This window comes from Lewinella sp. IMCC34191, assembly GCF_003390935.1.
In the GTDB taxonomy this organism is placed as follows: Bacteria; Bacteroidota; Bacteroidia; order Chitinophagales; family Saprospiraceae; genus Neolewinella.
Genome location: NZ_QNQZ01000002.1, coordinates 633,893 through 681,032, shown reverse-complemented (window position 1 = coordinate 681,032; position 47,140 = coordinate 633,893). Strand labels below are relative to the sequence as shown.

Annotated in this window: 39 protein-coding genes (1 of these 39 only partly in view); 12 read left to right on the top strand and 27 right to left on the bottom strand. The window is 57.6% G+C overall.

Annotated elements, in window-relative coordinates:
* Window positions 1-201 precede the first annotated feature (201 nt).
* From DRW39_RS07270 to DRW39_RS07240, 7 genes are all read right to left on the bottom strand, one after another.
* Window positions 202-744, bottom strand: a complete 543-nt coding sequence (locus DRW39_RS07270; protein ID WP_116106345.1) for a hypothetical protein — start codon at window positions 742-744, stop codon at window positions 202-204.
* Complete coding sequence (locus tag DRW39_RS07265; RefSeq protein ID WP_116106344.1) at window positions 731-1,210, bottom strand: hypothetical protein; 480 nt, start codon at window positions 1,208-1,210, stop codon at window positions 731-733. The genes DRW39_RS07270 and DRW39_RS07265 overlap by 14 nt, the downstream gene beginning before the upstream one ends.
* 218 nt (window positions 1,211-1,428) lie before the next feature.
* Entirely contained in the window at window positions 1,429-2,721 is a 1,293-nt protein-coding gene (locus tag DRW39_RS07260; RefSeq protein ID WP_116106343.1) for a hypothetical protein, read from the bottom strand.
* Window positions 2,722-2,946: 225 nt separating this feature from the next.
* On the bottom strand, window positions 2,947-3,597 hold the full coding sequence (locus DRW39_RS22205) for a hypothetical protein (protein ID WP_157975982.1): 651 nt from the start codon (window positions 3,595-3,597) through the stop codon (window positions 2,947-2,949).
* Window positions 3,598-4,061: 464 nt separating this feature from the next.
* Entirely contained in the window at window positions 4,062-5,063 is a 1,002-nt protein-coding gene (locus DRW39_RS07250) for a T9SS type A sorting domain-containing protein (protein ID WP_116106341.1), read from the bottom strand.
* A gap of 49 nt (window positions 5,064-5,112) precedes the next feature.
* Window positions 5,113-5,985: a pirin family protein gene (locus tag DRW39_RS07245; RefSeq protein ID WP_116106340.1), complete on the bottom strand. Its 873-nt coding sequence runs from the start codon at window positions 5,983-5,985 to the stop codon at window positions 5,113-5,115.
* A 68-nt stretch (window positions 5,986-6,053) separates the two neighbouring features.
* Window positions 6,054-8,072 (bottom strand): T9SS type A sorting domain-containing protein, encoded by a 2,019-nt coding sequence (locus DRW39_RS07240; protein ID WP_116106339.1) that lies wholly within the window; start codon window positions 8,070-8,072, stop codon window positions 6,054-6,056.
* Between the two features lie 287 nt (window positions 8,073-8,359).
* Between DRW39_RS07240 and DRW39_RS07235 the strand changes: the two genes are divergently transcribed.
* Window positions 8,360-8,857 carry a hypothetical protein gene (locus DRW39_RS07235; RefSeq protein WP_116106338.1) on the top strand — a complete coding sequence of 166 codons (498 nt, stop codon included), beginning with the start codon at window positions 8,360-8,362 and terminating at the stop codon, window positions 8,855-8,857.
* Here DRW39_RS07235 and DRW39_RS07230 read toward each other — a convergent pair.
* The 4 genes from DRW39_RS07230 to DRW39_RS07215 form a co-directional block, all read right to left on the bottom strand.
* Window positions 8,817-9,401 carry a GNAT family N-acetyltransferase gene (locus tag DRW39_RS07230; protein ID WP_116106337.1) on the bottom strand — a complete coding sequence of 195 codons (585 nt, stop codon included), beginning with the start codon at window positions 9,399-9,401 and terminating at the stop codon, window positions 8,817-8,819. The genes DRW39_RS07235 and DRW39_RS07230 overlap by 41 nt on opposite strands.
* Window positions 9,402-10,672: 1,271 nt before the next feature.
* Window positions 10,673-11,635, bottom strand: coding sequence for a transketolase family protein (locus DRW39_RS07225; RefSeq protein ID WP_116106336.1), 963 nt, complete (start codon window positions 11,633-11,635; stop codon window positions 10,673-10,675).
* 123 nt (window positions 11,636-11,758) lie between these two features.
* Entirely contained in the window at window positions 11,759-12,613 is an 855-nt protein-coding gene (locus DRW39_RS07220) for a transketolase (RefSeq protein ID WP_116106335.1), read from the bottom strand.
* Window positions 12,614-12,838: 225 nt separating this feature from the next.
* Complete coding sequence (locus DRW39_RS07215; protein ID WP_116106334.1) at window positions 12,839-13,030, bottom strand: CsbD family protein; 192 nt, start codon at window positions 13,028-13,030, stop codon at window positions 12,839-12,841.
* 126 nt (window positions 13,031-13,156) lie between these two features.
* Here DRW39_RS07215 and DRW39_RS07210 point away from each other — a divergent pair, with 126 nt between their 5' ends.
* Window positions 13,157-14,332: a hypothetical protein gene (locus tag DRW39_RS07210; protein WP_116106333.1), complete on the top strand. Its 1,176-nt coding sequence runs from the start codon at window positions 13,157-13,159 to the stop codon at window positions 14,330-14,332.
* 864 nt (window positions 14,333-15,196) lie between these two features.
* Window positions 15,197-16,546 (top strand): histidine--tRNA ligase, encoded by a 1,350-nt coding sequence (gene hisS, locus DRW39_RS07205; protein WP_116106332.1) that lies wholly within the window; start codon window positions 15,197-15,199, stop codon window positions 16,544-16,546.
* A gap of 65 nt (window positions 16,547-16,611) precedes the next feature.
* On the opposite strand, the gene DRW39_RS07200 is transcribed toward hisS, so the two are convergent.
* Window positions 16,612-18,750 (bottom strand): carboxy terminal-processing peptidase, encoded by a 2,139-nt coding sequence (locus DRW39_RS07200; protein WP_116106331.1) that lies wholly within the window; start codon window positions 18,748-18,750, stop codon window positions 16,612-16,614.
* 460 nt (window positions 18,751-19,210) lie between these two features.
* On the opposite strand from DRW39_RS07200, the gene DRW39_RS07195 reads away from it, so the two are divergent.
* Both DRW39_RS07195 and DRW39_RS07190 read left to right on the top strand, forming a co-directional pair.
* Complete coding sequence (locus DRW39_RS07195; protein WP_116106330.1) at window positions 19,211-20,908, top strand: ArnT family glycosyltransferase; 1,698 nt, start codon at window positions 19,211-19,213, stop codon at window positions 20,906-20,908.
* A gap of 9 nt (window positions 20,909-20,917) precedes the next feature.
* Window positions 20,918-21,916: a glycosyltransferase family 2 protein gene (locus DRW39_RS07190; RefSeq protein ID WP_410503594.1), complete on the top strand. Its 999-nt coding sequence runs from the start codon at window positions 20,918-20,920 to the stop codon at window positions 21,914-21,916.
* 16 nt (window positions 21,917-21,932) lie between these two features.
* Here DRW39_RS07190 and DRW39_RS22200 read toward each other — a convergent pair whose 3' ends face one another.
* Window positions 21,933-22,100 carry a hypothetical protein gene (locus tag DRW39_RS22200; RefSeq protein ID WP_157975981.1) on the bottom strand — a complete coding sequence of 56 codons (168 nt, stop codon included), beginning with the start codon at window positions 22,098-22,100 and terminating at the stop codon, window positions 21,933-21,935.
* A 125-nt stretch (window positions 22,101-22,225) separates the two neighbouring features.
* Here DRW39_RS22200 and DRW39_RS07185 point away from each other — a divergent pair, with 125 nt between their 5' ends.
* The gene (locus DRW39_RS07185; RefSeq protein ID WP_116106328.1) at window positions 22,226-22,498 is read left to right on the top strand and encodes an HU family DNA-binding protein; all 273 of its coding nucleotides are present in this window, start codon (window positions 22,226-22,228) and stop codon (window positions 22,496-22,498) included.
* An 86-nt stretch (window positions 22,499-22,584) separates the two neighbouring features.
* Complete coding sequence (locus tag DRW39_RS07180; protein ID WP_116106327.1) at window positions 22,585-23,274, top strand: SDR family NAD(P)-dependent oxidoreductase; 690 nt, start codon at window positions 22,585-22,587, stop codon at window positions 23,272-23,274.
* Here the strand turns inward: DRW39_RS07180 and DRW39_RS07175 are convergent.
* The 8 genes from DRW39_RS07175 to DRW39_RS07140 form a co-directional block, all read right to left on the bottom strand.
* Window positions 23,271-23,879 (bottom strand): uracil-DNA glycosylase family protein, encoded by a 609-nt coding sequence (locus DRW39_RS07175; protein ID WP_232830087.1) that lies wholly within the window; start codon window positions 23,877-23,879, stop codon window positions 23,271-23,273. The genes DRW39_RS07180 and DRW39_RS07175 overlap by 4 nt on opposite strands.
* A gap of 5 nt (window positions 23,880-23,884) precedes the next feature.
* The gene (locus tag DRW39_RS07170) at window positions 23,885-24,901 is read right to left on the bottom strand and encodes a DUF3078 domain-containing protein (RefSeq protein WP_116106326.1); all 1,017 of its coding nucleotides are present in this window, start codon (window positions 24,899-24,901) and stop codon (window positions 23,885-23,887) included.
* A 64-nt stretch (window positions 24,902-24,965) separates the two neighbouring features.
* Window positions 24,966-25,814, bottom strand: a complete 849-nt coding sequence (locus DRW39_RS07165; RefSeq protein WP_116106325.1) for a mechanosensitive ion channel family protein — start codon at window positions 25,812-25,814, stop codon at window positions 24,966-24,968.
* An 8-nt stretch (window positions 25,815-25,822) separates the two neighbouring features.
* Window positions 25,823-26,080, bottom strand: a complete 258-nt coding sequence (locus DRW39_RS07160; protein ID WP_116106324.1) for a hypothetical protein — start codon at window positions 26,078-26,080, stop codon at window positions 25,823-25,825.
* A 6-nt stretch (window positions 26,081-26,086) separates the two neighbouring features.
* Window positions 26,087-26,677 (bottom strand): RNA polymerase sigma factor, encoded by a 591-nt coding sequence (locus DRW39_RS07155; RefSeq protein WP_232830086.1) that lies wholly within the window; start codon window positions 26,675-26,677, stop codon window positions 26,087-26,089.
* 98 nt (window positions 26,678-26,775) lie between these two features.
* On the bottom strand, window positions 26,776-27,660 hold the full coding sequence (locus DRW39_RS07150; protein ID WP_116106323.1) for a DUF4249 family protein: 885 nt from the start codon (window positions 27,658-27,660) through the stop codon (window positions 26,776-26,778).
* The gene (locus DRW39_RS07145; protein ID WP_116106322.1) at window positions 27,657-30,038 is read right to left on the bottom strand and encodes a TonB-dependent receptor; all 2,382 of its coding nucleotides are present in this window, start codon (window positions 30,036-30,038) and stop codon (window positions 27,657-27,659) included. The genes DRW39_RS07150 and DRW39_RS07145 overlap by 4 nt, the downstream gene beginning before the upstream one ends.
* 87 nt (window positions 30,039-30,125) lie before the next feature.
* Window positions 30,126-30,500, bottom strand: coding sequence for a hypothetical protein (locus DRW39_RS07140; protein ID WP_116106321.1), 375 nt, complete (start codon window positions 30,498-30,500; stop codon window positions 30,126-30,128).
* Window positions 30,501-30,686: 186 nt separating this feature from the next.
* Here DRW39_RS07140 and DRW39_RS07135 point away from each other — a divergent pair, with 186 nt between their 5' ends.
* Window positions 30,687-34,322, top strand: a complete 3,636-nt coding sequence (locus tag DRW39_RS07135; RefSeq protein ID WP_116106320.1) for a family 78 glycoside hydrolase catalytic domain — start codon at window positions 30,687-30,689, stop codon at window positions 34,320-34,322.
* A 24-nt stretch (window positions 34,323-34,346) separates the two neighbouring features.
* On the opposite strand, the gene DRW39_RS07130 is transcribed toward DRW39_RS07135, so the two are convergent.
* Window positions 34,347-35,678: a M17 family metallopeptidase gene (locus tag DRW39_RS07130; RefSeq protein ID WP_116106319.1), complete on the bottom strand. Its 1,332-nt coding sequence runs from the start codon at window positions 35,676-35,678 to the stop codon at window positions 34,347-34,349.
* 259 nt (window positions 35,679-35,937) lie between these two features.
* Here DRW39_RS07130 and bshA point away from each other — a divergent pair, with 259 nt between their 5' ends.
* Window positions 35,938-37,101 (top strand): N-acetyl-alpha-D-glucosaminyl L-malate synthase BshA, encoded by a 1,164-nt coding sequence (gene bshA / locus DRW39_RS07125; RefSeq protein ID WP_116106318.1) that lies wholly within the window; start codon window positions 35,938-35,940, stop codon window positions 37,099-37,101.
* Window positions 37,102-37,114: 13 nt separating this feature from the next.
* Here bshA and madM read toward each other — a convergent pair whose 3' ends face one another.
* The 4 genes from madM to DRW39_RS07105 all read right to left on the bottom strand — a co-directional run bounded on the left by madM (window position 37,115) and on the right by DRW39_RS07105 (window position 40,397).
* A complete protein-coding gene (gene madM, locus DRW39_RS07120; RefSeq protein ID WP_116106317.1) occupies window positions 37,115-37,858 on the bottom strand; it encodes a malonate transporter subunit MadM in 744 nt (247 codons plus the stop codon).
* Entirely contained in the window at window positions 37,858-38,238 is a 381-nt protein-coding gene (gene madL / locus DRW39_RS07115) for a malonate transporter subunit MadL (protein WP_116106316.1), read from the bottom strand. Before madL ends, madM begins: the two co-directional genes overlap by 1 nt.
* On the bottom strand, window positions 38,235-39,713 hold the full coding sequence (locus DRW39_RS07110; RefSeq protein ID WP_116106315.1) for an acyl-CoA synthetase: 1,479 nt from the start codon (window positions 39,711-39,713) through the stop codon (window positions 38,235-38,237). The genes madL and DRW39_RS07110 overlap by 4 nt, the downstream gene beginning before the upstream one ends.
* 138 nt (window positions 39,714-39,851) lie before the next feature.
* Window positions 39,852-40,397 (bottom strand): DsrE family protein, encoded by a 546-nt coding sequence (locus DRW39_RS07105; protein ID WP_116106314.1) that lies wholly within the window; start codon window positions 40,395-40,397, stop codon window positions 39,852-39,854.
* Window positions 40,398-40,919: 522 nt separating this feature from the next.
* Between DRW39_RS07105 and DRW39_RS07100 the strand changes: the two genes are divergently transcribed.
* From DRW39_RS07100 to DRW39_RS07090, 3 genes are all read left to right on the top strand, one after another.
* Entirely contained in the window at window positions 40,920-42,278 is a 1,359-nt protein-coding gene (locus DRW39_RS07100; protein ID WP_116106313.1) for a sigma-54-dependent transcriptional regulator, read from the top strand.
* Window positions 42,279-42,378: 100 nt separating this feature from the next.
* A complete protein-coding gene (locus DRW39_RS07095) occupies window positions 42,379-45,411 on the top strand; it encodes a PAS domain-containing hybrid sensor histidine kinase/response regulator (RefSeq protein ID WP_116106312.1) in 3,033 nt (1,010 codons plus the stop codon).
* Between the two features lie 157 nt (window positions 45,412-45,568).
* Complete coding sequence (locus tag DRW39_RS07090) at window positions 45,569-46,288, top strand: hypothetical protein (RefSeq protein WP_116106311.1); 720 nt, start codon at window positions 45,569-45,571, stop codon at window positions 46,286-46,288.
* Here the strand turns inward: DRW39_RS07090 and DRW39_RS07085 are convergent.
* Window positions 46,243-47,140, bottom strand: the 3' portion of a protein-coding gene (locus tag DRW39_RS07085; RefSeq protein ID WP_116106310.1) for a glycosyl hydrolase 115 family protein. 1,967 nt of this gene lie beyond the right edge of the window; only the last 898 of its 2,865 coding nucleotides appear in the window; its start codon lies beyond the right edge, outside the window; the stop codon is at window positions 46,243-46,245. The genes DRW39_RS07090 and DRW39_RS07085 overlap by 46 nt on opposite strands.

Sequence of the window (47,140 nt, the reverse complement as noted above, 5' to 3'; positions counted from 1 at the left end):
TCACGGCCGGACGGGGGAACTATATTCCAAAGATACTTAGTCAACCCGCTCGAAGCAATGCTGGTGTAAAAGGAGCCACGGTGAAGGTTCCAGTATGACGCTTATTGCCGTAACTTAATGGAGTTGGCACATTGTTCAGCGAATTTTTAATACTTAATCGACATATGTACTTCTGAGCCAGCCCTTTCACTTGATACTTAGTCAGGCTCTTATATTTATACTATTTGATACCTTCTTTGATTCTTGTACTCGCTTTTCCAAATCAGTTATAATTTTATGTTCTAGCTCTTTGGAATAAATCCTCCACCAATAATGGGCTGGCAGCTCACTTTTACTGTGCTCTTCCAGTCGATACATAAGCTCAATGCTTGGATTATCCTTTCCGTTTATAATTCTACTGAGTTTAGTGTAATGTAGATCAAGATCAGCAGCAAAAGACTTGTTACTTCGATTGATAATGATCGAGTACTTTTTTAGCTGGCTAGCAAAACTGAAGGCCGGATCAAACTTACCGCCGTCAAAGTAATCCAGTATGCTATATTTCATCTGCATTAGGTCGCCAAATAATTTTTGTTCTTCTGTCAATGACTGAATTTGGTTCAATCTCAATTCTCGAAATTCACGCTCAGCAGCCTCGTTCTCTTCAGCACTTAGACTATCGTCATTAAAGACGAAGCTTTCTGCTATTTCTTCGTCGGTGTATTTTTTGCGAAGCTCGTTATATACTTCTTCACTCGTCTTCATCGTAGAGATAGTTTCTGATTAGTAAATCCGAATCGCGGCCCTCAATTGCCAAAAATCTGCCGTATTGTCGAAAGCCATATTTGTCCTGATAGAGTGGTATAAGCCTTGTTTTTGGTTTGAGAGATACGAATCCATTGTATCCCCGATCGAATGAGATCTTACAAGCTGTGGCGATGAGACAGCCCGCGATATTGTTGATTTTCTTTTGTCTACCGACGTTCGTCTGTGCGACTTCGATAAGATTAAGGTGAATCCTATATTCGTCCTGCCGATCAATCAAAGACATCAGACCGAGAATCTTATCGTTTTCATTTTTAAGGAAAATTTTAAGCACTTCATATTGCTTTTCATCTTCCCATTTAAAAATATAGTCTCTTGTGCGTCTAATCTGAGCAAAATCTGAATCTACAAGCTTAGCGATGACTGCAGCGAGATGTTGACCAGTCTTTGCGTCTTTCAGCGTCATCGAGTTCAGATTGACTCTAAGATACAACTATTTACGGTTTACGTCAACTTTTATTTGATAATGGCAAGTCGTGCTGTGATTTTGCCCAACGGGGGCGCCAACGCAGGCCGGTTGTACCAGCTAGCATTTGGAACTGAACTAGCTTTAGGTGAGCTATAAAGGCCATCTCGAAACCAAAAACCACCATAACCGGCTTGACGATGGCGCGGTGTTGGCGATTATAATTGTAAGTTTGAAAACTGAGCCAATTGTATCTGGGGAAACTTTTCAATCGCCAGCTTTATTAATTGTCGGTGATCCTCATGGCCTCTCCTACGGTCATATGTTTGGCTATTTTGATCAATTCCTTCAAACAGCTTTACAAGATGACCTTCTGTAAATTGTTCTATAAACGGGATGATGTACAATCGAAATCGTTTGTTTGCTGAGTCGTAAGTGTTACTAGTCGTGTAGTGATGAATACAAAAAGATAAAGCCTCATTGGCATAGCCTTTTTCAAAAGCTATTTCTAATAATTCGATCATTGGCTCGTCTTCTACGATAAATTCTAAATCTACATATTGAGAAACAAACTGTTTAACCTTTTCAAAATGACTTACAAACGAATTTGCTAAGAACCAGCCTTTCACAAATGACCGTCTTGATTTATCAGCTCTGTTTTCTATCTGAAGTTTTGCGGATTGTTCTAGTGGTGTATAGAAAGCCTCGTGCCTGCTATAGAAGTCAATTAGCCTATCAACATTGTTTATCCCAACTGTATCTGAAAAATACATTATATGCTCTATATAATAATTCAATATGCTTTCGGACTTATACTGAATTATAGACTTTAGAGCTTGATAATTTATCAACCTATGTTCAGTGGCTTCGGCATTATCCAAGACAAATACAAATTTCCATAAATCTTTAAAAACAGCTTCTAAGGCTCTTTGACTTAATTTTTTAAAATACTTAGATTCCAGATATCTATTTAGATCTATCTGCGTTACAAATACAGATTTTTTGACTACTAGATCTTGGATTAAATTCAAAAACACTTTCCTTGAAAGGATCGGCGATCGTAAGAATAGCCCCTCGGCCATATTTCTTATATGTGCCCGGGCTGTTTCTCTATTGGGTTGATAGAGTTCAAATTCATTGGTAAGAACTGGATGTGCACATAAGTGCCTATGTTTTTCAAGGAATATAATATTTTCATGAGTGCCTATATCAAACAAGTCTGTTCTCTCACTCACCATTTCAATAAGGCCCTTTTCCCAATCTGACGATTTAGGGTTTTTTGATCTTATTTGCTCAATTTCATCAAGAATGGATTGCGCTGTTGAATCAGAGTACACTTCCTTTAATTCTGTCAATTTGAAAAGCACATCGCAAATCACAACGCTATACAATAGAACTAAGGTTCCACGATAATTTTCATTATGATAAGAGCTTGCTACTTCTTCAAAATATTTTGAAGTTTTGTTGAAATAGAAATTTTCTTGCTGCAGATCAATTGAGAAATCTTTCATTCCTAATTTTAATTGTTTTTGTTAAAACTCATTATAATGGGACAAAGAATAATATCGGAATGCTATAAATAAATTATAAACTAGCTTTAATGACAAGTTTAAAATAATCTGCTAATTTACACAATTGTAAGATTCATTTTGCTGGTGACGCATAAACACCTAAATTGAAAATCTTAGTAAATGTATTTGAGTTGAAAATTCGATGCCAGCGTCTTGCATACAACACTAATGCGCATCATTATTTTTTGAATCACTATTCAAGTTTCTGTAACAATCCATAATCACCTTTAATTCATCAATCGATGGTTTGGTGTACATATTTTGATTATCAGGCTTACTCATCGCTATACGTACCGCTTGTCCAGGCGAAAGATTTTGATCTTCCTTTATAAGATCAGACACAGCATTCGCTAATCTTTCTTGACGTAGCGCAATCATAACTTCTCTATTGATATGCGGCATATCATGATAGTATGCCTGAACGTATTCATAAAATTCAATTAGTTTATTTTCATCGTTGAGTAAATTCAAAATCTCATCGAGACTATTGTCGGGTTGGACATTTCTCAATTGTCGCAAAATCTTATTGCATAATGCTTTAAATCCGTCTGTAGAAATATTTCCAACAATTCCACTTAAAGCAGCACCAGCTAGAAATATAAATAGTTCGTGTATTCCTGGCAGAGAGTACATGATTCTAACTCTGCCATATTTTTTCACCTGATCCTCATACCTTATTCTGTACTGATAGCCATATGAAACCGCATCTTCAGAGAAGTTATAAATTACAGTCGGTATACTAGGTACATTTCCACAACTTGTACATTTAGTCGACTCTCCATCGATAAATTCAGCACAGTGAATACATATTTTCATGACAAATAATTATTACTACATTAAATTTGGAACTACGCCGAAATTTTGCCATAATTTATGGCTGATTTGTTATAAGTTTTCATTGAATGTCGAATTCCTTCGGCTTGCCTTTAATGGCAGTTGTTTCGCCCAACAATCCTGCAAACGCATTGCGCATATACACCCAATGGCCCCGCAATTATTGACGGGTATACACTCTATGCAGCACCTAACACGCAACCCGAAGATAAAGCAAACCAACTCCGTAAACGGTCTATCCACTGACGGGTATATAGCCTCTACGCGATGTATTACGAAATAGGCTAGTGTACTAGGCTCGTCCATCTCAACCGAAAATGAATCTGGAATAGATGCCGGCACGCGTATCGTTGAATAGCTATTTACCTGCGCTCCGCCGCCCACTTCGGTACGACGAGCTCGCGCGCCTAGGGTCAGTGTGGGCTACTTGTCAAAGAATACGCCCCCTAACGCTTCACCACCCGGACCACCCTCCAAACTCCCTCCCCATCCAAGACGATCACCTGATACGTACCCGCCACCAGCCGCGATAAATCCAGCGGCCCATCACCGCCGACCCGCCGGGCCACCGTCCGCCCCAGGAGGTCGCGGACGACGATTTGGCGGATGACCGAACCCGGTGCCGGCTCCACGTGGAGGGTGGAGGCAAAGGGGTTGGGGTAGATGCGGCCTTTGAAGGCTTTGATGGTTTCTACGCTGCTGGGGTCCGTGTACCGAGCGATCAGGGCCTCGCAGTCTACGCCCCGGAAGCGGTAGTCGCGGGTAGCATCGCGGTAGCAGGTCAGGCGGTCGGGGCTGTAGAGGCCGATGTAGGTGAGGCCGGCAGTGGTGCCCAGCATGCTTTCCCGGCCCAGGGAACCAACACCCTGCAGGACCTGGCCCGGAACGTCGCCGCCGTATTCCGTGCCGTTGAGGAACCCCCACTGCGTGATATTTTCGTCGTAGGTGGTGTCCGGGTACGATACGTACTGGAGCAGGAGGTCGTCGCCCGCGATCGTTTCCGTGCGCACGCTGTCTACTTGGTAGGTGAAGGGGTCGTAGTCTTGGTTGACTGGATAGAAGAAGCCGCGAAAGGGTTGCTCGGTCACCACGACCGTATCGCCCGCCGCGACCGTGAAGTCGAAGATGAGGTGGAAGGAGTCCTGGATCCAGACATAGACCGAGTCGAAGTTGCCGGTCACGATCTCGCTACCGATGGGCTGCCAGACGCCGTTGTCGTAGAGGTTGGCTCCTTCGATCACCCGGGCCGAGCGGCCGGCCAGTACCGTGTCCCGATCCGCGGTGAATTGGATAGCGACCACCTCCAGGTTAGGCGTCTCGTCGCCGACCTCGTAGGTCCACGTCGCGCCCAGCGGAGCGAACTCCTGGGCCTTGACCCGATGACTGACGAGCAGTGCCGCGATAATGAGGGACAGGACAACGAAAAAGGGCAGAGGAGGGGTGTACATGGAACAGGGTAGGGTACCTGCCCAAGATAGGCCCTTGCGGCGGGCCGGCCTACTCCTCCACGTAGAAGCCGAACTTCCCCTGACCGTAATCGCGCATCGCCTGCATGATCTCCGTTTGGGTGTTCATGACGTACGGACCGTGGCTCACCACCGGTTCGCCGATCGGCGCGCCGCTAAGGATCAGGGCGCGGGCGGTATCGCTTCCGGTATTAAATAGCCGGATGCCCTCGCCGTCGTTGCGGTAGTGGAGCAGGGTGCGGGCAGGGTTGTCGAATCCGGAGGAGGAGGCGATGCCGCCATCCAGGAGGTAGGCGGCTAGGTTGTGGTCTTCCGGTACGTGCAGGTCGGCCGTCGCGCCGGGGGCGAGGGTCAGTTGCCAGGCGTTGAGCGGGGTATAGGTTCGGGCCGCTCCGGGGGTGCCGTCCAGGTTGCCGGCGACCACCTTTACCTGCGCTCCGCCGCCCAAATCCACGGTGGGGATGTCCGCTGCCTTGAGGTCCTGGTAGCGGGGCTGGACCATCTTATCGTCCGGGGCGAGGTTAACCCAGAGCTGGATGCCCTCCAGCGTGCCGCCGGTCTCCATGAAGGCCTTGCTGGCGCGCTCACTGTGGATGATGCCGCGACCGGCCGTCATCCACTGTACGTCGCCGGCCTGCAGGTAACCGGTGTTGCTGCGGCTGTCGCGGTGCCGGATGCCGCCCCGGTACAGAAAAGTCACCGGCTCGAAGCCGCGGTGGGGGTGGGGGCCCAGGTCAAGCGGATCGCGTCCGCCGGCCTCCACCGCCACCGGACCGAAGTGGTGCAGCAGCAGGAAGGGATCGACCTGGTCCACCCGCTGCGTGGGCAGGGGCTGGTAGACCTTCAGGATGCCCATGCTCAGTTCGTGGGCGGGCAAGACGTTGGCGACGGTACGGTAGTTCATGACAATTCGGTGTAGCTACATGAATAACCCGCAACATCGTCCGCTGGTTGCCCGCCCCCGAGCTACCGCTATCGTCTGTGGATCATCTTACCGGTGGCGGTGTACGTACCCGCGCGGAAGGTGTAGTAATAGGTGCCGTCGGGCAGGCCGCTCGCCTGGAAGGGGAGGGTGGTCTCGCCGGCGGGGTAGACGTTATCGGCCAGTTCGGCGACCTGCCTACCGGCCACGTTGAATACCCGAAGGGATACGTAGCTGCTGGTCGGCAGGGTGAAGGCGATGGTCGTCTGATTACCGAATGGGTTCGGGAAGTTTTGCCGGAGGGTATAGCCGTCGGCCGGATGCAGTATGCTGACGGAGGTACTCGTGGTGTCGACCGTACACAGGGTGGCGGCCACCAGTGAGGTGGAATCCGGGGCGTCAGGGTAGTTCTGGATGGCGATCTTGTCGAGCAGGGCGCCGTCCTCGCGGTAGGCGATGGTCAGTTCGTGGTCTCCCGGCTCGAGGTCGAAGCTGCCCATGCGCTCCCACTGCCAGCCGGTGGTGGTCAGGCCGTTCTGCACCGAGAAGTCGCCGTCGTCCACCTTTACCCAGAAGGAGTCATCGTCGGCGGAGGGGCAATTCACGCGGCCGTAGACCGTGAAGGAACCGGAGGTATCGACGGAGAAGGGCAGGACGATGTAGGCCGATGAATCCGTGGGGGCTTCGGGGACGGACCCCAGACCGGCGGTCACCGTCAGGTAGCCGGTGTTGGAGGCGGCTTCGTCCATGCCGAGCACCCAGTCCGTACCGATGTAGGGCGCGCATTCGATCTCGTAGGTCTGCAGGCGGTCGCCCGTCGTATCGCGGGCCGGGAAGGTCGCATCGTCCGTGCCCCACCACTCGTACCAGCGCTCGTAGTTGACGTCTTCGTAGGGGTGGACGGTGACGTCGGTATTCGCGTCCTCGTTACCCAGCATGAATTTCTCCACGAAGGCCTCCACTTCTGGCATCTGGACCTCGGGCAGCGCGCAGTGGCCGTGTCCGCCGACGATGGAAAAGCCGAAGCGGTCCTCGACGCCGAAGGCCTTCCAGACCTCGTGCGCGGCCCGACTGGATACATAGCCCGACTCATCGGCCAGCCATTCGAAGTCCGGATTGCCCAGTACAAGCAGTGCCCGTGGGGCCACCATCGCCATCAGCTCGTGGTGATCGTAGGGGAGGCGGGGCACGTCATTGGTGAAGTCGAAAAGATCCTCGATGAACCACGCCCGGCTGGTGTTGCCCAGTGTCTCGACGTTGCCGAGGGTCTCGGATACCCGCCAGGCGGCGGCGCCACCCCCGCCCGACTCCTGGGCGATGGTGAGGGCGATGCGTTCGTCGAAGGCACTGGCGAAGAGGGCCATCTTACCGGCGAAGGAACAGCCCGTCACCGCGAGGTGCTGTAGGTCGACCGGCACTTCGCCGGCGACCAGTTCCAGGCCGTCGATCAGTCGGCTGACGCCCCACGACCAGGCGCTGTACGCGCCGATGTAGGTTAGGTCGGGATAGAGGGAATTGATGGGTTCGTTGCCGCGGGTCTGGGTGTGTGCCATCACCTGGCCGAAGTTGAAGCCCATGCGGGCGATGTCGCGGCTGGCGAAGATGTCTACCGGGAGGCTTCCCGTAGGGCCGCCCATCCCGATGACCATGGGGAAGGGACCGTCGCCCTCCGGAAGAACGATTTGGGAGGTCAGGGTCAGGGTGTTTTCCCCCACGGTGACGTTGACGGTGAGCATGCAGTCCGCCGGGGTGTAGGCGGCCGTGAGCTCATCCGGCGCGCCGGGTTTCTCGCCGATCTCGTAGTGCTCGATCTCGGCGCGGATTTCGTTGCGGCGGCATTCCCAGTTGGCGAAGATGAGGTCCCGGGTGGTACCGTCGGACGACAGGAAGGGATCGGTGAGGGGTTCCACGACGGGCAGGTCCTCCAGGGCGGGTAGGGTCGGATCCGGGCAGTCGGCACCGGTGTTTTCCTGGTCGTACACCAAGGGAACGTCCTGGCTCTGCAGCGTCCCGACGGACAGCAGGGCCACAAGGGGGATGAAAAATAGGCGGTATAGCATTTTTTGCATGGGTGGTTATTATGATCGACAATCGATTGTGTGAAACTAGTGCACGGAGTTAGCCGTTTCAAGTCACATACCCTCATTATTCTACAATATTCTGCGCTGAATCGATAGATTAGAACATTTGATAGATCATTCGGGGCATATTCCATCAATAAATTGCTTGTGCTCTGCCGGAGATCATGTGGAGAATTATTTGCACCTTTCTCTTCATGATCGCGAAGCCCCCTTGCTATTCCAATCAAAAGGCGGTACATTCAGAGCGCCTTCGTCGATTTGCTAAAACCAACAACATGCTTTCTACCCGCCTAGCCCTGGCCGTCCTGTGCCTTGCGCTCACCCTGTCCGCCTGTAGCGATGACGATTCGCAGCTCCCGGTCGCCGGCGTCGATGCGGAATTGCTGGTCGACAACTACAACTACTACCTGGACGACGACGCCCCCGAGGCCGACCGTGCCTTCGCCGCCATCGGCGAGATCACGGAAACCCGCATGCAGGAGATGGGCGAAGAAGATCGCCTGTCCTTCACCTTCACGCCCGCCAAGAAGAAGGGCTCCACCCGCCAGATCACCGTGGACGTCGAGGAAGCCATCCACTTTCCCCCTGCCATCGACCGCGCCAAGCTCATCTACCTCGGCGAACAACTCATCATCGTCGACCTGGAGAGCGACTTCTTCCTCCACCTCACCGACGGTGGGGAAAATCTCATCCCCCAGCTCCCTTATACCGAGTGCAACGACCTGCGGCTAGCTATTCAAAGCCCTCCATCCCGTCGCGCCAATTCCAAATAACGAGTACCCAGTTCCGCCCGTCCGGCGACTGGAAGCGGTCCAGCTCCTCGAAGCCCACTCGCTGGTGTACGTGTAGCGACCGCGTGTTCCGCGCGTCCACGGCGGTGACGCAGTACGTATACCGCAGGTGGTAGCAGGCCCGCATGTACTTATACATGCGATCGGGCAGCTTCTTCCCCCGGGCTTCCTCGGCCACGCAGATCTGCCCCATGATGAGGTATTCGCTATCCCCGAGCAGTTTCCCGCGGTGCATCAACCCGTCCTGCCGCTTGATCAAAAACGTGAGCGCCGACACATCCTCCCCAAACGATCGGTCCATCGCCAGGCAGTACCCCAGCACCGTCCGTTCCCGTATCGCGATCACCGGGGCGGCGGTCTCCGCCATCCGCTTCAGCAGGGACAGGTCGTGGGTAGCCGTCACGAAGCCTTGCGTGCTCGCGGTATCGGCGTCTACGCTTTCCATGAGGTTGGCCTTCTGCAGCTGCAGGATTTGCTTTAGCTGGTAGTCTTTGCGGGCCAGGGTCAGTTTGATGGGTGCTTCCATGGGGGGGATTTAATTGGTGAAGTACTGAATTTTTGAATTAGTGAGGCGTGGGGTAAGGACTGAATGGGTGAATTAATGAAGGACTGAATGGCTGCCGCGGTAGGGGGCTCGCTTTGCTCGTTTTCGCCTGCGGCGGGGTTCTCACGTAATTTTGATCGGCTCTGCTCGCTTCGCTCGTTTTTGCCTGCGGCGGGGTTCACACGGATTTTGCGGATTAGGGCACGGATTCGCACGGATTTTGGTTGGTTCTGCTCGCTTCGCTCGTTTTTGCCTGCGGCGGGGTTCACACGGAATTTCGGTTGGCTTTGCCCGCTTCGCTCGTTTTCGCCTGCGGCGGGGTTCACACGGATTTCGCCGATTAGGGCACGGATTCGCACGGATTTTGGTCGGTTCTGCTCGCTTCGTTCGTTTTGCCTGCGGCGGGGTTCACACGGATTTTGCGGATTAGGGCACGGATTCGCACGGATTTCGGTCGGCTCTGCTCGCTTCGCTCGTTTTGCCTGCGGCGGGGTTCACACGGATTTCACGGATTAGGGTATGGATTCGCACGGATTTTGGTTGGCTCTGCTCGCTTCGCTCGTTTTGCCTGCGGCGGGGTTCACACGGATTTCGCGGATTAGGGCACGGATTCGCACGGATTTTGGTTGGCTTTGCTCGCTTCGCGTCGTTTTCCTCTCCCCCGTCCTATAACCACGCGGCGAATGGGGGAGGGGCCCATATTTGCATGGCGCGAGGTGACTTACCGGCTGTATTATCCGTGAGATAGGTACTGTTCCGGCCCGGTGAAGTCGCTGCGGCTGGATAGCTGGCGTTACGGGTTGCCGTAAGCTGGTTAAAGAAGAGCAAACAGGCCGAGTCACCCCTCTCCGCTGGAGAGGGGCCGGGGGAGAGGGTAGTCATCAAAGATCCAATTCCATTACAAGCAAGTCACCTAAACCTACCCTGCGGGGAAAAATCCGTGTGTAATCCGTGCAAAAAATCCGCGAAATCCGTGTTGAGCCCCGAGCCGAAGGCGAGCAAAGCCGTGCGGCAGCCAATTCACTCATCTAGTCCCTCAACAATTCACCCTTACCCCCGAGCCGCAGGCGAGCCCCCCACACCGCAGCCAATTCACGAATTCAGTCCTTCAAAAATTCACCAAATAAAAAAACCGGTCCCCCCGAAGGAGAAACCGGTTTTATATATCGATCGCGGTTACCCGTCGGCAGACGAACGACCATCAGCCAACCCGCGGTACGGCTGATGCCCCTTCGGCGGACGACGGGACGACGTTACTTCCGCTTCAGCACCCGCTTCACCGCGGCAACCACGTCCGGCGTATCCAGGCCGTACTTGGCGAGGAGCTGGTCGGCGGTGCCGGATTCGCCGAAGGTGTCGTCGGTGGCGACGTACTCCTGCGGGGTGGGGGCGTGCTTGCTGAGGCACTCGGCGATGGCGCTTCCCAGGCCACCGTACTTGTTGTGCTCTTCGCAGGTCACGACGGCACCGGTTTTCTTGGCACTGGCGATGACGGCCTCCTCGTCGAGAGGCTTGATGGTATGGATGTTGATCAGGTCGACGCTGATGCCTTCCTCCTCCAGCTGACGGGCGGCCTCGACGGCTTTCCACACCAGGTGGCCGGTGGCGAAGATGGTCACATCGGTGCCCTCGCTCAGGGGCAGCGCCTTGCCGATCTCGAACTTGGTATCTTCGGGGATGAAGACGGGCCAGCCCGGACGACCGAAGCGCAGGTATACGGGGCCGTGGTGCTCCACGATGGCCTGTACGGCGGCGGCCGTCTGGTTGTAGTCACAGGGGTTGATGACGGTCATGCCCGGGAGCATACGCATCATACCGATGTCTTCCAGGATCTGGTGGGTCGCACCATCCTCACCGAGCGTCAGGCCGGCGTGGCTGGCACAGATCTTCACGTTTTTATCGCTGTAGGCGATCGACTGGCGGATCTGGTCGTAGACGCGGCCCGTACTGAAGTTCGCGAAGGTCGTCGTCACCGGGATCTTACCACCGGTAGCCAGGCCGGAGGCGATGCCCATCATATTGGCTTCGGAGATACCGACTTGGATAAAGCGGTCGGGGTAGGTATTGATGAAGTCTTCCGATTTCATCGAGCCGCGCAGGTCGGCCGTGAGCATGACGACGTTGTCGTGCTTGTCGCCGGCGGCTTTGAGTCCGGCGCCGAACCCGTCGCGGGTGGCTTTCTTACCGGTTGATTTTAATTTATCGAGGGATAGCATGTTGATATACGATTTTTGATTTACGAAATACGATTTACGGTAGGTGCTACAATGGCGATGGACTAGCGACGGTCTGCGTGCGGGCAAATCGTAGATCGTACATCGACAATCGTAATTCGTAAATCAAATCCCTTCAGCGGCGAAGTCACCCAGGGTTTCTTCCAGCTGGTCCAGGGCGGTGTGCGCCTGCTCCTTATCGGGAGCCTTACCGTGCCAGTGGTGGGTCCCGACCATGAAGTCCACGCCCATACCCATTTCGGTATCCATGACGATGCAGGTCGGTTTGCCGTTGCGCTTGGCGGCGGCTTCCTTGAGTACCTTGACGGTTTCCTCCATGTCGTTGCCGTTCATGCGCATGATGTCCCAGCCGAAGGCCTTGTACTTATCGGCGAAGCTGCCGAGTTCGAGAACTTCCTGGGTAGGGCCGTCGATCTGCTGGCCGTTGTCGTCGATGATGAGCACGAGGTTATCCACCTTGTTGTGGGGCGCGAAGAGCGCGGCTTCCCAGATCTGGCCTTCCTGCTGCTCGCCGTCGCCGGTGAGGACGAAGACGGTGCGGTCATCGCCGTTCATTTTCTTGGAAAGCGCCATGCCGATGGCAACGCTGACACCCTGGCCGAGTGAACCGGACGCGACGCGTACGCCGGGCAGTCCCTCGTGGGTGGTGGGGTGACCCTGCAGGCGGCTGTCGATCTCGCGGAAGGTCTTCAACTCCTCCTTGGGGAAGTAGCCGGAGCGGGCCAGCACGCTGTAGAAAACGGGCGAAATGTGGCCGTTGGATAGAAAGAAAACATCCTCGCCCTGCGCTTCCATATTGAAGGAGGGGTCATGCTTCATCACCTCGAAGTAGAGGGCGACCAGCAGGTCGGTATTACCGAGGGCGCCGCCGGGGTGGCCGCTCTGCGAGAGATACACCTCCCGGATGATGTCGCGCCGGACCTGGGAGGCTATTTTTTTCAGTTCTTGAATGTCTGCCATGTAATGGGGGTAATTGTGTGTGATTCCGTCCCTTGCGGGGAGAACCGCGAATTTAGTTAATTAAGGCTTGACCCTGGCTTTTGTTCCTTTAGATTCTCCACCGCGCAAGCTTTAGGCGTTTTTTGCGGCGGAGCGCAGGTAGAAAGCGGATCGTGTAAAACGAAATTACCCCCGCCCAGTATCCTGAACGGGGGTAAGACCGGAAGTTTTCCGATTATTCGTGATCTACAGGGAGTCGATCCAGTCCTTCACTTCTTGCTTGGACTTACCCAGTTTCGTTTGCAGGTTACCCATGAACTCGTCATGTTTACCTTCCTGGTAGGTGAGATCGTCGTCGGTCAGCTTGCCGTACTGTTGCTTGGCTTTGCCTTTGACCTGTTTCCAGTCTCCCCGCATTTTATCTCCACTTGCACTCATGATACTTGTTTTTGGTGTACTAATACAAACGGATGGGGGACGAGCGGTGTTCGACAACGGACTTGATTCCCTCTCCGCAGCCAACGCAGTGTAGTCACATTCAGTCCGCAAACCAACCGCTCCCGCATGCAAGACGGCCGCCGCCTCGCCGAACTAAGACGCTACGCTACCGAACTGTTACCCGAATACAACGACTGGGTTATAAGTCGTGGCTACCCCGCGGAGCAGGGCCGGCTCAACTTCCACCGCTCCCTCGTCGGCTGGTACGAGGCCACCCTACAGGCCGAGCGGCCCTACACCGGTGACATCATGGACTACGTCACCACCGTCGCTGCCGTCTACTTCGCCGACGGCCAGGTCCGGTCCGATCGTTTTCCGATGGGTAACGGCCCCCTCGACCACCTTCCCAAGCCCGTCCAACTCGACGAACGCGGACAGCGCATGCTCGTCACCCTTAACCAGGACGATGACTGCCGCCAGCTCCTCCTCCTGGCCGACTACCACCAGATGGAGCCCGCCGTCATCGCCCGCGCCCTCGACCGCGAAGCCACCCTCGAAGACCTCCCCGATGAGATCGCCGACTGCCGCGATGCCGTCACCGGCGACGACCCGGAAACCGCCCTCCGCTACCCATCGGTCATCCGCATCGCCGGCCGCCAGGATCTGATGGCCACCCTCGCCCGCGAAGCCCCCGACCCCGAACCAGATCCTGAATCCGACACTGCCGCCCCGGAAGCCACCGCCCCGGTCCGCGATATCGAAGAAGAATCGGAGGAGGTCAAGCTGCGTCCCCGCCGCCGCGTCAAGCTGCCTTCCCTGTCGGTGGGTATGCTCATCGCTGCCATCCTCTGCGGCGTCCTGGGATGGCTGGCCTACGACACCTTCGGCGGGGCCGCCCCCACGAGCCTCTACACCCGCGCCTTCGAGCCCTATCCCAACCTCTTCGCCACCACCCCCCCGCAAACCGACGACGAGCGCGACCTCAATCGCATCCTCTACTACTACGACCGCGGCGACTACCGCACCGCCTACGACGAACTCTTACCTACCGCCCCGGCCTATCCCGCCGCCCCCCTCTATCTCGGCGTGTCCGCCCTCGCTCTCGACGACCCCACCCGCGCCCGCCAGTGGTTCGCCGAGCTCGACGCCACCAGTCCCTACCGCGACGCCGCCGAATGGTACGACGCCCTGGCCCTCCTCGCCCTCGACCGTCGGGACGCTGGCCTGGCCGCGCTCGGTCGGATTGCGGATTCGCCGGGGCATCCGTTTGCCGGGCGGGCGGGTGAATTGTTGAGGGGTTGAATTAGTGAATTATTGAAGGACTGGATTAGTGAATTAGCTGCCGCAGGTGGATGCTCGCTTCGCTCGTAGAGGAATGGTGAGTTATTGAAGGACTGGATTAGTGAATAAGCTGCCGCATGGCTTTGCTCGCCTTCGGCTCGGGGCTCAACACGGATTTCACAGATTTTTTGCACGGATTACACACGGATTTTTTCCCGCAGGGTAGGTATAGGTGACTTGCTTGTTATAGAATTGGATCTTTGATGACTACCCTCTCCCCCGTCCCTTCTCCGCGCGGCGAATGGGGGAGGGGCCCCGTTTGCATAGCAGGAATGGTTCAGCCGAGGAGATCTTCCTGCTGCTTCATATTCCCAATTAGCGACATGGCCCGAACCTCCCTGACCTCACCGAGCCCGGACAGCATATTCAGCACCAACGGCCATCCCGGGTCTGTCACCCCTCTCCCCTGGAGAGGGGCCGGGGGAGAGGACCACGAGCCGCAGGCGAGCAGAGCCGACCGATACCACGAAGTAGCGGCGCAGCCAATCCGTGCCCATCCGTGCCCGAGCAATGCGAATCCGTGCCGGCGAAGCCAATCAGTGTGAACCCCACAAGCCGCAGGCGAGCAATGCTTCCCACGAGCGCAGCGAGCACCCCACATGCGGCAGCCCAATCACTAATGCAAAAATTCACTAATTCACCATTTTCCCACGAGCCGCAGGCGAACTGAGCCGGCAACGAGCGAAGCGAGCTCAGGCGTAATCCTTTACCCCCTTACCCCCCTATTCCCTTTATCCATTCCCCCACAAGCCGCAGGCGAGCAAAGCCAACCTTAACCCCTTGACCCCCTATCCCCTTAACCCCCTAACTCCTACCTTCGCCCCCATGAAACCGTCCATCCCCAAAGGCACCCGAGACTTTCTGCCCCACGAAGTGCGCCGGCGCAACTACATCTTCGATGTGATCCGGAAATTCTTCCATCGCTACGGCTACCAGCCCATCGAAACCCCCGTGATGGAAAACCTGTCGACGTTGACCGGGAAGTACGGAGAGGAGGGCGACAGATTGCTGTTTAAGGTGCTGAACAACGGGGATTTTCTCCGCAAGGCCGACGCCGGGAAGCTGGCGGAGCAGGACAGCGATGCCGTACTCCCGCAGATCTCGAAGCGGGGACTACGCTACGACCTCACCGTACCCTTCGCCCGCTACGTGGTCATGCACCAGAACGACCTGGCCTTCCCCTTTAAGCGTTACGCCATTGCCCCCGTCTGGCGGGCCGACCGGCCGCAGAAAGGGCGCTACAACGAATTCTACCAGTGCGATGCCGACGTGGTGGGCTCCGATTCGCTGCTCTACGAGGCCGAATTGACGCAGTTGCTGGATGGCGTATTTGCAGCGCTGGGACTGAAGGCCGTCATCCGCCTAAATAATCGCAAGATCCTGGCCGGACTGGCGGAGATCGCCGGGCACCAGGACCGCATGATGGACATCACCATCGCCATCGACAAACTGGACAAGATCGGTGAGGCTGGAGTAGAGAAGGAACTCCGGGAACGGGGTGTCGACGACGCGGCCATCGACACCATCAAGCAGTTCCTGGGCGTGACCAGCCTGGAACGGGTAGCCCCTTTGCTGGAAAGCAGCGAGATAGGACGGCAGGGCATCGAGGAGCTGCAAGCGGTCTTCGATACCATCGGCCAAACCACCAACAAAGTCGAATTCGACGTCACCCTGGCCCGCGGCCTCAACTACTACACGGGCTGCATCTACGAAGTGGCCGTCGATACCGACGCGCACCCTGGTGTCAAGATGGGCAGCATCGCCGGCGGTGGCCGCTACGCCGACCTGACCGGCATCTTCGGCGGTCGCGACCTGCCCGGCGTAGGCATCAGCTTCGGTGCCGAGCGCATCTACGACGTCCTGGAAGAACTCGATCTCTTTCCCGCCGACGCCAGCGAAGACCTGGAATACCTGCTCCTCTGCCTCGACGATGAGAGCCTCGCCCACGGCTTTGAACTGGTAGGTAAGCTTCGGCAGGCCGGTCGCAACGCCGATCTCTATCCCTCCGCCGCCAAGCTCGGTAAGATGATGAAGTACGCCGACCAGCGCAACGCCCCGAAAGTGATCATCATTGGTAGCGAGGAAGTCAAGACCGGCTCCTACTCGGTCAAAACGATGAAGACGGGGGAGCAGGAAACGAAATCGCTGAGCGAACTAGTGGCTTGGCCTAAATAAGATAGGGGGTAGCAAACAGCCTCTTGGCTACCAGCTACCCCCTACCGTACTACCTACTGAAAAACCTATTCCCGGTAACCCACCTTCGGCCCGGCTTCCAGCTCGAGCATGTCATGGACGATATTCACCGCCTCGCGGATATAGACGTCCTTGCTCACGTTCTGCTTGAAATCGTTGTTGCGGGCGGTCTTGCTTTCGTCGGCGAGGATGGGATCCAGGTCGGCGACCAGGTTGGATACGCCGGGGTTGACGACGGCGTCGAAAAGATCGTCGTAGGCCTCAGCTTCCTCGCGGGCGGTCCGCTGTAGCTCGGCGTAGTCTTCCAGGGCGAGGGGATAGGTATCCCGGTCGCGCTGCCGCTTGATGCGCTTGGCGTTTTCGGCGATGCGCTCGAAGGTGGGGCTGTCGGCGATGCGAACGGCGCTGCGCTCCTTTAGGTCATCCATGTGGCGGATGCGGTAGACATCCTGCTTGTATTTGGCGGGCTCGATCTCGGACCAGGCCAGGGGAGCGGTCTGCTCTTTCTCACCGGTTTCCAGGAGAGAGCGGCTGTTGGGGAGGACGATGTCGGGGACGACGCCACGGAGCTGGGTAGAGCCACCGTTGATGCGGTAGAACTTCTGCATGGTCAGCTTCACGGTCCCCAGGGGCTTGACGTCGTCGAAGCCGTTGATGGTGCGGTCCATATCGATGAAGCGCTGCACCGTTCCCTTACCGAAGGTGGAATTGCTGCCTACGATGACGGCGCGACCGTAGTCCTGTAGCGCGGCGGCCAGGATTTCGCTGGCACTGGCGCTGTACTCATTGACGAGCACGACCAGCGGGCCGTCATACTGGACGCGGCGATCCTTGTCCCGAAGAATTTCCGGCTTATTGTCGCGGTCGGCTACCTGCACGACCGGGCCTTCGGGGATGAAGAAGCCGGTCATGTCGACCACGTCTCGGAGCGATCCGCCGCCGTTGTTGCGCAGGTCGAGGACGATACCGTCTACGTTCTGTTCCTTCATTTTGTCGAGTTCGGCATCGATGTCCTTGGCGCTGAAGCGGCCGTCGTCATTCTGGAAGTCGGCGTAAAAGCTGGGCAGCAGGATGTAGCCCACCTTGTCGCCGGTTTCCTCGTCGTCGATGATGAGCGACTTGGCGTAGGTTTCGTCGATGATGATCACGTCGCGCTCGATGGCGATGTTCTGGATGGTGCCGTCCGGCTTCTTGACCTTCAGGTAGACCATGGTTCCCTTCTTGCCGCGGATCTTATCGACCACGTCTTCCAGGATCATCCCTTTGATGTCGACCAGGTCGCCCTCTTCCTGGCGGACACCCATGATGATGTCGTCCTCCTGCAGTTCCTTGCCCTTCCAGGCGGGGCCACCGACCACGATCGACGTGACCTTGGTGTATTCGTCGTTGGTCTGTAGCGTGGCGCCGATACCCTCCAGGCGACCGCTGAAGCGGATGTCGAAGGATTCCTTGTCCTTGGGGCGGAAGTAGCTGGTGTGGGGGTCGAAGACGGCGGTCATGGCATTGAAGAACTGCCCCTGCTTGATGCTGGGCTTCATTTCCCGCATGCGCTTGAACCAGTCTTCGTAGCGGTCGAGGATCTTGCCGCGGTATTCGACTTCGAGGGAGTCGAGGCTCGGGAAGTCGGTACCCGTCGTGTCCAGCTCGATCTCTTCCTGCTTATTGACGATCTGGGCGACGAGGTCACGCTTGGTGTAATCGTACCAGTACTGCTTCAGCTCGGCATCGTTGGCTACCCAGCCGGAATCTTCGTCGAGGTCGCGGAACTCGCCTGCGGTTTGCAGGTCGAAGGGTTCGGAGAGAATTTCTTCGTACCAGGCTTCGGTTTTGTCGAGGGAGGCCATCCACCGCTCCTGGACCAAATCGTAGAAGGTGAGCTCACCGGCCTTGCTTTGGTCGTCGATCTCCGTGCGGTACTTACTGAAGGCGTCGATGTCTTCCTGGGTAAAGAAGAGACGCGCTCCGTCCACATCGTTCAGATACTGATCGTATACGCGCTCCGAGAACTCATCGTCGATGGCTACCGGCTGGTAGTGGTAGTTCTCCAGATTGGCCAGCATGGTCCGCATGATCACGGACGGCGCGTCTCCGGGAGGCGTAGCCAACTTGTCCATGGGGTGAACGGCGGCAATCAACGCAAAAACTAACAGGAGAGCGGAAAAAAGCAATGATCCTCTCGACTTCATATATTTTCTTTTTGAAACTCCGGTTCGGTCCCCAGGATTGTTCGGCGCCCGCGGAGTTAAGATATTAATGTTCGGCGGCACTCCGTAGTTCAGCCGCCCGTACGGAAGCAGGCTGTTTAACATCACATTAATGGCGGCTGACCTTACGGTGACGGAGCGGCCTGCCCCGTGTACCCCATTGACGAAATGGTATCCGCTTACTCGCTAATTTATCCTGTTAATAATGTCTGCGGAAGGGTAGGAATCGTTGCATCGGGCGTCGATCTTCGCCCTCAAGCAGCGTACCGTACAGCAGCACCGCAGCCAAATAACGCGGCCGGGGCGGCCCGTATTTTCTGGCGGGAAGCGCAACTGCCCGACCAAAATTTTTCCTGCGCACCGTCCTGCACCGGGTAAGGTAGTACGCAAGCTAGCTCTTACCTGGCCGTTTACGCGCCGGACGATCCGGTAGCAATCAGGAATGTTCCTTCCACTCGCTTCCCGGCCGGCCGAAACGGAGCGACCTATCTTCGCGCCGGTGCGTAAGTGGTTCATCATCGCCGCAGTCCTGCTGCTGTTTCCCGCCCTGCTGATCAATCTGGGGCTCATGATCTTCATCGACGATGAGGGCATTCGGTCCTTGGTGGCGCAGGAGATGCTGTGGACGGGCAACTACCTGGTGCCTACCATGCACGGCGACGCTTACCTGAATAAACCGCCCCTGTGGAACTGGATCCTCTCCGTCAGCTTCGCCCTGCACGGTGAGGCCTCCGAGTGGGCGGCCCGCTTGCCCACAGTCCTCAGCCTCCTTTGTTTCGGGGTCACGACCTACTTATTTAGCAGGCGGCACTTTGGTGGGTACCTGGCCTTCATCCACGCCCTGTCGGTCGTCACCTGCGGCCGGATGCTCTTCTGGGACAGTATGCTCGCGCTGATCGATGTCTGTTTCAGCTGGTTGGTGTACACCCAGATCATGCTGCTGTACTACTTCGGTAGCCGCGGCCGCTGGTGGGAGGCCTTCGGGTGGACCTATCTGCTTACGGCGGCCACCTTCATGCTCAAGGGCTTACCGGCGATCGTCTTCCAGGGCCTGAGTATTTTCGCGATCCTAGGTTGTACGAGGTCGTGGAAGCAACTCTTCCGGCCAGCCCACCTGCTGACCGGCCTGGGCTGCCTGGCTCTGCTGGCGCTATACTACATCCCCTATTCCGAAGCCATCGACCTCGAGAAGGTGGCCCGCCGCCTTTTCGTGGAGAGCAGCAAACGCACCGCCGTAGCGCAGGGGCTCTGGGAAACCGTCGGCCACGTCTTCGCCTTTCCGCTGGAAATGAGCTACCACTTCCTGCCGTGGACCCTTTTACTTGTTTACTTGCTGCGGCGGGGAAGCTGGGCCCTGCTGAAAACGAATGATTTCGCCGCCTTTTGCCTGGTAGCCTTTCTCGTCAATATTCCGGTGTACTGGCTGTCGCCGAACGTGTATCCCCGCTACCTGCTGATGTTGTTTCCCCTGCTTTTCGGCAGTTTGCTCTGGCTGCACCACCTGCATGCGCGTGACCGCAGCCCGGTCTACCGCTACCTGCGGCTGTGCTTGCTGGCGGTCATGACCCTGGTAAGCGTAGGCATTCCCTTCGTGCCGCTGGTGCCGGATACGGCGATCGTCACCGCCCCCTGGGGCAAGAGTATCGGCCTGGCCCTGGCGGCGGGTGCCGTCACCTGGTTGGGCTGGCGCCGGGAACGCGACTTCCAGATCCTGTTCTGTCTGTTTCTGTTGGTCCTGCGAATTGGTTTCAATTGGTTTGTCCTTCCACCCCGGGCCGCGGGCGACGAGCGGGGGATCGCCGTACGGGAAACGGCGGAGCGCGTAGTGGCCGGAGCCGGAGAGGAGGGGCTGGGGATTTACCGCTTCAGCCTGATCGAGCCCGCCACCGGCTGGTACCTCACCCACGCGCGTGGGGAGATCATCCGCCGCGAGTACGGGGATTACAACCCCCGCAAATGGTACATCGGTAGTCCGATCCAGTATCCGGATTTGGAAATCGAGGCGCGGGATTCACTCTACCTCCGACACCTGCGGACCTACTACCCGGCCGGCTATCTGCGCGAAGCGGAGGCGCCGCCGACCGACGAGGACGAGGACCTGCGCGACGGTATGGGCAGCGGCGTGCCCATCGGGCGTTAGCCGGTGTATATTTGCCCCGTGGAATTATCGGTCATCGTAACTATCCTGAATGAGGTGGACAACATCCGCCCGCTCATCAAACGCATCCATGCGGCCCTGGAGGGGATGACGTATGAAATCGTCTACGTGGACGACGGCAGCACCGACGGCTCGGTCGCGCTGCTGAAATCGCTGGACGATCCCCGCCTCGTCGTGGTGGAGTTACGCAAGAACTACGGACAGAGCCTGGCCCTGATGGCCGGTATCGATATGGCCCGCGGCACCTACATCGCCACGATGGACGGCGACCTGCAAAACGACCCGGCGGATATTCCCGCCATGCTGGAACTGGTACGCGATAAGGACTGGGACCTGGTCGTAGGCGAGCGCATCAATCGCCAGGACGGGGCACTGCTGCGGAAGGTCCCGAGCAAGATCGCCAACTGGATCATTCGCAACCTGAGCGGCGTCCACCTGCGGGATTACGGCTGCGCGCTGAAGGTCTTTCGCGCCCAAATCGCGCGGGATCTGGGCATTTACGGGGAACTCCACCGATTTATTTCGGTGCTGGCCAGCCTGGAGGGTGCCCGTATCACCCAGATCCCGGTGCGCCACCACGCGCGGCAACACGGGCAGAGCAAGTACGGGCTCGGGCGCACCTTTCGGGTCGTGAGTGACCTGATCCTGATGCTGTTTTTGAAGAAGTACCTGCAGCGCCCCATGCACCTCTTCGGTCAGGTGGGGCTGGCCATTTTTGCCGGCGGTGCACTCATCAACCTATACCTGCTCATCCTGAAAATTGCCGGACAGGACATCTGGGGCAAGCCCCTGCTGATCCTGGGCGCCTTATTGGTGCTGACTGGCGTTCAGCTAGTTACGGTAGGGATCATCGTGGAAGTCCTGATGCGTACCTACTACGAGAGCCAGCAGAAACGACCCTATAAGATCCGGGAAGTGCGGCGGGCGGGCGACGTGGCGGAGGTTCACCCGCTGAACCTGTCGCGCTCCGAACAGCTGCGGGAATTGTAGACGGACGGACAGATTGCTACATCCGGTTGCCGAAGAGGTCACGGCTACCGCCGGCTTTCTTCTTGGGCACTTTGGTGGTCTTCATGATTGCCGCGCAACCCGATTTGCGGGCGCAGCCGGTGGAAAAGAGCAGCGCAAACCCTAGTAAAATAAGGAAAACGGGATAAACACTGAGCTTTTTCATACGTTTGTAGGGCTAACTTAGGCGAAATCGGAGAGATGCCCCGCGCACCATCCGAAAACCTAACGTAACCATAACCAGGCGGTAATTTTCTACCGCCGCATTTTAACAATCCAAATTATTCAATAATGAACAAAGGAGAACTCGTATCGTCCATCGCCGAAAAGAGCGGTCTGACGAAAGACCAAGCTGAAAGCGCCCTGAGTGCCACCCTCGCAAGCATCGAAGACGCCCTGAAGAGCGACGACAGCGTGAGCCTGGTAGGTTTTGGTACCTTTTCGACCAATCACCGCCCCGCTCGTGAAGGACGCAATCCCCGCACCAATGAGACCATTCAGATCGCGGCTAAGAACGTCGTTAAGTTCAAGCCCGGTAAGAAACTCAGCGAGTCGGTAAACTAAGCCAGCCGGTTTAGTCTTACGACCCTGAAATCCCGCGACCCGATCGGCACAGCCGGTCGGGTCGCTTACGTTTAATCCCTCCCGTTATGGCCACATACCTCATCGTGGGCGGCAGCTCCGGCATCGGCCGTGCGCTGGTCGACCAACTCCTCGACCAACAGCATACCGTGCACGTATGGGCCCGGCAGCAGCGCGACCTGCCCGCTTCCGTCTCCTTCACCTCCGTCGATGTCACGGCGGACGACCAGGATTGGAGTACCGGTTTGCCAGATGCCCTCGACGGCCTGGTATACTGCCCCGGCAACATCGACCTCAAATCTTTTCGGAGTCTCAAACCGGAGGCCTTCCGTCAATCCTTCGAGCTGAATGTGGTCGGCGCCGTCCGTTGCCTGCAGGCGGCGGAGCGGCCCCTGAAGCGGGGGACGAATGCCTCCGTCGTCCTCTTTTCCACCGTAGCCGTACAGCGCGGTATGCCGTTTCATGCAGCGGTCGCCGCCGCCAAGGGAGCCGTGGAAGGACTCACCCGCAGCCTGGCGGCCGAGTACGTCCCCGCTGTCCGCGTGAACGCCATCGCCCCGTCACTTACCGATACGCCCCTCGCGGAGAAGCTGCTGGCTACGGATGACAAGCGGGAAGCCAGTGCTAAGCGGCATCCGCTCCAACAGGTCGGGGCGCCCGAGGATATTGCCGCCATGGCCGCCTTCCTGCTGTCCAAGCGGGCCGCCTTCGTGACGGGCCAGGTGATCGGGATGGACGGCGGACTGGGGACGATCTAGCCGCCACCGGCCAGAATGCCCGCTACCAATTGCTGCAGGTGGGGGATGTTGGCTTCCTCAAACCAGGGGTTCCGGCGCAGGTAGATGCCGTTGCGCGGACTGGGGTGGGGGATCGGAAAGTATTCCGGCAGGTAAGCGGTGTAGTCGCGTACGGTGGCCGTCAAATTCTTTCCCCGCCGCGCGCCGAGGTAGTGCGCCTGGGCGTAAGCCCCGATCAAAATCTTGAGTTCCAGCTTCGGCATCATGGCGAGCAGCGGCTCCTGCCAAAGGGGGGCGCATTCCGGCCGGGGCGGCAAATCTCCACCTTTCCCCTTCCCGGGGTAACAGAGCCCGATGGGCAGAACGGCGAAGGTCGTGGAATCGTAAAACTCCGTTTCGCTGACACCCAGCCAGTCTCGCAGCCTCCTGCCGCTGGGATCGTCCCAGGCGACACTCGATTGGTGGGCCAACCGACCGGGTGCCTGGCTGATCAACGCGATGCGGCATTCGGGGTGGACGCGGAAAATCGGGTTCGGCCCCAACGGCAAGTGCTCGGCGCAGACGGTACAGTCCCGCGCCCGGCCGAGCAGCGGATCCGCGTATTTCGGATGGAAGCGCTCCGACACCGATCCTAGAAAGTGCGGGCGTAGGTGATCAGCAGTTGCTGGGTGACGCTGATGCGTCTACCGAGTCCCGCCGTACCGTTGGGTGCATTATAGTCAGTGATCTGTACCCGGATATCATCGTCGTAGAACAGGTTGACGAAAAGCGACAGGTGCAGGTTTTCGGTGAAGGCGAAGGCCAGCCCGTTTTGCCAGTCCACGTCGACGTTCTTCGGGTTACGCAGGTAGTTGGTATACAAACCGAGGCTGGAACTGAAGGTGGCCCGGTCGTCGGTCAGGAACCTGGTCTCGTACTTGGCCTGCGCCAGGGCACCCAGTTGGGCGTCGATCTTTTCGTATTCGGGGTAGATGCCGACGGAATTCGGTTCCCCGCTTACCTGGTTGCCGTGTACGCCGCGGGCGGCAATACTGTCGCTGGCGACGATGATGAACTTGGAACTGATGGGGGAGAAGAAGAGCGACAGGGCCGGGGTAGGCTGGTAGTCGATACCGATCGAGAAGGTCGTCGTGGCCGGAGCGAACAGCTTGGACAATGGGCTGCGCCCGGTATCCAGCCAGTCGGAAACGAAGTTGCCGGAGTAGAGATCGGGAAACTGGTAGGTCGGGAGCAACTGACTCAGGAAAGTGAAGTTAGCCGACCAGTACAGCTCGCCGCCCTCGCGGATCTGGTAGCCGTACTTACTGCCGACCCGCAGCTCGTCGATGTTTTTCTGGAAGGGGATCTTCTCGTCGGAACCCTGGGCAACGACGCCCGCACCGAGGCGCTGCAGGCCGAACTGCCACAAGAGGGTGTTGTCCCAGGTGCGGCGATCGCGCTTATACTTGGCGAATCCGTTGATGGCGGTACCGATTCCGAGACGGTTTTGCCCGGCGCCTTGCTTCGGATTGATCTGCAGCAACTGGGTCAGATCAAGGCCTATACCTGCGCCCCGCCGCCATCCTTCGGGAATTTCCTCTTCCGCGTCCTGCGCGGAAAGGCCAACTGAAAATAGGAGTAGGAGAGAGACGAGTAGCAAATGCTTCATGTCAGCTAAGTTGAAACGATAATGGGGGGATGCCTATCTGACGGCAAGAGGCGGCAAAAGTAACTTATTCACCCAAGTGGGGGGGCAGGGAAGGCCCCTGGTCGCGACGGCTGTGCATCTCGAAGCCGTCACTGCTGAGTTTGCTGAAGGGGACGGTGAATTCGGACTCCTCCGACCGCAGCGTGATGCTGACGCTGTTGAGCTGGATTACCTCGCCGCGCTTCCCGTCGATGCTGACCTCGTCGCCCACGCGGATCTGGTTACGGTTATAGAAGCTGGCCAGAATATTGCCCATGATGTGGCGGGAAGCCATGCCGTAGCCAATGGCGAAGGCCCCCGCGATGCCGGCAAGGATGATGCTGATGTTCGTCTCCATGAACTCCGTCTGCAACTGGGCCTGGCTCAGGGCGATCAGGATGATGTTGAGCAGGATGAAGTAGAAAACCGCGTTGGCGATCAGGTTGCCGGAGGGGATGCCGAGTGACCGGCAGGTCGTCTGCACCAGCCGCTTGATGAAGTCGGCCAGGAAGATGCCCCCGATCAGGATGAGGAAGGCTAGGATGGCGTTGGGCAGGTAGGCTACCAGGTCGGCCATCATGACCGAAAGCATATCCATACCGAGCGCCTCGACGGCGGCCATGGTAAACACGATCAGGATGAAGTAGTACACGGTGGCCGCAAGGATCCGGCTGGGTAATACGTTGATGTTCGCATTGCGGAACAGGTCGATCTGCAGCATGCGTTCCGTGAGGCGGTCCAGGCCGGAGGCGGCGATGAGGCGACGGATGATCTGGTACAGCCCCTTGGCGATGACGTAGCCGACCAGGAAGATGACGGCCGCCTTGATCAGGGCCGGAATGACGGTGAGCAGTTGGTAAGCCTGGAGGCGGAGTATCTCGAGCACGGAATCCATAGGGCTAATTAACGGATAATGTCGGGGTTCATGCCGGGCCCGGATGGTTCTTCGCCGAATGGATCGTCGTCGTCGAGTTCCAGAATGGGGTCCCCGCCGCCCATGACGTTGAGGGTATCGGCCAGGACGGGGCCGAATAGTTCGACGACGCTGGCGATGAGCTCGGCCGTCCGCAATTCCCGTTCCACCCGCTTGCGCACGGTCGCCTGACGCTCACCCGTGAAGGCGGCCAGGTCTTCATCCCGCAGTGCCAGGAAGTTATTCATGGGGGCTTAGATTGTAGGTGCGAACTGGAGGTCGTGTATCCGCTTGGCCTTTTCCTTTATCCGCTTCAATTGCATTTTTACCGCCGATTCGGTCTTGCCGAGCAGGCTGGCGATGGTTTTGATCTTGACCCCGTCTTTGTATTTCATGAGCAGGAGAGTACGCTCCGCTTCGGTGAGCTTACTCAGCACATACCGCAATTCGCTGATCTGCATGGTCATGAGGGCTTCGTCGGGCACCTCCTCGATCTTGTCGGGTGGATCTTCCAGTTCCGTAGCGAAGAGCTCCCGGCTACGCTTGGTGCGCCGGATCTTGTCGATGCAGAGATTGTACGTGATCGAGTACACCCAGGTGGAAAACTTGGCCTGCCCCTCGAATTTGCCCAGGCTGAGGAAGATCTTCGTGAAGATCTCCTGGGTAGCGTCTTCCGCTTCGCTCTCCTTGTGCAGCATGGTTACGGCCTTACTGTACACTTTACCGGCGTAGCGGTCGTACAGCAGCTGAAAGCAGGTAGCGTGCTGGTGCTTGCGGTAAGCCAGTACGATGTCCATGTCTTCCATGGCCGGTGTGCAACCGGTAAAGGGCGCTTCGGTGAGCATTCGGGTTTCATGCTTCGGGTAGCCGCAAAGGAACGGCGCCCGGGTGAGACGTCAATTTACGGATTGGGTCACGGAACGCGCAAGTTTCCGGTGGATTATCACTCCACTACGCGGGCGGCCCGACTCACCGCCGCCACGTTGAATATCCCAAGAACGGTCTGTTCGCCGTCGACGGCCAGCACGTTGCCGGGCGCATTCGCGATCGGGATTTGGAAGATGCCGTTGTCCCCGTTCTGGATCTGGTCGCGGGCGATACCCAGGAAGAAAAAGGCCTCGGGACTGAGCGACCACAGGTCGACATTTATGCGGTCGCCGCCCACGAGGGGCTGCGGCGCGCCGTCTTCGTCGGTCTTGTTGATGCTGAAGCGGATGGGCGCGATGAAGACGATCCCGTCCGTGCCGCTGCCGGCGTCGAAGGTGGCGTCGTAGACCAGCGAAAGTTCGCGGGGCCGGTTGAGCAGGGTGTCGTTAATGGTGGTGCGGATAAGGTAAGCATCGCCGACGCCGACGAAGTCGCGGGCGTAGAGCTGAGCGTACAGCCCTTCATCGATTCCGATCTGTTCCTCCTCGGGGTTGACGGCGATGCTGTCGATGGCGGGTACCCGGCGAATCGTGGTCTGGCTGGCGTAATTATCTTCCTGACGGTTAATAATCAGGAAGAGTTCCGTACCGACGGCCCCCAGCGAGTCTCCCGGCCCGGGCTGCCACACGTAGTTGCCGTCGCCTTGGTAGGTAAACGGATAACAGGTTTCCGTCGAGTCACGGATACAAACCCGGATAGCCGCCTCTTCGACGGGCGTCGGCAGGCGGTTGGCGTAGTAGTCCTGGGATTCGGTGAGCCGGATCGTCTGGGTTTCGGCGCGGTTGGTGAGCCAGGCGTCGACGACCAGCTGCGGTTCCTCGAAGTCGGTTTCCAGCGTGACGGTATCCTCGCAGTTGTAGAGAGCAAGTGCCGCGATGAGGAGGCTTAGGTAGCGCATCATTGGAAGGTGAAATTGTAGGACACGGATGGGATGATGCTGCCCACCACGGAAAGCTTGATCGCCTCCGTACTGATCGCCTCCCCGGGCAGGGTGCGGCCGTCGATCTGGTCGGCGTAGATGGTGAAGGGATTGCGGCGGGCGTAGAGGTTATAAACGCCAAAGACCCACTGCCCCTTCCAGCGCCGCTCGCTCTTTTCCTTCTTAGGGTCGAGGGTGAGGCTCACGTCGAGGCGGTGGTAATCGGGGATGCGGAAGTTGTTGCGGGCGTTGCCGGCGTTATTCGGGATGTAGTAGCCCAGCTGGTAGTAGCCGCTGTTGGGCAGGGTGGTGGGGGTACCGGTGTTGTAAACGAAGGTGCCGCTCAGGGTTACCCGGTCGGAAAGCTCGTAGAAGCCGGTCAGGTTGAAGTTGTGGGTCTGGTCGAAGCGGGTGGGGTACCATTCGTTATTATTGATGCCGTCCACCAGTCGCTCGGAGCGCGCCAGCGTGTAGCTCAGCCAGCCCGAAAAGCGACCCTTATTCTTCTTGAATTGCAGTTCGGTACCGTAGGCCCGGCCGATACCGCTCAGGATCTGCCCCTCCACGAGTTCATTCAGGATGAGGTCGGCGCCGTCGATGTAGTCGACCAGGTTGTCGAAGTCCTTATAGTAGGTCTCGAGGCTGAGTTCGTACGTGTTATCGCGAAAGTTCCGGAAGTAGCCCAGGGCGAACTGGTCGGCCTGCTGGGGGCTGATATTGTTGGTGCTGGGCGTCCAGATGTCGAGGGGGATGGAAGCCGTCGTATTGCTCAGCAGGTGGATGTACTGCATCGTGCGCTGGTAGCTGGCCTTGAGTGAGCTGGATTCGTTGAGGGTAAACTGAGCTGCCGCCCGGGGCTCGAAGTAGAGCCAGTCGTCGATCACTTCGTTACGATCCGTCGGCACGATGCCGGTGAGGGGGCGGGGCAGCCCTTCCCGCGGGGCCTCCCCGAATTCGTAAATGTTGCGGCCGCCGAGGTAGGCGAAGTGGCTGAGCCGTAGCCCGTAGTTCAGTTTGAGGCGGTCCCAGAGGGTGAGCTCATTCTCCACGAAGACGCTCGATTCCAGGGCCCATTGTCGGCTGAGGCTGATGTCGATCTCGTCACCGTCACTCACGGCGATGGCGTTGGCCGGCTCGAAGCGGTAGTAGATGGCCTGGCCACCGAAGCGAATGACGTTGTCGGGATTGATGAAGTAGGAGAATTCCGGCTTGACGCTGGTATTCACGATGCTCGCGTCCCAGTTGAAGGCATCCTCGTCGGGGTCGTCGCCGAAGTCGATGGCGTAGTCGTAGTCGCTGTAGTAGACGGTCAGGTTGGCGAAGAGCTTATCGGAAAAGAGGTGGTTCCATCGCAGCGTACCGGTGGCGTTGCCCCAGCTAAAGCCGGCCGCGTCGCCCGGACTGAACACGTCGCGGCCCAGGTACCCGGACAGGAACACCTGGTCCTTGTCGCTGAAGCGGTAGTTCGTCTTCAGGGTCAGGTCGTAAAAGTTGAGGCGAGTACCGCTGAGGTTGTCGTTCAGGAAGGGGGCGGCCAGTACGTCGATGTAGCTGCGGCGCCCCGCGAGCAGGAAGGAGGACTTATCTTTTACCAGCGGCGCTTCCACGCTCAGGCGGCTGAAGATGGTGCCGATGCCGCCCTGCATCTCGAATTGCTGGTTGTTGCCCTCCTTCATGCGTACGTCCAGGATGGAGGAGAGCCGGCCGCCGTAGCGCGCGGGGATGCCGCCCTTATAGAGCTGCACGCCCTTTACGGCGTCGGGATTGAAAACCGAGAAAAAGCCGAAAAGGTGGCTGCTGTTGAACACCGGTGCCTCGTCCAGGATCACGAGGTTTTGGTCGATGCTGCCGCCGCGGACGTTGAATCCGGCCGCGCCCTCACCTACCGTGGACACGCCCGGCAGCAACTGGATGCTGCGGATCACGTCCACCTCCCCCAGCAGGCTGGGCAGCTTTTCGATGGTGCCCATGTCGAGCCGCTCCACGCTCATTTGCAGGTTGCTGACGTTCTCGTCCTCGCTGGTGGCGGTCACCACCACTTCTTCCAGTACGCTGCCGGCTTCTTCGAGGGCGAAGTCCTGCGTCAGGTTGCCGTAGAGCGACACGGGGATGATCTGTTCGGCGAAGCCGAGGTAGGTGGCCTTCAGCTCGAAGTCGCCCGGCGCGACGGTGAGGGAGTAGAAGCCGTAAGCGTTGGTGACGGTCCCCCTGGTCGTGCCGTTGATCTGCACGGTCGCCCCGATCAGGGTTTCGCCGTTGCTTGCGTCGCGGACGTAACCGCGTACGGTCACGTTTTCCTGTGCGGACAGGGTAAAACAGAGGGCGAGTAGCAGGCCGGTGAGCCAGTAATGATTCTTCACAGCAGGCCTAACGAAGAATAGGGCGCGGGAGTTACTATCCCGGGCCCTATTCCGATCAAATACCGCCGAAATTCGACGGTAGGCTGACTATTTCGGCTGATCGCCTGTATCGGCCTCACCGACCTTCTGGAAATGTCCGGCCTCGGTGATGGTCTTTTCCTGTCCGGTGTCGGGATCGGGGTAGGTGCGCTCGTGCACTTCCACGCTGAGCTTTTTACCCTTCAGTTTATTCGTGTCCAGCGTTTCACCGTCCATTTCTACGGCGCGCATCAGCTCTGCCAGGATGGGCTTGCTGGGCTCGCTGTCGTAGAAGCGTTGCTCGACAAAACCTTCGTCGGTTTCCATGCGGGCGGCGAAGAAGGGGATGCCCTTGTACTCGCTTTTGCCTTCAGAGATATTGGTTATGGTCACGACGTGGCGACCGTTCTGCAGGCGGGGTTTTTCGTTTACTTCGACTTTCATAGCGGATGTTTCTTATAGATGTCTACTTATAACAATTTGTTTTAAATCAGTTTAAATTTTTGCGGCGGAGCGCAGGATAAGGTGCTTTTAACCGCTTGGATGTTCCCGGATTACCTCGCTCGTTTGCTCGCGCCACCCGTTTAGTGTAATATGGGGCACTCGTTTTTGTGAATTTGTCCGTGGATTATGCAAACTAATAATCGTTTTCCGGGGCTGGATAACCGCCGGTCGGGGTCCATCCTCGTTTGGATATTCATCCTCGTCATGCTGGCCGCCTGGACCCGTCTAACGGCTCAGCAACCCGTCGCCCTGGAGGTAGAATACACGCCCACCCCCCTCGGGATCGACGTCGAAACCCCGCGCTTCAGTTGGCAGCTGGAGGCGGACGCCGACCGACGCGGCATCCGCCAGACGGCTTACGCACTCATAGTCACCGACGAAATCGGAACGGAGGTGTGGAACAGCGGTCGCGTAAACAGCGGCACCGCCCTGGGCATCCCCTACGCCGGTGACCGCCTCGACCCCACCACCCGCTACGACTGGGAGGTGACGGTCTACGACGAGCGCGACAGCAGCTACGTGGCCACTTCCTGGTTTGAGACGGGTCTGCTCAACGCCACCGAGGATGCTTGGGAGGGTGCGGAGTGGATTGGCGGCGGGGACGCGGACCAGGTACTGCACGCCCATTACCTGTCGGTGTTCCGGCTGAGCTATTCGCTGCAGCTCGACGAGGCGAGCGGGAGTACCCGGGCTTCCCTGATCCTCGGGGCCAACGACCTCCGGCTGCGCGACGCGTACAAAAACATTTACGGGCTGTCGAGTCCCAAGGACAGCGCCTACGTGCGCCTGGAGGTGGACATCAGCGAACCCCACCCGACCTTCAGGGTGTACCGCGTAGGCTACCACCCAGACGACCGGGCGGACCGGCCGCTTTATTCCATCGTGCTGCCGGATTCGGTGCAGGGGGAATCCAGTCTCTACGGGCCCTACCGCGTCGAGATCAGCAGCGTTTTCGGTACTACCCGGATCCGGCTAAATGGTACGGAGATCGGCACCGATGCCGAAAACTACTATAGCGGTGGTTGGGGCCGCGGCGGTCTGGTGATCAACCCGAATGGCCCGAGTGGAGATTACATCGCCTTCCCCATGCTCGCCGATATCGGTTTCGCGGTTCCGGCCGGGGAGCAGGCTATTTTTTCCGACCTGACGCTGCGGCACTACCGTGCCCCCTCCAATGTGCTCTGGCAGCCGACGGGGGAAGCGGACGGTTTTGCCGCGCAACTAGCGCGAGAGACGGAAGGCAAAATTGAACTCCGGGATGATGGCATCCTCGTCCGTGGGGGTAGCGAGGGCACCTTTGCCGTAGCCGACCCCAGCCGGAACGCCGCGCCGATGTTACGGACCACCTTCGCGGCCAAGCCGAACGTTACGCGGGCCCGGATCTACGTCACCGCCCGGGGCGTCTACGAGTTGATCCTGAACGGCGAACGGGTGGGGGAGGACTACTTCAATCCCGGTTTGACGCAGTACGACGAGAGCCACCTCTACCAGACCTACGACGTGACCGACCGGATCGCGGCGGGCGGCGAAAACGCGCTGGGCGCCTGGCTCGGGGAAGGATGGTGGAGCGGAAACTATACCTTCTCCGGCCTGAACTGGAATTTTTTCGGGGACCGGCAGTCCCTGCTCGCGAAACTGGTCATCGAATACGCCGACGGCAGCCGGCAGGTCATCGCCACCGACCCCGAAAGCTGGCGCTACTACGCCGACGGCCCTCTGCGTTACGGCTCCTTTTTCCAGGGAGAGGTTTACGATGCCCGCCTTAATACGGTCGTTAACGGCTGGACGACAGCTGACTACGAAGACGCGGGGTGGAGCGACGCTCAGGTGGTTGACGTGGCGGAAACGGCCTTCATAGGCGACGACAACGGCCGCACCATCGACTACGGGGATTATCGTCTGCGCGGGCAGATCGGACCGCCCGCCCGGGTGGTGAAGGAACTAACCGCCCGATCCGTGGAGGAGGTCCGCCCCGGCGTTTTCGTCTACGATATGGGACAGAATATGGTGGGCGTACCCCGGGTGGACCTGGGGGAGATGGAAGCGGGTCGGGACATCTGGCTGCGCTACGCCGAGGTACTCTACCCTGACTTGCCCGCCTACGGCGACAAGGTGGGCATGATCATGATGGAGAACCTGCGGGCGGCGCACAACCACGATCACTACATCACGAAGGCGGGGGAGAACCTGATTCAGCCCCGCTTCACCTTCCACGGCTACCGTTTCCTGGAGATCACCGGCATCGAGGAAGCCCTGCCCGTAGCCGCGGTGAAGGGGCTGGTGCTGAGTTCCATCGACGAGGTTACCGCACACTATGAAACCTCCAATGCGAACGTGAACCGCCTCTTCCAAAACATCGTCTGGTCGCAGTACGGGAACTTTCTTTCGATACCGACCGACTGTCCGCAGCGCAACGAGCGGATGGGGTGGTCGGGCGATATCTCGGTTTTCGCGCGGACCGCTACCTACCTGGCCGAGGTCGACCAGTTTTTCCGCCGCCACCTGCTGGCCATGCGGGAGACCCAGTATCCGGATGGCCGCATGGCCGACGTGGCCCCGGCAGCCGATGGATTCGGGGGCATCCTGTGGGGCAGCGCGGGCATTACCGTCGCCTGGGAAACCTGGCAGCAGTACGGGGATACGGCCGTCCTGCGGGAGCATTACCCGGCCATGCGCGACTATATGGACTTCCTGGCCGGGGGCATCGACCCGGAATCCGGCGTGATGACCGCCGGGGTGCTGGGCGACTGGCTCAGTCCGGAAAGCAACCAGAACGATAATACCCTGCTCTTTGAATCCTACTACATCTTCGATCTGCAGGTCATGCGCGACGTGGCCCAGATCCTGGGGAAACGGGCGGAATCAGCGGAGTACGCGGCCCAAATCCAGGCCCGACAGCGGCACTTCCGGGACACTTACCTGGAACCGGACGGCTACCGAACCGTCCGCTCGGGCTACGTGGTACGGGGCTTCGGCCCGCCACCGGAAGCGCAGGCCAGGACGATCAACGGCCGGCTGAACTACGTGGACACCCAGGTGTCCTACGCCCTGCCGCTGGCCCTCGGCGCGGTGGAAGGCGAAACGGCGGATAGCCTCGCCGCCCTACTGGTAGCCAGCGTGCGACGGAGGAATGAGGATGACGGCGGCGGGGTGCAGCCCGCCAATTCCCTCATGACCGGATTCATCGGTACAGCTTGGATCAGCAAGGCCCTGAGCGATTATGGCTACACCGGCGTCGCCTACGATTTGCTGCTGAACGAGCAGTATCCCTCCTGGCTTTATCCGGTTACCCAGGGGGCAACCAGCATCTGGGAGCGACTCAACTCCTACACCGAAGAGGACGGCTTCGGCGACAACAACAGCATGAACAGCTTCAATCACTACTCCTTCGGCGCGGTAGGCCAGTGGATGATCGCGCACTCCCTGGGCATCCAGCGTGGCGAGCCGGGCTTCAAGACCTTCGTGCTGCGTCCCGAGCCGGATCCGACCGGTCAACTGAGCGAAGCCGGCGGCTACTACGATTCCCCCTACGGGCGGATTGCCAGCGAATGGGTGATCGAAGCCGGTGGAATGACCTATAACACGACCGTGCCGCCTAATACCTCCGCCCTCCTTTATCTGCCCGCCGCCGATGCGGAAGGGATACGGGAGGGAGCGGGGCCGGCCGACGGGGCCGAGGGTGTCCGCTTCGTGCGGCATACCGGTCGGCACGCGGTGTACGAGCTGACCCCGGGCGATTACCGGTTCCGCGTTGCGCGCTAGAAGAGATACGCTTGGGTGCGGACGCTAGGATTTGTTCGCGGCTTGCCGGCTCAGCCATTCCACGAACAGCCGTACACCATAGCCGGTCGCCTGCCTGTCCTTGGCGTAGGGGCCCTGCTTGAGGGCTACCCCGGCGATGTCGAAGTGGATGTAGCGCTCGTGGTCGTGGGTGAAGTTTTCGAGAAACTTGAAGGCATCGGTGGCACCGTGCAGCGGATTGCCGCTGAAATTCTTGACGTCGGCCACGTCGCTTTCCAGGCCCTTGGCGAAGTCGTCCCAGGGCGGGAGGGGCCAGACGCGTTCGCCGCAGGCTTCGCCCGCGGCCCGGAATTGCTCCACCAGTTCCTCGTTTTTACTCAGCGTCGCGGCACAGACGTAGCCAAAGGTCCGCACGGCCGATCCGGTGAGCGTAGCTACGTCGATGAGGGTGGTGGGGGAGAAGTATTTGACGGCGTAGCTCAGGCCGTCGGCCATGATGAGGCGACCCTCTGCATCGGTATCGATGATCTCGATCGTCTTGCCGGCGTGGCTCTCGATGACATCACTGGGCTTGATACTCAGGGCATCGACGCTGTTGTCGGTAGCGGGCACGATGCCGACGAGGTTGACCGGAAGTTTTAAGCGGGCGGCTGCCTCCAGCGCGCCGAAGGTGGCGGCGGCTCCACCCATGTCGCTCTTCATCAGGTGAAGATTCTGGCTACCCTTGATACTGACTCCGCCTGTATCGAAGGTGACACCTTTCCCAATAATGGCGGTCGTTTCATCCTGCGCTCCGCCGCAATATTCCATTACGATGAGTACGGCGGGATCTTCGCTGCCCCGGTTTACGGCCAGTAGCGCGTGTAAGCCCTCCTTTTCACAGGCCGCTTTGTCGAGGACCTTTACATCGTAACCGTAGGCTTTTCCGCTTTCGGTGGCCCAGGCGGCCAGGTCCTGGGCTCGCTTTTTATTGGCAGGGGCATCGACCAGCGCGCGGACCCGGTTCTGCACGTCGGACAAAATCAGGTTCTTTTCCGTTTCACCGATGTACTGGAAACGGCCGTTCTCCAGGGGGTGGATTTCGTAGTCGCCCTTGCGCTGCCCGGCGGAATAGCTGCCCAGTTTTAGGCCGCCGATGAATTCCTGGGCCAGTGACTCCGCTACGTTTGGTGCCTCCACCTGCACATCGCTGGTAAAGTACTTGCGCTCCTTGTGACTGAGCAGGTGTCCCAGGCTTCGTACGGAGGCCGGCTTCGAATCCTTCGGTAAGCGGACCACGAAGCCCGTCGGGGAAAGGGTGCGCAGGTAGGAACCCGGGGCGATCTGGTCGGTGTAGTCGTCTTTTCCGTCGTGGGGCAGCAGGGTGATCTCGGTCATGTGGTGGTAAGGCGGGGAGGGGCGTACGGGTTCACTAGCGGTCTGCCGAACGTAGCGTAAGCGGGGTTCGTCCGCCCACGGGTCGACAGGAGTACCTTTCCTGGAAAGCGTTCAGACCTCACCCCCTGGGCAGGCGAGCTATCGCTCGGCGGACCAGGGGGCCGGGCGGGCCAGGGACCAGGCAAACTATTACCCTATCTTTTGCATTTGATGAAGACCAAAATCATGTGCCGATTTATATCGGTAGTAAAGTAACCGTATGAAGATCGGCGTTGTCTGTTATCCCACCTACGGCGGAAGCGGCGTGTTGGCCACCGAGCTGGGGCTGGGACTGGCGCGTCGTGGCCACGAGATCCACTTCATCACCTACCGGCGACCCGCGCGGCTGGGGTTCTTCCACGAGAACGTCTTCTACCACGAGGTAGACAGCGGTGCCGACTATCCCCTTTTCGAGTTCGCCCCCTACGAGACGGCACTAGCTTCCAAGCTGGTGGACGTGGTGGAGAACTACGGCATCGAACTACTGCACGTCCACTACGCCGTTCCACACGCGGCCGTGGCATATATGGCCCGAAAGATCCTGATTAGCCGCAAGCGCTACGTGCCCTTCGTGACCACCCTCCACGGGACCGATATCACGCTGGTTGGCACCAATCCGGCCTTCGCGCCGACGATCACCTTCGCGATCAATAAATCGGATGGCGTAACGGCCGTTTCCGAGGCGCTGAAGCAATCAACCCTGGATAATTTCGAGGTGTGTCGCGACATCGAGGTGATCTACAACTTCATCGATTTCGCCCGCTTCAAGCGGAACAATAAGGATCACTTCAAGCGGGCGATCGCCCCGAACGGGGAGCGGATCCTGATCCACGTATCGAATTTCCGGCCAGTCAAGCGGGTCGATGACGTCATTTACATCTTCAAAATCATCAACGACCAGACGCCGAGTAAGCTGCTGCTCATCGGCGATGGACCAGAGCGGAATAAGTGCGAGGACTTGAGCCGCCGGCTCGGCCTGACGAAGGATATCCGTTTTCTCGGCAAACAGGATGCGGTCGAAGAACTGCTAGCCGTAGCCGACGTGTTTTTGCTTCCGTCCGCTAGCGAGAGCTTCGGACTGGCGGCCCTGGAAGCTATGGCCTGCGAGGTCCCCGTTGTATCCAGTAACGTAGGCGGGATTCCGGAGGTGAACATCGATGGGGAGACCGGCTTCACCAGTGGCGTGGGGATGGTCGATAAAATGGCGGAGGACATCATGAAGATCTTTAAAGATGAAACCACCCTGCAGCGTTTCCGTGCTAACGCACTGAAGCAAGCCGAGCGCTTCGACATCACCAACATGATTCCGAAGTATGAGGCCTACTACGAAAAGATCTTGGAAAACAGCCGCTCGCTTACCGAAGAGCCGGTGATGGATTGTTAGACCGGCTGTCTCCTTACGAGAAGGTCAGAACGAGAAAGTAGAGTACCGATGGGCACAGTAAGCAGCCTATCCCGGTATAGAAAGTAGCCGTGAGCGCGCCGTAGGGAACTAATTTTGGATCGGTGGCGGCCAGACCGGCCGCGACGCCGCTGGTCGTCCCCAGCAGCCCCCCGAAAACGACCGCCGAGTGCGGGTTATCCAATTCCATACGTCGGGCCAGGAGCGGCGTCAGAACTGTAGTTGCGATCGTTTTCACCACCCCGGTGGCAATGCTGATGGCGATCACCTCCGAGCTTGCTCCGAGGGCGGTACCGGTTACCGGACCGACGATGTAGGTGCAGGCGCCCGCCCCGATGGTGGTCAGGCTGACCGGGTCATCATAGCCCAGTGCTAACGAAATCGTTACCCCGATAATAAAAGCTAGGACAACGCCGAGGAGCAGCGCGACGGCTCCGGCCGGTCCGGCGTGCTTCATTTGCTCGGGATCGGCACCCACGGCCGTAGCCACCACGGCAAAGTCGCGCAGCATGGAGCCTCCGAGGATGGCCATGCCCGAGAACAGCGGATAGGTCGCGATCCCCCGCTCCCCCCCGATAAACGCCAGCACCAGCCCAACTATAATTGCCAGCGCGACGCCGGGAATGATGCCTCCGAGGACGCGCCGGGCAAACCAGAAGGAACCCGCCAGGATAATCCCCACGAGCAGGAAAGCAAAGACGAGTCCATTCTTTACAAGCAGCTCCAGCGCAAGATTCATCACGTTTCACTTGGTTGCCCACCGGTGGGCCGCCCGATGCGGGAAAGCAGGGGCACGAGTAGCAAAGCGGCGAGCGTGGCCAGGAGCCCGGCGGCGAGCGCCAGCCAGCCACCGGAAAGGGCGGCGGTGGCGTTCTGTACCGAGGCCATAGCTACGATGATGGGAATGTACATGGCACTCCAGAAGCGGATCCCGCCGGCGGTCGGTTCGTCCATCATGCCCCGGCGGCTGAGGTAGCCATTAACCAGGATGAGCAATAACATCGCAAATCCCACCCCGCCGACGTCACCGTCGATCCCGAGCAACGATCCGAGAAGCGTGCCCGTCACCTTACCCGCCAGAAAGCAAGCGGCGAGGATGGCTACCCCGTAGATGGTCATGCGAACAGCTTTTTCAACTCCTGCTTCGTAACCTTTCCCATCACGTTCCGGGGCAGGTCCTCCTGGATGATGTATTTGCGGGGAAGTTTATAGCCGGGCAGGCGCTCACGCAACCAGTTTTCCAGGGCTGGTAAGTCGACCTGGCCGTCATCGACGATCAGGCTGGCGCCGATTACTTCGCCCCATTCTTCGTCGGGCAGGCCGACCACTCCGCACTCCTTGATGACGGGATGCTTACGGAGTACCTCCTCGATCTCCAGGGCGGAAATTTTGTATCCCCCGGATTTGATAATGTCTACCGAGTTGCGGCCCAGGATCCGGTAGGCACCGTCTTCCCACATCGCGATGTCCCCGGTACGGAACCAACCGTCCGGCGTAAATGCCTCAGCGGTGGCATCCGGCCGGTCCCAGTATTCCAGGAAGACGTTTGCCCCCTGTATCTGTATCTCACCCGGTTCACCGTCCGCTACCGCCTCACCGCTGTCGCTTACCAGCCGGGCCGAAACGCCACGCAGCGCCTGGCCGATGTGACCCGGTCGTCGCTCCCCATCGTAGGGATTACTGATGGCCATACCCATTTCCGTCATGCCGTAGCGCTCCAGCAGGGTGTGACCGCTGATGACTTTCCACCGTTCCAGTACGGACACCGGGAGGGCGGCCGATCCGGAAACCATCAGGCGAAAGGCGTGTAACTTAGTGGATATGGCCTGCTGCTCCGCTTCTGAAAGGTCGTCGTAGTAATTGATGAGTTTGTAGTAAATCGTCGGAACCGCCATGAAGACATTAATCCGCCCGCTGAGGAAACGGTCGTATACGGCACCCTCGCTGAATTTGGGTAAAAACTCACAGCAGGCCCCGCTCCAGAGCGCACAAGACAGGACGTTGACGATTCCGTGTACGTGGTGCAGCGGAAGGATATTGAGCGTGTGATCGTCCGCCGACCAATTCCAAGCCTCCACGAGGCTTTCGATCTGCGCCTGGATGTTAGCGTGGGTAGTGACCACCCCCTTCGGTTTGCCGGTCGTGCCGCTGGTGTAAAGAATCATGGCCCGGCGGCCGGAACTGATATCCGGCAAATTCACGAGGGGATGTCCGATCTGGCCAGCGGGGCGGAAGTCCGTATCGGGAAGATCGAAGATCGGCTCGAGTAGCTCGCGGTATTCCGGGCTGTAGAGCACGGTTCGGGCTTCCGTATCCTCGATCACGTACTGCAGGGAGGGCAGGGGGTGTTTCGTACACAGCGGCACGGCGATACCGCCCGCCCGCCAGATGCCCCACTGAATGGCTACGTAGAGAAAGCCGGGGGGTACGAGGAAGGCTACCCGCTCTTCCTCAAGATCGTCCATGTCTTCCAGTAGATCGGCCGCGATCTCGGCGGATCTATGCTCGAGGTTCGCGTAGGTAAATGACTGATTGTCGCTGACGATGGCCGGACGCCCGGCAAACCGGCGGGCCCGGTCGATCAGTTGTAGCACGGCGATTGGTTTATTGCATGATGACTGAGCCAGCCAAGGTAGTGCATTGCCGTCGATCGCCACTCACTCCTCGTCTCGATATCTTCCGCTATTCCCAGCGAAACGGGGCCGGGGCGGTACCGCGCGGAAGCAGCCGGTTCAGAAACGAAACACGGCGTATCCCAGCATTTGGTAATGCGCCACCGTGGTCAGCATGGAAGTCGCGATCTCCACTTCCGGCGCGACGGCTGCGGTGGGAACCTCCCGACTCAGCAGCGATTGGCCGCAGACCGTAACCTTTACCCCGGCATCCCGCAGTGCCCGGATCAGCGGCAGGTTCGGATTGTCTACCCCGAAAATGCTGTTGTATTCCGCATCGGTAAGTACGTCAAAGGTTGCACCGCCGTGTATAGCCAGAACCACATCCAGGCTATCATTCGGTACACCCCCTACGGCAAAGAGATTAACCATGCGGGCTACATTATAAAGCCCGAATCCGGTGCTGTCCGGATCGTCCGAACCGGTGAATACGTCTACCACGATCCGGTAAGCTTGTTGTGGATCGGGCTTGACGGTCGCCTCGGGAATGTCGTATATGCCGCCGAAAGGCACTACCGGGGTCACGCGTTCCTGGCCGAATAGCTGTCCGGCAGCTGACAATCCCAGTAGGGTGAAGAGAAAAATACGGAAGGCGGAGCGAGCCATACTGGAAAGGTGAAGATGAGAGGGGAAGATAGCTGCCGAATACCCACAAAGACTTCGCTGGGCACCATTTTCGGAAAGGCTTTCCAAATACTGGAAGATATGCGAATAAATTTTATGTTTATGTCCTTAATAGCCAGTACTGCATTGTGGTGGCACGGGTTTAGCAAGGTCACAGGCAGATTTATAACTAAAGAACACTACAATCAGGTTAGCTACATTCCTCGTATTGACACGCAAACATATTTTTAATTTTTGTGGATAGCCCGACGCTGATGGATCGTCAGGGGTTCCACCCGGAAGTAGACCCGACTTTACGCTAGAATAGCGGGTATACTTACGTCTCAGTCCTTGCGGATTATTTAGGTGGCCTGTTCCTGCTCTAGCAGTGGGAACGGGCTAAGCCTATTTGGACAACATACTATCGAGCCTACTTTTTACGTATTATTTGGTGTAGACTATTCATCCCGTACACCAACCCGTTCCAACGGTCTTATTAGGCCGCTTGGTTGATAAGTTTTCAAAGTGGACAGTTTCAAAATCTTCGTTGTCGAAGACGACCCTTTTTATGGTAAACTGCTGAAGCATCATCTAAGTCTGAATCCGGACTTTGACGTTGAGTTGTTTACTTCCGGTAAGGCTTGCCTGGAAGCGCTCTACCGAAAGCCTGACGTCATCAGTATTGATTACGGACTGCCCGATATGAACGGCAGCGAATTATTCAGCCGCATTCGTGAGCAGAACAGCGGAGTGCCTATCGTAATTATAAGTGGTCAGGACGACATCAATACCGCCGTCGACTTACTAAAGCGGGGTGCTCAGGATTACATTGTCAAAGATGACAACACGAAGAGCTTTCTCTGGAAGTCGATCGTCAACATCCGGGAAAACAACGATCTCAAGGAAGAGGTAGAAACGCTGAAGGGCCAACTGGAAGAGAAGTACAGTTTCGAGGGCATAATCGGCAACAGCAAGGCCATGCAGTCGGTGTACGCTATGCTCCGAAAGGCCGTAAAGTCGAACATCAACGTCAGCATCACCGGGGAGACGGGTACGGGTAAGGAAGTCATCGCCCGGGCCATCCACTTTAACAGCGACCGAAGCAAAAAGCCATTCATGGCGGTCAACACGGCCGCCATTCCCGAGAACTTGCTGGAAAGCGAGCTCTTCGGTCATGAGAAAGGAGCGTTCACCGGTGCCGTCGGGCGCAAAGCCGGCAAGTTCGAAGCGGCAAAGGACGGTACGCTCTTTCTCGACGAGATTGCCGAAATGGACCTTACCCTACAGAGTAAGATACTGCGGGCCATTCAGGAGCGGGAGTTCACCCGGGTCGGTGGTACGGAAACGATTCCCTTCCGCGCCCGGCTGTTGACGGCCACCCACCGTGACCTGGAAGTACAGGTACGGGAGGGCAAGTTCCGCGAGGATCTCTATTACCGGATCATGGGTTTGCCCATAGCACTTCCCGCCCTGCGCGAACGCGACGAAGATGTACTCCGACTGGCAGACTTTTTCGTCAAGCACTATGCCAAAGAGAACCGCGTTCCGGCCCTCAAACTCAATAAGAGCGCAAAGGACAAGCTGCTGAAGTACGATTTCCCCGGCAACGTGCGCGAGCTCAAGGCCATCATCGATCTGGCCTGCGTCATGACCGAAACCAATCGCATCAATGCCGAGGACATCATCTTCTCCGGGCTAAACAGCCAGTCTACTTACGAATACGGAAATAAGACCATGCGGGAATACACCTGTGAGATCCTTCAGTACCATCTAGACAAGCACGACAACAACGTCGTTCGGGTAGCCAAAATACTGGATATGGGCAAGTCGACCATTTACAACATGCTGAAAAGCGGAGAGCTGCAGGGCCAGTATGCCCGATAAGGTGAAAGTGCACCCGAAACGTAGACAGACCGGATATTATCCGATACATCATCATGCAAACGACCTCTACCTTTTTCGGGGTCACTTATTTTCTTAGAGAATGGCTTATCATAAAACGCTGAATCGGCAGATTAAAAAACACCTCTCTCAGGAGGTGCTCGACCTACCGGAAGTTCAGTCATTATTAAAGAGCGTCCATGAATCCTATTCGGCACACGATCGGGATCGCGAAACGATGAATCATGCCTACCAGGTTACGCAGGTAGAAATGGAAGAGGTCAACCGGGAACTGAATTCGCTGGTGGACCAACGGCAGCGCAGTCTAAAGGAATTGAACCGGGCCGCCGCCGAACTGATCGAAGGCGAATCGAATGAAGTCAAGCAGGGCGATTTGGTCTCCCTGGCGGAGAATATCCGCGGCCGGGTGCACGTAAGCACCATCGTGAAGGATGAACTGAACCGAAACATCAACCTGTTCAAGGCACTGCTCAATAACCTGAAGTCGGCGGTTCTGATTGAAAATGAGCACAGTGAAGTGCTCTTTGCCAACGAGTTATTCTGTGAGTATTTTTCCCAGGCGTTTCGCCCCGATGACCTGATCGGTGCGGATGCCGGGCACGCCCGCAAGCAGGCAAAAAGTCTTTTTAAGGCACCCGAAACCTTCATGTCGGGCATCGAAAAAGTGCTGCATTTCCGTCAGCCGGTCTATAACGAGCGTTTAGACATGGACGACGGCCGGGTCCTGGAACGCGACTATGTACCTATTTTCGTCAATGGGGAATACCGCGGCCACCTGTGGAAATTCAACGACGTAACCGAAAAGACGCGTTACGAAGAGCGCCTGCGGGAGAGCGAAGAGCGCAATCGCCTGGTAATGGATAGCTCCCAGGACGCCATTATCATTTCAAATGAAGAGGGGAAGATCGAAGGATGGAATCCGCGGGCCGAAGAACTGTTTGGCTGGTCTTATGAGGAAGTAAGGGGACTGGACGGTGCGGAAATCATCCTGCCGGCTCACCTGCGGGAAGCGCAGATCGGTGCCATCACCGAACACCTCATGCCTGGCCCCGACGGTGCGAAAAGTCGAGTGATTGAGATGTCAGCCGTAAATCGCAAGGGAGAGGAATTTCCCATAGAGCTGGTAGCGGTCACCTACCAGCAAAACGGCGAGAATTTTTACGCCTCCTTCATCAAGGATATCTCCGTTCGCAAGCGGTCCGAAAAACGGCTGAAAGCGCAGGAGGAGAAGTACCGGAACATCATTGCGGACATGAACCTGGGACTGCTGACCATCGATCTGGACGGCACCATCCTGTACGCCAACCAAAGTTTCTGCAACATGAGTGGTTACACCATGGAGGAACTCGTCGGCAACCACACCACACTATTCCAGTATAAGGAGGAGGATCTGGCCATTGTACAGGAGAAAATGAAATTGAGTACCCGGGGTATTTCCGATACCTTCGAGATAACCGCCAAGAACAAAGCCGGAGAGAAGCGTTGGTGGTTTGTTTCAGGTGGCCCGAGCTACAACGACGACGGCAAGCAGATTGGCTGTATCGCGTTGCACCTCGACATCACCGACCAGAAGCGGATGGAGGTCGAACTTGAAATAGCGAAAAACAAGGCCGAGCAGGCTTCGGTCGCCAAGGAAGCCTTCCTGGCCAATATGAGTCACGAGATCCGGACGCCCCTGAACGCGATCATAGGTATGATCCGGGAACTGGGACGAGAGGAGCTATCCCCGAAGCAACAGAACTACCTGAGCCATACGGACTCCGCGGCCCGGCACCTACTGTCTATCGTAAACAGTATTTTAGATATTTCGAAGATTGAGGCGGGCGAACTCGAGCTCGATGAGGAAGACTTCAGCCTGGAGGCTCTCGTTGCCAACATTCGTAGCATCCTGCACATTAAGGCCGCGCAGAAGGGGCTTGCTTTTGATTGCCAGCTGAGCAACAATATCTGGCCGGCACACCTGGGTGATAGCGCACGCATCCGCCAGGTCCTGATCAACCTGCTGGGTAACGCAATCAAATTTACCATGGAAGGTACGGTGAGCCTGTGCGCGGAAGTGGTAAAGGAAGATGACCAGGAGCAGTTGCTGCGCATCGAAATAGCCGATACCGGTATCGGGATGGATGAAAAGTTCCTGGCGGAAATCTTCTCTAAATTCAGCCAGGCGGACCGATCCATTGCCCGACGCTTCGGAGGCACCGGGCTCGGCATGTCCATCACTAAGGAGTTTATCCGGCTCATGGGGGGGACGATCGAGGTGTTCAGCGAAAAGGACAAAGGCACGCAGTTCGTCATTCACGTCGCCTTGCCCAAGGGGAATAGCGACAAGCTCGCCCGACACGAAAGTCACAACCAGCAGCTACTGCACGGAACCCACATACTGTTAGTGGAGGACAATATCATGAACCGCTTCATCGCCAAGAAGAGCCTGTCTCACTTCGGCTGTAAGATTGATGAAGCGGAGAACGGACGCATTGCTCTTGACATGCTGCGCGAGAACACCTACGACTTGGTGCTCATGGACATTCAGATGCCGGAGCTGGACGGGGTAGCCACCACCAAGATCATCCGCGGCGAACTCCACCTGGATGTTCCCATCATCGCGGTGACCGCTAATGCTTTCCGCAAGGACATTGATCTGTATCTAAGCATCGGGATGAACGACTACGTCACGAAACCCTTCGAGGAGCATGCACTCTTCGACACCCTGGCCCACCAACTACGCGATCGCATCCAAACGGAAAATACCACGGTTGATTATACCGGCGGCAGCTACGATTTAACGGACTTGCATAAACTCAGTCGGGGGGATGATGCATTCGTCCGTAAAATGATTGAAATCTTCGTAGAGCAGACACCGGCCGCGCTGCATGAAATCCGCGAGGCGCTGGGGCAGCGGGATTACCTCACCATCTCCAAAGTGGCCCACCGTATTAAGCCGAGCATCAGCAGTATGGGCGTAGGGCAGCTCGATGGAGTTGCCAAGGATCTAGAAGATTACGCTAAATCCAGCCAGGTGGATGTGGATGAACTGACCAATAAGATTGCATTCTTTTCGTCCACGCTCACTACGGTGGTGGAGAAGTTGCGCGAGAACGAATTATCGGCCGTGTAGGACAATCCGGTTGGCGGGGTCGAACGATCACCGGAAGGTTGTTGGTACATAAAGTTAACTTAAGATGAACCAGGTGTTAACTACGGCGTAGTAGTGGGCAAGTAACGCGGCCAGGGCCCTACGGATTCCAGCTGCATGGCAAGCCCCGCCCTACACTATGACACCTTCTCTGCAGCAGTATATACCAGCCAGTACTTGGTTTTCCCGCTACGATCGTCAGGCCCTGATCTTGGCCTCCGTGCTGATCCTCGGGGATCTTTTCTTTCTCCTTTTACACCTGGGACTAAATTTCGGCATGTTTTCCGATCGGCTCCTGCACCTCGAAGTCGACAATGGATACGCCGAACAGTATCAGTACTTCAAGCTTGCCATCGGCGTGCTGCTTCTGGGTTACCTCTTCTTTACCCGCCGGGGTTTTGTCCGGGTAGTCCTGGCTGTGCTGCTGGGTTTCATTTTGTTTGAGGATATTTTTCAGCTACACGAAGACTTCTACCTCATAGGGGAACGGTTCATCTCGCTTGAAGCATGGGGGCCGCTAACCAGGCGGGGCCTCTGGGAATTGATCTACGGGTTAGCGGCGGGTGGAGGCCTGCTGGGCTTGTTTTTGCTTGGGATCTTTCGTACCCGAGATGCCGAACTCCGTAAACGAATGGTGATACTCTGCCTCTTGCTGCTGGCCTTCGGCGGCTTCGGTATCGTAGTGGATGCCATCCACGGCCTGTTTCAGCACGCCGGTGGGATGCCCTACACCGAAAGCTTCTTCGGGATCGTGGAAGACTGGGGGGAAATGCTTACCATATCCCTCATCGTCGCCCTCATCATTGATGATCTCTACCGAACGGCTCCGGAAAAGGTACTTTCGGGTGGGCCGAGGTAATTGGCTTTCAGTCCGCCGGCGTCGATAACGAATTTCTGAAAAACTACTCCCGGGTCCACCATCCATACCCTCAGTGTGTGCTGGCCGGCTTCCTGCATGCCATGCTGCGATTGCTGTTTGCGAATGTGGTCCGTAACCGAGGTGTTCCACCAGTCCGGATACTCCCAGTCGGGTTTGGTTTCCCCGGCGTGAACGTTGATAATCTGTGGGGCTTCATCGTCTATGGCGATGGCGTATTTCAGGCCTTCGTTCTTTTTATAATTCAGGGTAGGGGAGAGGAAGCTTTCTACGGTAAGCGTGGCGGTGTCCAGCAGGGTGAAGGCGTATTCGAGTAAGGGGGCACCGTTGCCGGGGTCCTGCGGTTCGGCGTCGGCGGGCTCGGGCGTGATGGCCGAATGCGTGCGCCCGAGATTGGGAACGACCGTCCAGTGGGCGTTGTCGCCCTCCGACCGGCTGGTGTAGTTGGTTGCCTCGATGGATACGACGCCGTCATTCTCTACGAATCCGACGGCTTCCGTGGCCGGTCGGTGAATGGGAACCTCGATGGGGAATTCCCGTTCGCCGCTGCGAATGACTAGTCGGCCGGTTGCCCGATCCGGGGGGGCGGTGCTCCAGTCGATCCGTACGTAGACTTTCTCTTCGAACGCTACGGTGCCGGACTGGGTCGAAACTTCTATCCATTCTTCATCCGGAGCGATACTATAGCTCAGTGGTTCGCTTCCCCGGTTGAATACTTCGACAAAGTATTCCTGGTCGTTGATCGGATCGAAGGGTGGGAACGAGCGACCGTAGAGTCCACCGCGCATCCACCGTGATCCCGGACCGTGTTCCACGACGTAACCCAATCCTGCC

Coding starts and splice junctions, on each gene's coding strand:
- DRW39_RS07270 (WP_116106345.1), bottom strand. CDS start 744: ATGAAGACGAGTGAAGAAGTATATAACGAGCTTCGCAAAAAATACACC.
- DRW39_RS07265 (WP_116106344.1), bottom strand. CDS start 1,210: ATGACGCTGAAAGACGCAAAGACTGGTCAACATCTCGCTGCAGTCATC.
- DRW39_RS07260 (WP_116106343.1), bottom strand. CDS start 2,721: ATGAAAGATTTCTCAATTGATCTGCAGCAAGAAAATTTCTATTTCAAC.
- DRW39_RS22205 (WP_157975982.1), bottom strand. CDS start 3,597: ATGAAAATATGTATTCACTGTGCTGAATTTATCGATGGAGAGTCGACT.
- DRW39_RS07250 (WP_116106341.1), bottom strand. CDS start 5,063: ATGTACACCCCTCCTCTGCCCTTTTTCGTTGTCCTGTCCCTCATTATC.
- DRW39_RS07245 (WP_116106340.1), bottom strand. CDS start 5,985: ATGAACTACCGTACCGTCGCCAACGTCTTGCCCGCCCACGAACTGAGC.
- DRW39_RS07240 (WP_116106339.1), bottom strand. CDS start 8,072: ATGCAAAAAATGCTATACCGCCTATTTTTCATCCCCCTTGTGGCCCTG.
- DRW39_RS07235 (WP_116106338.1), top strand. CDS start 8,360: ATGCTTTCTACCCGCCTAGCCCTGGCCGTCCTGTGCCTTGCGCTCACC.
- DRW39_RS07230 (WP_116106337.1), bottom strand. CDS start 9,401: ATGGAAGCACCCATCAAACTGACCCTGGCCCGCAAAGACTACCAGCTA.
- DRW39_RS07225 (WP_116106336.1), bottom strand. CDS start 11,635: ATGCTATCCCTCGATAAATTAAAATCAACCGGTAAGAAAGCCACCCGC.
- DRW39_RS07220 (WP_116106335.1), bottom strand. CDS start 12,613: ATGGCAGACATTCAAGAACTGAAAAAAATAGCCTCCCAGGTCCGGCGC.
- DRW39_RS07215 (WP_116106334.1), bottom strand. CDS start 13,030: ATGAGTGCAAGTGGAGATAAAATGCGGGGAGACTGGAAACAGGTCAAA.
- DRW39_RS07210 (WP_116106333.1), top strand. CDS start 13,157: ATGCAAGACGGCCGCCGCCTCGCCGAACTAAGACGCTACGCTACCGAA.
- hisS (WP_116106332.1), top strand. CDS start 15,197: ATGAAACCGTCCATCCCCAAAGGCACCCGAGACTTTCTGCCCCACGAA.
- DRW39_RS07200 (WP_116106331.1), bottom strand. CDS start 18,750: ATGAAGTCGAGAGGATCATTGCTTTTTTCCGCTCTCCTGTTAGTTTTT.
- DRW39_RS07195 (WP_116106330.1), top strand. CDS start 19,211: ATGTTCCTTCCACTCGCTTCCCGGCCGGCCGAAACGGAGCGACCTATC.
- DRW39_RS22200 (WP_157975981.1), bottom strand. CDS start 22,100: ATGAAAAAGCTCAGTGTTTATCCCGTTTTCCTTATTTTACTAGGGTTT.
- DRW39_RS07185 (WP_116106328.1), top strand. CDS start 22,226: ATGAACAAAGGAGAACTCGTATCGTCCATCGCCGAAAAGAGCGGTCTG.
- DRW39_RS07180 (WP_116106327.1), top strand. CDS start 22,585: ATGGCCACATACCTCATCGTGGGCGGCAGCTCCGGCATCGGCCGTGCG.
- DRW39_RS07170 (WP_116106326.1), bottom strand. CDS start 24,901: ATGAAGCATTTGCTACTCGTCTCTCTCCTACTCCTATTTTCAGTTGGC.
- DRW39_RS07165 (WP_116106325.1), bottom strand. CDS start 25,814: ATGGATTCCGTGCTCGAGATACTCCGCCTCCAGGCTTACCAACTGCTC.
- DRW39_RS07160 (WP_116106324.1), bottom strand. CDS start 26,080: ATGAATAACTTCCTGGCACTGCGGGATGAAGACCTGGCCGCCTTCACG.
- DRW39_RS07155 (WP_232830086.1), bottom strand. CDS start 26,677: ATGCTCACCGAAGCGCCCTTTACCGGTTGCACACCGGCCATGGAAGAC.
- DRW39_RS07150 (WP_116106323.1), bottom strand. CDS start 27,660: ATGATGCGCTACCTAAGCCTCCTCATCGCGGCACTTGCTCTCTACAAC.
- DRW39_RS07140 (WP_116106321.1), bottom strand. CDS start 30,500: ATGAAAGTCGAAGTAAACGAAAAACCCCGCCTGCAGAACGGTCGCCAC.
- DRW39_RS07135 (WP_116106320.1), top strand. CDS start 30,687: ATGCAAACTAATAATCGTTTTCCGGGGCTGGATAACCGCCGGTCGGGG.
- DRW39_RS07130 (WP_116106319.1), bottom strand. CDS start 35,678: ATGACCGAGATCACCCTGCTGCCCCACGACGGAAAAGACGACTACACC.
- bshA (WP_116106318.1), top strand. CDS start 35,938: ATGAAGATCGGCGTTGTCTGTTATCCCACCTACGGCGGAAGCGGCGTG.
- madM (WP_116106317.1), bottom strand. CDS start 37,858: ATGAATCTTGCGCTGGAGCTGCTTGTAAAGAATGGACTCGTCTTTGCT.
- madL (WP_116106316.1), bottom strand. CDS start 38,238: ATGACCATCTACGGGGTAGCCATCCTCGCCGCTTGCTTTCTGGCGGGT.
- DRW39_RS07105 (WP_116106314.1), bottom strand. CDS start 40,397: ATGGCTCGCTCCGCCTTCCGTATTTTTCTCTTCACCCTACTGGGATTG.
- DRW39_RS07095 (WP_116106312.1), top strand. CDS start 42,379: ATGGCTTATCATAAAACGCTGAATCGGCAGATTAAAAAACACCTCTCT.
- DRW39_RS07090 (WP_116106311.1), top strand. CDS start 45,569: ATGACACCTTCTCTGCAGCAGTATATACCAGCCAGTACTTGGTTTTCC.